Source organism: Anabaena cylindrica UHCC 0172, assembly GCF_034931625.1.
Classification (GTDB): domain Bacteria; phylum Cyanobacteriota; class Cyanobacteriia; order Cyanobacteriales; family Nostocaceae; genus Anabaena; species Anabaena cylindrica_A.
Genome location: NZ_JAYGGY010000101.1, coordinates 1 through 54,025 on the forward strand (window position 1 = coordinate 1; position 54,025 = coordinate 54,025).

Genomic DNA, 54,025 nt, shown 5'->3' on the forward strand with positions numbered 1-54,025 from the left:
TATATCAATACTCTTAGTGATTTTAAAAGTAAAGTTGCCACCCGTTTTTAGTATACAATAGAAAAAAGACTAAAACGAGTTAGGTTAGGCAATTTAAGAAACTACCGCGCAGTTAGGGAAGGAGTCTGTGAACTTAAAATTAACTATGGACCTGCCTACTGGATCTATTTTGGACAAATCTAGTCAAAAATAATACTTTGACTCTGTGACGGAGATAAAAGTACCCAAGAACAAGATATATTGACAGCTAAAGAATACTGGAGAGATTATGACAGAAGTGAAAACAGCAACCAGTAAAAGTAGAAGTTACCAAGATTATCTAATTTCATCTCTTCAAAATGAAGAACACTCTACCGCTTATCTAGAAACTTTTTTAGAATTAGAAGAAGAAGGACGTGAACCAGAATTACTCCGTGCTGGTTTAAAACCTGTACCTCAAAATAGTAGTAAAAAATGGAACCGATGAAATTGCTAGCACATATCGGCACAGATGGTATATTAAAAATCCAACCCCATACAGATTTCAAAGATAAATCTGTAGAAGTATTGATAGTTTTTCCAACCATTAGATAATCCAGAAACTACCATAATAAAACATAATGCTTGGAGAAAAATTACTACTAAACAATCAATTCAAGACGCAATTGGTAGAATGCAACAACTAAGATAAGAAGTAGGTTTAGATAAAAACTTAATTCGTGAAATGATTGAAGAAAGACGAAGATTTTAATGCAGTTTGTTTTAGGAGGTTATGAAATTATGATTGCTTCTTCCGATTTTTACATCACACCAGAAGAATATTTAGCAATGGAAGAAAAAAGCACGGTTAAACATGAATATATTGATGGATATATTTATGCAATGGCTGGCACACTTGATCCTCATGTTACTATAGCTGGTAATATATTCTCTTTACTCCGTAATCACGTTCGGGGTTCTGGTTGTCGGGTATATATCGCTGATATGAAAGCGAGAATAGAATCTTTAAATAGATTTTACTATCCTGATGTGATGGTAACTTGTGATTCACGAGATCAAGAAACTCCAGGTTATAAAAGATTTCCTTGTTTAATAATTGAAGTTTTATCTAATTCTACCGAAGGATTTGATAGAGGTGATAAATTTGCTGATTATCAAATGTTGGAAATTTTGCAAGAATATGTTTTAATTAATACAAAAAAAAACGAGAGTTGAATCTTTCAGACGCAATGATGAGGGACTTTGGATTTTACAGTCTTATGTGGAAAAACAAGCATCATTTCAATTGAAAAGTATTAATTTTGCAGGGACAATGACAGAACTTTATGAAGATGTGAATTTTCATCCTCTTGAATCAGAAAAACCTTAGAACAACATGGCAGAAATAACAATCTAGCCAAAAAATGTGACAAGATTAAAAAAAAGTCAGTAGTCTTAATCTCTTTATATCTCTAGATCCCCGACTTCTGAACATCAATTCAGAATTTATTGACAAGATAAAAATAAGAAGTGAGGAATCTCAGATAGAATATTCCTCTGTCCTCTTGGTGCATAACTTCCATGACCACCATCTCCGAAAATCCCTTTTCTCCCCAAGAAATTGCCTCAGAAGGCATAAAACCAGAAGAATATACCGAAATTGTCCGCCGCTTAGGTCGTCATCCCAATAAAGCCGAACTAGGTATGTTTGGGGTGATGTGGTCAGAACATTGCTGTTATAAAAATTCCCGCCCTTTACTCAAACAGTTTCCCACGACAGGTTCCCGCATTCTCGTTGGACCAGGTGAAAATGCCGGAGTTGTGGATATCGGCGACGGACTACAATTAGCGTTTAAAATAGAATCCCATAACCACCCTTCCGCCGTTGAACCATTCCAAGGTGCTGCAACTGGAGTTGGTGGGATATTAAGAGATATTTTTACCATGGGGGCGCGTCCCATAGCCTTATTAAATTCTCTCCGTTTTGGAGATTTGAATGATCCGAAAACCCAAAGATTGTTTACAGGTGTAGTATCTGGTATTTCACATTATGGTAATTGCGTTGGAGTACCGACTGTAGGGGGTGAAGTGTATTTTGACCCCGCCTACTCTGGAAATCCCCTTGTCAACGTCATGGCTTTGGGTTTGATGGAAACGTCAGAAATTGTTAAATCTGGGGCTTCAGGCTTCGGAAATCCTGTTTTGTATGTGGGTTCAACCACCGGACGGGATGGCATGGGTGGGGCAAGTTTTGCCAGTGCGGAATTAACGGATGAATCAATGGATAACCGTCCCGCTGTGCAAGTAGGAGATCCATTTGTCGAAAAGTCTTTAATTGAAGCTTGTTTAGAGGCATTTAAAACTGGGGCTGTAGTTGCGGCACAGGATATGGGGGCTGCGGGTATCACCTGTTCAACTTCGGAAATGGCGGCTAAAGGTGGTGTGGGGATTGATTTCGATTTAGATAAAATTCCGGTGCGGGAATCGGGAATGATTCCTTATGAATACCTGCTTTCGGAATCTCAAGAACGAATGTTGTTTGTTGCCGAAAAGGGACGAGAACAGGAATTAATTGATATTTTCCACCGTTGGGGACTGCAAGCGGTGGTTGCAGGTACGGTAATTGAAGAACCTATTGTCAGGATTTGGTTTGAGGGGAAAATAGCTGCCGAAATTCCGGCTGATGCTTTAGCGGAAAATACACCTTTGTATGAAAGAGAATTATTAATAGAAGCCCCCGAATATGCCCAAAAAGCTTGGGCTTGGACAAGTGATAGTTTACCTGCTTGCAATGCTGCGGGTATTGAAATTGCAGGAAGTCTGCAAACTTGGAATCAGATTTTATTGACTTTGCTAGATACTCCCAGCATTGCTTCTAAAAGCTGGGTTTATCGCCAATATGACCATCAAGTTCAGAATAATACAGTCTTGTTACCTGGTGGTGCTGATGCTGCTGTGGTGCGGTTACGTCCTTTAGAAGAAACCCCCAATCTCACATCCCCAATTGCCAATCTCAAATCCGGTGTTGCGGCTACAGTAGATTGTAATTCTCGTTATGTCTATCTTGACCCTTATGAAGGGGCTAAGGCAGTGGTGGCGGAAGCTGCCCGGAATCTTAGCTGTGTGGGTGCTGAACCCATTGCTGTGACGGATAACCTCAATTTTGGTAGTCCAGAAAAACCCATTGGTTATTGGCAATTAGCGTCTGCTTGTCGGGGTTTAAGTGAGGGTTGTCGGGAGTTGGGAACGCCGGTAACTGGGGGAAATGTCTCTCTTTACAATGAAACTTTTGATGCGGAAGGTAATCGTCAACCAATTTACCCGACTCCGGTTGTGGGTATGGTGGGTTTGATTGAAGATTTGAGTAAAATTTGCGGACAAGGTTGGCAAAATCCAGGGGACATAATTTATCTTTTGGGTATTCCAGTTTCATCCAAAATCCAAAGTCCAAAATCTAAAATTGAATTGGGAGGTTCTGAATATTTGGCAACGATTCATCATACGATCGCAGGTAAGCCCCCTAGAATTGATTTTGATTTAGAACGTCTTGTCCAAAAAGCTTGTCGTCATGGTATTCGCGCTGGTTGGGTAAATTCTGCCCATGATTCGGCTGAGGGTGGTGTGACTGTTGCCATAGCAGAATCTTGTCTTTCTGGAAATTTGGGGGCAGAAATTCATTTCCCACTTAGTGCAAATCACGATTCCCGCTTTGATGAAATTCTATTTGGTGAAGGTGGGGCGAGAATTTTAGTTTCTGTCAGTGAAGAAAACCAAGAAAAATGGGAATCCTATTTACAGGAGCATATTCCAGAGAATTGGCAAAAGCTGGGAACAGTGGCTAATTCTGGTAATTTGGAGATTTTAACCGCAGATAACCATAAGTTACTCCAGGTTAGTCTCGAAGATATGAGCGATCGCTATTCTTTAGCAATCTCTAAACGTCTCGCTATCTACACCAATACTTAAGCAACATCAAAAAATCAAGGATTACGCATGAAAATTTACAATTCATACGTAATTCTTAACCAATTTACGATACTGTTTTAATGGATGGTTAAAGATTTATTAAGAAGCAGGAGTCAGGATTCAGGAGTCAGGAGTCAGAAGAAAAATTAATTATTCCCAATTCCCAATCCCCAATTCCCAATCTCCATCCCCCCCAGTTCCCACTGACTCGACACCCCACCAGGAGTAAAATCAGCATGATTCCTATCCATTCCGTCACTTCGGATGAATACCCCCAACTTGCCAACAACCAAACCGAAAGTCATGAAAATCGCCCAGACAAGCCAGAAGAAGCTTGTGGTGTTTTTGGCATTTACGCCCCAGAACAAGACGTTGCTAAAATGACCTATTTTGGATTGTATGCCCTCCAGCACAGGGGTCAAGAGTCTGCTGGTATTGCTACCTTTGAAGGTACGCACGTACACCTGCACAAAGATATGGGCTTGGTGTCTCAAGTTTTTAATGAAACTATTTTAGAAGAATTACCCGGTGAATTAGCTGTTGGTCATACTCGCTATTCAACAACTGGTTCTAGCCGGAAAGTTAACGCCCAACCCGCTGTTGTGGAAACTCGTTTAGGTTCATTGGCACTAGCACACAATGGTAATTTAGTCAATACTGTGCAATTAAGAGAAGAATTACTCAAAAGTAATTTTAACTTAGTGACATCCACAGATTCAGAAATGATTGCTTATGCGATCGCTCAAGAAGTCAACGCCGGTTTAGATTGGTTAGAAGGTTCTATTCGTGCCTTTAACCGTTGTGAAGGCGCATTTAGTCTAGTCATTGGCACACCGGATGGTATCATGGGTGTACGTGACCCCAACGGCATCCGTCCCTTGGTAATTGGTACTTTAGATAGTGATCCTATCCGTTACGTACTCGCTTCCGAAACTTGCGGTTTAGATATTATCGGTGCAGAATACCTGCGTGATGTCGAACCAGGGGAATTAGTTTGGATCACCGAAGCCGGTTTAGCCTCCTTCCATTGGAGTCAAAAGCCTGAACGCAAATTGTGTATCTTTGAAATGATCTACTTTGCCCGTCCTGATAGCCTCATGCACAACGAAACTTTATACAGTTATCGAATGCGCTTAGGACGCAGAATAGCCAAAGAATCCCCCGTAAATGCCGATATAGTTTTTGGGGTTCCTGATTCTGGCATACCTGCGGCAATTGGATTTTCCCAAGCTTCTGGCATACCCTACGGTGAAGGATTAATTAAAAATCGCTACGTCGGACGCACCTTCATTCAACCCACCCAAACCATGAGAGAATTAGGTTTGCGAATGAAACTCAATCCCCTCAAAGATGTGCTTGCAGGTAAAAGAGTCATCATTGTTGATGATTCCATTGTCAGAGGAACTACTAGCCGTAAACTCGTTAAAACCTTGCGTGAATCTGGTGCAGAGGAAGTACATATGCGGATTTCTTCCCCACCTGTGACTCATCCTTGCTTCTATGGTATTGATACTGATACACAGGATCAATTAATTGCAGCTACTAAATCAGTAGCAGAAATAGCCAAGCAATTAGAAGTTGATAGTCTCGCTTATTTGAGTTGGGAAGGAATGTTAGAAGAAACAAGAGAAGATACTAATAGTTTCTGTTCAGCTTGTTTTACTGGTAATTATCCTGTGGCCATTCCTGAACAAGTTAAGCGTTCTAAATTGATATTGGAAAAGGTTGTAGTTTAGATAATTCTATCATCTTGTTGGATGGGCAAGATGCCCATCCAAATCTTTAATTGTCAGAATCAGGATAACCAGGATTATAGGATTTTCAGAATTTATCATCCATATTATTATTTCATCTTCAAAATCATGTATATCCTTTTGAAGATTTCGTACTCATTATAATATAAACTTAAGATGCTGATGCAAACAATAGGACTTATATAAAAATTTATGTAAGTGATTCAAATTTTTGTAAAAATAAATTACAGAATTTTCAATCTGCTGAAAAAAACAGCACCAGGAGTTTTTGTATAACGAGGTAAGGATTCAGGATATTTGATATAGAAGGGAACAGAAGAGAAAAATATTCTTCTTCCTCCTGACTCCTGACTCCTGAATTCTTACGTAACAAGTAATTACCAGTCACCGTATAATAACATACTATATATTAAAATATAATTACTGTATTCTAGACAAATATTACAGTTTATTCTCAGCAATTTTAAATTGCTCCTAAAATTTACCCAAACATGATAAGTATGAATTATAACTGTATATATAACATCAAAAATGCATCTACTATGTACAGACTAGTTAATCCCAGTGTTGTACAAAAATTATTTTCAATAAAACTAAATATTCACAACTCTCTTTTGCTCCTTTATTCATAATAGGGATATTCCAATGATTGAAATTCTCGCCACGCTCTCTGCTGCTGCCGCTGCTGGATTGAGAATAGGTACGCCCTTGCTCATCATTGGGCTGTTACAAGGCAGCAACCTCTGGTCTCAAGTTCCGCTGTTATCACGTATTTCTCCTTATGTATTAATCTGTTTACTCACTAGTTGGTCACTATTTGAGCTATTTGCTTCCAAAAGGCTAAGTGGGCAAAGAATAGTACAACAAATTCAGTTATTTTTATCTCCCATCGTAGGCGCAATTATGGGATTAGCCGTTGCTTCAGCAACAGCAATGCCAAGCTGGATAATTGCTTGTATTGGTGGTTCCTTGGCTTTGGTACTCCAACTAGTTCAATTAGGTTGGTTTTATCGCTTGCGTGGCTTGCCGTTGTGGGCAGTTTTTCTTCAAGATATGTTGTGTGTTCTACTGGTGCTGTTTGCCGTTGATGCTCCCTGGCAAGGAGGATTAATTGCCTTAATTCTCCTCTGGTTTGCAATTCATAGCGCTAAACAGTGGTATCAGTGGTACTGGCAAAATCGTCGTCTGTAGACAATTTTAGCTCAAACAAAAAGAAACCTCTCATACCGTTTCATTTTGAAAGTTGATACAAATAGGCAGCAAGGGTGCAGTGGAGAGAATTAAACACCAATAATTTGTATCAGGCTTTTCGTAAAATGGGATCACTTACTTTTTGGCATAGCGTGCTGAAGGCATAAGAGAGAGAGTGTCGCTGAAAATACTTAACCCCTAAATTTTTGGGTTTTTAGGGGTTAAATCCGGTATTTTTAGTCTATTTTGTGAATAATTAAAATTTCTACCCTGCTATTTTTACAAAAGTCCGATCGCATGAAGTAAGCCTTTACCAGTTATTAATTCGATAATTAAAGCAATGAAACCTAGCATGGCAATTCGACCATTCCAGACTTCAGCGCTAGTTGTCAAACCCCATTCCCAACGTTCTTGAGGGTACATTCTCACCCTTTTCTTCATTTGGGTGACTTGCGAAAGTTTGAGGCTGGGTTTTTCTAGTGATTCAATTACCAAGTCTGCCAGTGCTTTAATAAATACCGGATGGGTATTCGGCGCAGCGGCACGACGGAAGTTGTGAATTCCGGCTTCTTCGGCTATTTCTCGATATTCAATGTCGATTTCTTGCAATGTCTCGATGTGTTCTGAGACAAAACTGATCGGTACAACCACTAAATCTTTAACACCTTTTGCACCTAGTTCTTTGAGAGCATCCTCTGTATAAGGTTGCAGCCATTCCACAGGACCAACACGGCTTTGATAAGCTAGGGTGTGGGCATTGGGGCGATTTAGGGTTTGCATGATCAGCTGAGTACATTCCTCAATTTCCTGCTGATAAGGATCACCCGCTTCGACAACATAGCTTTTAGGAACGCCGTGGGCACTAAAAAAGATATGCACTTGATCAGGATCAGGGTATTGATTGAGTTGCTGAATGATCAGTTCTGCCATTGCTTGTAGGTAGCCTGGTTGTTTGTACCAGGAAGGAATAACGGTGTATTCCAGTGGTTGTAATTTGGGGTTTTCGCGCCACAGTTGATCTAAGAGTCGGAAGCTGGAACCACTAGTACTGATAGAAAATTGAGGGTAAAGTGGTAAGATTACCAGACTTTCAATATTATCCTGAGATAGTTGTGCGATCGCTTCTTCTGTATATGGATGCCAATAACGCATTCCTACATAAATATTTGCTTCTTTCCCCAAAGCATCTAATTGTGCCTTCAGTGCTGCCCCTTGTTCTTCTGTAATCCGCCGTAATGGAGAACCACCACCGATATACTTATAATTTTCTTGAGATGTTTTAGTTCGTCTTGTAGCAATAAACCAAGCCAAAGGTTTTTGCATCCAGCGAAAGGGTAGACGAATAATTTCGGGATCAGAAAACAGATTGTATAAAAACGGCCCGACATCTTCTAATTTATCGGGGCCTCCGAGATTGAGTAATAATACGCCTACACGACCCATAGCAGTTACTTTCCCCCAACCTTTCAGATTTTTTACTAATGTTCACAATATATCTTTAATTAAATATAAAGCTTTATCGGTAGGAAAGATGCAATGGCAACTATTTTCAGAGACTGGAGTTATCGCTATCAATGGTTATATGATGGCATATCGCGTTTAGCCGCCTTAACTGTGGGTGGTGAAGGTCGTTTCCGCCAACTCGCTTTACAAGGTTTAACAATAAACTCAGATACTCAAATTCTAGATTTATGTTGTGGTAGTGGTCAAACCACAGAATTTTTAGTGAAATTATCACAAAATGTTACAGGGCTGGATGCTTCCCCATTATCTTTGCAACGGGCGCGGCGAAATGTGCCGAATGCTACTTATATAGAAGCTTTTGCGGAAAATATGCCCTTTGCAGATAATTTATTTGATCTCATCCATACAAGTGCCGCTTTACACGAAATGCAGCCTGAGCAATTACGAAAAATCATTCAAGAGGTTTATCGGGTTTTAAAGCCAGGGGGTGTGTTTACGTTGGTAGATTTTCACACACCAACAAATCCTATATTTTGGCCTGGTTTGTCGGTGTTTTTCTGGTTATTTGAAACGGAGACTGCTTGGCAGTTATTAAAGACTGATTTACCCGCTTTGTTAAGAGAGTATGGGTTTGAGGTAGGTGAACCAAGTTTATATGCTGGTGGTAGTTTGCAGGTTATACAAGCGCGGAAATTAAGTTAGTAACAAAGAACATAAAACACAAGTATCTAAAAAGTGTTGAGGAATAAATTTATCACCTACTTGGTATTATTCCTCGTCTTTATCTATTTTATTTGTCCTTTGTGTTGAGATAGCGATATCCTATTTAAGTTGTAAACTAATTCATGAAGCTAGACAATAGGAGACTTTTTAGAGTTATTTTTTTGATATCGGCTATAAAGTCAATGAAGATTTGTTTACAAGTTCAATCAAGGTGCAGAAGTCGCCAAACCGGGTTTTCGGTGCAGATGACATAGTTTTTGTGGCTACAGTAGTGGGAGGGATAGCAGCAACAGCCAATTTGATTGACTATGGTATCAAAGTTGGTAAAGCGATCGCTAGTTGAAGGTATAGAACCAAAGATCCAAAGATTTACCACCGAAAATTTGCTGACTTACTACCAATGATGGGTAAACTAATGCAGAACTCAGTTCCTTGACCAGGCTCAGAGCATACATTTAAGCTACCATCATGTTTTTCCACCACAATTTGGCGGGCGATCACCAATCCCAATCCAGTACCCTTACCTACGTCTTTAGTGGTAAACAAATGGTCAAAGATTTTAGCTTGCACATCGGAACTCATGCCTTTGCCATTATCACGAATACGGATATGAATTTGGTTTAATTCGACGTGAGTACGGATGGTAATTTGTTGGGGATTGGCTTCTATTTCTTTGAAAGATTGGGTTTGTGACATTTCATCAAACACATCGATGGCATTTGCCAGGATATTCATAAATACCTGGTTTAACTGTCCAGGGAAGCATTCAATTGTGGATAAATCCCCGTAGTCTTTAGTAATTTGAATTGCTGGACGATGCTCGTTAGCTTTGAGGCGATATTTCAAAATCAATAGGGTACTATCAAGACCTTCATGGAGGTTGGCACTGACTTTGTAGTCAGTATCAGCACGGGAGAAAGTACGTAAACTGGTGCTAATATTTTTGATGCGGTCTGTTGCCCCTTTCATGGCATCAAGCAACTTGGGTAAATCTTCCAGGAGGAATTCTAAGTCAATGTCTTGGGCTAATTCTTCCACTTCATCTGTGGGTGGTTGCTGTTGATGATAAGCTTCTAGATACTCCAATAAGTCTTGTACATTGTCTTTGGCGTTGCTGATACTGCCATTGAGGAAACCGATGGGGTTGTTGATTTCGTGGGCGACTCCAGCAACGAGATTCCCCAGGGAAGCCATTTTCTCGCTTTGCACCATTTGCAGATGAGCGTTCTGTAACTCCTGCATGGTCTGTTCAAGTGCCTGGGATTTCTGAATAACTGCGGCTTCGGCACATTTGCGATCGCTCACATCCAGCACAATGCCGTCCCAGACAACCGAGCCATCTGTCTTTTTTTCGGGACGAGCGGCAGCCTGGAGCCATTTCACTTTCCCGGATGGGGTGATGATTCGCCATTCTTCGATAAACGGAGTTAGGTTTTGAGTCGATTCAATCATGGCTTGGACGATAGCCGCCTCATCTTCAGGATGGTGCATAGCATATACGCTACGTTTTCCCGTCATTACATCGTTGGGATCTAGTTCATAGAGATCAAGGCAACCGAAACTAACATAGGGAGTTGCGGTTGAGCCATCAGGAGCTAGACAGAACTGATAAACCATGCCGGGAATATTAGCCGCCAGATTTTGAAAGCGGGTTTCATTGTCCCGAAGTTGCATAAGAGCCTGCTGGGACTGTTGATACAGCCGAGCATTTTCCAAAGAAATCGCTGCTTGGGTTGTGAGGAAGTTTAATATTTCCACGCGATCGCTAGTAAACGCACCAACGGTAAAGTGATTTTTGAGATATAAAATGCCAATGAGTTGACCTTGATTTAATAGTGGTAAACACAGCACACTCTTGGGTTGGCGTTCCATGAGGTAGTCATCAATCACGGGTAAATCAGTTTTCAGTTCGTCAATAACCACAGTTTTTTGGGTGTTTTTGACATACTGAATCAATTTGAGTGGGAGATTGGGATTATTTGTGAGCGGTTCAGTACAAAGTTGTGTCTTATCTAGGGAGGCAATAGCTCGCACTTGCCATTCCCCGACTTCATTGGGGAGTATCAACGCACAGCGATCGCCTCCCGAATTTTGCAAGATAATTTGAGTCAGTTGATGCAGAAGGTCATCGAGTTCAATAGTGCTGGAGAGAGCTTGAGAAGCTTTGAGAATGGCAGCAAAATCGAGGGCTTGATTAATGCTAGTACTGCTGGAGCTTTTTTGAGTACTGGAACCGTAAATGGTTGGCGAGGCAATCGTCATTAAGGTGTTCCAAGTACCAGCTGATACTTCTGTTTCCTGTAGAATGGGGCGCAGTAGATGGGGATAGCGTTGTTGTAGATCATCGGTTTTAGCTTTGGCTCCCCAACGGGAATAGCAGTAGTAGGCTTCCTGCATATAACCTGCGGCGACTTTTTCTTTGCCCCAGTTGAGATAAAACTTGGCTGCAAGTTCGTTGGCGAGGGCTTCGTCCTGAATGAAGCCGTTTTCTTTTGCTCCAGCAATAGCGCGATCGTACATTTCTATTACTTGAGAAGTATTTCCTACGACTCGACATTTTTCTGCGGCAACCAACGCACAGCGATGAGATTGGTTGCTCGGTGCATGAACAGCTAGCTGATCTAGATGCTTTTGATGGGCAGTGACTTGCTCTAAAATACTAGTCTGCTCAGTTTGGCTAACAGTTGGATAGATTGCTAGCTGAACCAATGCGTCGTAAAAAGAAAATAGCGGAATATGTATCAGTCCAGCGGCTGCGTGCAAATATTGTTCTGTGATGCGGGCATTTTCCAGTGCCTGTTCGTATCGCTCGAATAGATAAGAAAGGATTAGTTTGTTGAAATAAAGTTGGAACAATGCCAGAAATTGATGGGCTTCACGATGAAGCAGAATCATATCGTTCTCATCATAGAGATCACTACACAAGCGATCTGGTTCGGGTTTAGTCTCCAGTAGGTTCAGGACAGAGTGATAGTAGCTACCTTGAATGTTAAAGTAGATATCCTGACCAAATTGCTGCATTACCTGGCGATGATCTTCCATCGCTTGTTTGAGGGAGGAGAGTTCCTGCCCGCAAAAATAAGCCGTGTAGTCATAACACAGCAGGCTGAGGCTGGCATACTCCAGATCGCCTGTTTCTAAGCCGCAGGAGTACGCTTGCAAAAATCCGTTGAGGGTATCTTGTGCTGGTTCTTTGAAATATCTAAGGTAAACATTAAATCCCAAAATAGTTTTTGCAGTGAGTTTAGAGTTATGGAAGTGCTGCAAAAGATTCATCCCGAATTGCCCGAAGCGATAGCCTGCATCAATGTCTTGCAACATGACAATTTGCATTAGTCCGTACATGATGTAGCTATAGGTTGATTCTGGGGCATTGCCATATTGCATGGATAGGTTGATTTGGGCAAAGATAACCAAAGGCAACAGATCTGGTGCGGCGTGGTAAGCGGCGGTTATGATACTGGATAAGATAACCATTGACGCTTTTGGTTCTGCTGCGGTCATTGTCGGTAGCGTTTGCAAGGAGTTGATCGACTTACCGTCGAGTAATTCTTGGGTATACTGAAGTGCTTGTCCGATATCTGCGTGGGTGGGTTGTTCTGGTAGATGCACGCCCAAACGTTCCAGCACCTCCTTCGCTAACTGCAAAGCTTCTATCTGTTGATTTTGAGCCATGCAAGCTTGAATCTTGACCTCATAGATGGTGATTTTGTCCAGCAATGAGCGAGCATGGGTTAAAACAGTTTCAGCCCATTGTTCCATCTGCTCAGAATCGGTGTTGAGATAGCTCGCTTCCGTAATCTCTTGATGGAGCGCCAAGGTGAGGGGGTAATGACTCTCCCAAGCTTTATCTGGTAATAAATCAATGCCTGTAGCGAGATAGGAAATCGCCGTTTTGTAAGCAGTTGAGAGTTTCGCCTTGCGTCCCGCTGCTAGGTTCAACTCTGCTAAATCTTCCTGTGCTTGGCGTTCGGTGATGAGAGCTAAACCAAGGTTTAAATGGTTCACAGTTTCAAATAGCCGCTCTTCTTGTTCCTGCCCAGAGGCGTTGTGCCGCAGTAATTGTCCTATTTTGAGATGGGTTGCCTGTTTTTGCTCATCAGGAATCAGGGAATATGCCGCTTGTTGAACGCGATCATGCAAAAACTTGTAATGCAGTGTTTCCTGCGGTTGGTCTTCCTCTGCTTGGGCTTCGCCTAAATAAAATTTGTACATATCGCTTTGCGGCAGAATCAAGCCTTCCTGCAAAGCCTTCCAGAGGGAGGTTGCGACTTCTGTTTGGGGCTGTTCGGAGGAGATCGCCAACGTCTCCAAATCAAAGTACGCGCCAACACAAGCCGCCAGTTTCAAGATATGTTGCGTCGATTCCGGCAGCTTTTGTAACTGCAACGCCATAAACTCGACGACATCATTCGTTAAAGCAGCATCTTGAACTTGCACAATGTCACATTGCCAATGCCCTGCATTGCGATCAAAAGTAATCAGCTCATCCTGATGCAGCACCTTGAGAAACTGAGTTACAAAGAAAGGATTACCTTTTGTTTTTTGCATCACCAGTTCTGTCAGGGGTTGCACTACTGTTGCCGGAGCATGGAGAGTATCCGCCACCAAGTGATTGAGACTGTTAAAACTCAGGGGTTGCAGGGTGATGGTCTGGATGGTTGCTCCCGCTTTCTCGATATCATTGAGGGTCAAGAGCAAGGGGTGGGCAGCAAAAACTTCATTATCTCGATAGGCTCCTAAGAGCAACAAATGACCCGTTTGCTTTTCAGCCATCAACACCTGAATCAAATTCAGGGAAGCCGAATCTGCCCATTGCAAATCATCGAGGAACATTACTAGAGGATGTTCCAGGGTGGTAAATACCTGAATGAACCTTTGGAACAGCAAATTAAACCGATTTTGGGCAGCAGTTCCCGATAATTCCGGTGCGGTCGGTTGTACTCCAATAATTCGCTCCAGTTCGGGAATTAATTCCACAATCACTTGGGCATTTTCTCCCAGTGCTGCTAAAATCTGAGTTTTCCATTCCTGTATCTGCGTATCACTTTCACTGAGCAATTGCCCCATTAAATCCCGGAAGGCTTGCACAAAAGCTGAGAAGGGAATATTGCGATTAAACTGGTCGAATTTACCTTTGATGAAGTAACCCCGTTGCTTGAGAATGGGCTTATGCACTTCGTTGACGACGGCTGTTTTACCAATACCAGAGAATCCAGCCACCAGCATCATTTCTGAAGCACCTTGGGCAACCCTTTCAAAAGCATCTAGCAGGATTTGTACTTCCTCCTCCCGTCCGTAGAGTTTTTCGGGAATTAGGAAGCGATCGCACAAATCCCTCTGTCCCAATTCAAACTCGGCTATTGAACCAGTTTTTTTCCACTGGCTTAAACACTCATCCAAATCATGCTTAAGTCCCAAAGCACTTTGATAGCGGTCTTCGGCATTTTTCGCCATCAGTTTGGCGACTATTGCCCCCAGCATTTTAGACACATCTGTATTTACCTGATGCACAGGTGTGGCAATCTTGGCAATGTGACAATGAACTAATTCCAAGGGGTCTTCGGTAATGAAGGGTAAACGACCTGTGAATAATTGATATAGGGTGACACCGAAGGCATAAAAATCACTACGGTAATCAATACCGCGATTCATCCGTCCCGTTTGTTCTGGTGCTAAATAAGCCAGGGTTCCTTCCAAAGTGTTGGGATTTTGGATTTCCTGGGTTTCTTTGGGTAGCACTGAAGCAATGCTAAAGTCAATCAACTTAACTTGCTTAGACTCTGGATGAATGAGGATGTTGGCGGGTTTGATATCTTTGTGGATTACCCGAAAAGAATGTAATTCGTGGAGAATGTCCGTTATTTGCAGAGCGATCGCTAATTTATCAGTTAAGTCTAATTGATGTTGCTGAATGTATTTTTCTAGGGATACTCCACCCCAATCTGCCATCACCAGGGCATAGCTATTGCCAAATTTTTCCAGGCTAAGTGGTTGAATAATACCACCAATGGGTAGGTTTTTGGCTATGGCATACTGATTGCGAAACTGTACCAATTCCCCAAATGTGGGGTATTTTCGTTGCAACACCTTAATTACTACGGGCAATTGCCGATTATTTTGTACTGCTCTATACACTGCTGTCCGAGAACCTAGATAGAGTTGTTCAGTAATGGTGTAACCAGAAATTTCCCGGAATTGAGGTGTTGTGGATGTCATTGGCTTGAGAATTAGTAATTGAGTGGGGAGTTCATTAAGTTCATTACTGTAATTAAGATACCCACAAATTTATGCAATCTAACAATCCTGATTCCGCTGAAAATGGCGATATTAGAAGTATCCAATACAACAATAGTCAGTAAGTAAAAACTCTGTGCAGAAAAAATAAAGAAAAAGCTTGCGAATAAGACAGGGAAAGGGTTTCACAGAAAGTTACTACACAATCGAACCTATGAACCAGATTAACCGATTGAGAGACACAATATTGCGTGTTTAAGCTTTTTAGCGTGATTAACATTTCTCAGATGAAATACAGTCAAGGACTGCGAAACCCTAACCATAAATTGAGCCATAAATAAAAAAATGTAGAGAAGTTTTTGCATCATCTCTACATTTTCGTATTTAGATTAAAAAGAGATTTAGGGCGCGAGGGCGTTACCGCGAATTAAGCTACCAATGGTTTTGGCAGTAATTTTTAGTTGGGTGATGGGGTTCGCTGGAACTACGGTTTTATACAAATAACTATCGAATGTTAGTTTCTGTACATCCAAATCATCACACATTTCTACAAATGCTTCGCGGGTAGCATCGGAGCGATAGAAGACACTTTGCAGAATGTCTAACACCTTGTAGGTGAGTCCGTATTTCTTATCCCAACGCTTTAGGTATACCTTGAGATCGCCTTCTGTGGGAATCCGCGCACCACCGTTGGCTGCTTCGACAATGGCTTCGGCACACATCCGACCAGATTTAGCTGCAAAGTAAATGCCTTCACCAGAGGATTTGGTCACATAACCTGCTGCATCTCCTACCAATGCAATGCGTCCGACAACGCGACGGGGACGGGGATGTTCAGGGATGGGGTGGGCTTCTACTTTGATGATTTCACCACCGGCTAATTTTTCGGAAGCACGGGCGCGAATACCAGCTTGGAATTGTTTGATTCTGGCTTTGTTAATGTGCATTGTGCCAGTACCTACCGCTACGTGGTCATATTTGGGGAATACCCAAGCGTAGAAGTCGGTGGAAACGTCATCGCCAACATACATTTCGGCGAGGTCGTTGTAGTAGTCCATTTTGTCTTGGGGTAGACGAATGCGTTCTTGGAATGCGATCGCATAATTGTAATCCCCAGCATCCATTTCCTTCGCAATGCGGGAATTCGCCCCATCAGCCCCAATCACTAAATCCACCTTCAGGGTTTTGGCAACTCCTTGGGTTCCAGTTTCAGTATGGTCTACATAATGAATGGTATAAGGATCAGTGTTATTTGTGGGGATATCAAGTTTGTGAACTGTGGCATTAATTAAAATTGCGCCTAACTTAGCCGCGCGATCGCGCATGAAACCATCCATGACTTCACGACGGCACATTCCTATATATTCATCTTCATTTATCAGATTGATATCAACCTCACGATTTGAGGGCGAAATCATTTTCATCTTCCGCACTTGGCGATCGATAATCTCTGGTGGTAGGTCAAATTCACTCACCATACACAGAGGAATAGCTCCCCCACATGGTTTAGCGTTATCAAGCTTGCGCTCAATGAGATAAGTTTCAATTCCAGCTTTTGCCAGTGTCTCAGCGGCAGATGAACCAGCTGGGCCTGAACCAACAACCGCAACCCGTAGTGTCAAAGGTTTTCTCCCAATCTTCACATTTACCCAGAAAATCGTATCACGGACTTTTGGTTGTTTTGGCGCTTTCCCTTAAGGTTTTGAGATAAATGCAATATTCTTTAACATTTCGACATGAAAACTGAGGTTAAAAACGGTCATGAGGATTTATGACTAGATATTAGTGGATGGTAACTAGAAGAATTAACTATTTCATACACACCTAACAAAATATGCAAGTTTCAGTTTGGGATTCTTTTACTAGAAAAGTTGGTGTTTCCGCAATTACTGGGTATCAACAACATAAATCAAAAACTCTTTCAGCAATATTCCAGCCCTCAACACCATTCTTAAGTTGAGTGTGCTACTGAGATAGTTTCTTAGATTGTACCCGTTGATACATTTAAGTCTTTGTGATTTTTTTTATTCAAAAATTACTGTATATGATATAAATAATATCACAGTAATCCTACCCGTAAACCGTAGATTAATAGCAGAGGTATAAAACCAGTGGGCATAGTAGTTGAGAATGTCTCTAAGCAATTTGGTAGTTTCCAAGCCGTTGATCAAGTGAGTTTAGAAATTAATAGTGGTTCACTGGTTGCTTTATTAGGTCCATCCGGGTCTGGTAAATCTACCCTGCTGCGCTTAATTTCTGGTTTAGAAATGCCAGATAGCGGCAAAATCTTTCTAACAGGGAAGGATGCTACATATCAAAGTGTGCAAGAAAGAAATATTGGCTTTGTGTTCCAGCACTATGCTTTATTTAAGCATCTGAACGTGCGACAAAATATCGCCTTTGGTTTAGAAATTCGCAAAACACCCCAAAAGAAGATTAAGGGCAGGGTAGACCAGTTGTTAGAATTAGTGCAATTGGCTGGATTAGGCGATCGCTATCCTTCTCAACTTTCTGGAGGACAAAGGCAACGTGTAGCCCTAGCCAGAGCCTTAGCTGTAGAACCTAACGTATTATTACTAGATGAACCATTTGGCGCATTAGACGCTAAAGTCCGTAAAGACTTACGGGCTTGGTTACGTCGTCTCCATGATGAAGTTCACGTTACCACCGTTTTCGTCACCCACGACCAAGAAGAAGCAATGGAAGTATCAGACGAAATCGTGGTGATGAATAAAGGCAAGGTAGAACAGGTAGGAACACCAGCAGAAATTTATGACCATCCCGCTTCAGCATTTGTCATGAGCTTTATTGGCCCAGTGAATGTTTTATCCAGCAACTCGAAAATTTTTCAGGCCAGTGGCTTTAATTCAGCCCACCCAGAAACGTTTTTACGTCCCCAAGATGTAATTTTGGAAAGGGTGGCTAACGGTACAACCGCACCTGCTACAGTGAGTCGTGTAATTCATTTAGGTTGGGAAATTCAAGTAGAGCTAAAACTAGATGACGGACAAATTATGACAGCACATCTCACACGCGATCGCTTCGATGAGCTAAAATTAGAATCGCAAGAACGTGTGTATGTCAAGTCCAAAGACGCTAAATCTTTCCCATTATATTATTCAATATAAAAGCAAATTAGCATCAACCCCTCACCTCAGAACCACGGTGCATACACATCCTTCCCCAGAATGAGTTTCCAACCCTAAAAACACTATGTAACCAAAAATCTAGTCCCCCTCCCCACTGTTTCGTGGAGGGTTTTTATGTCCGCCAACGGGCAATTTTAATACTATGTACAAAGTAGCACCCCCAGAAGAAGGGGGTTAAACTTTCTTGGTTCATAGGTTCACAGGCAATTCCAAAAAATTGATACTAACAAAATTAAGTCTTTACGTACACAATCAGAAATTTAACGGCTAAAATTGGCTAAGTGTTAAATTTACTTATCCTCATAACCTATATGACATTTGATATTGTTGGTGCTGCTGTAGATTTTGTTACTGATACTACTAACCGAGTTATTTCCGCATTTATTAACCAAACACTAGTTAAAGAAAATAAAATTAACTTACCTGTAAGAATTCAAAAAGTTAGACAAGATCAGCGGGTAATACAAGCAGAGGTAGATTATTACAACCGTCGAGAAGCTAGAAAAAAAGAATTTTTGGAAATTCAACAAGTACCTCTTTCTACAGATATAGAAATCACATTTACAGCAGATGAAAGAGAAAAGAGGTTAATGCAATTAAAACGGGAAGAGATGGAGGATAGAGGTAAGTTAAGTTCATTGTATCTAAACTTGAGTCGAGAGACGACATCTAAAGCAATTGAACTTAAACAAAAAGAAATTCAGGGAATTTTCGACCAACAAAAATGGCCTGGTGTCTTAAGTCGTGATGAAGCACAGCGGATTTTTGTAGATGAACAAAAAAAACCACGGTTACTAATTTTAATTCCACCACCAGATATTAGTGACGATTTTCCTATATCTTTCCGTGATAGTCTCAAAAAAGAAATTCGCAATCAATTAAAACTATTTTTAGAAAAATATTACCCTCTTCACAGTGATTTTTGTCCCGTAGAGTTTTACGGTAAATATTTTGAACGTTCAATTTTTGATGCAGAAGTAAAACAATTAGAAACCATTTTGTCCGCTGTCCCAACGGCAATTATTTACACTGATATCACAGATCATGAAGTTTATTTCAATGTCAAATTTTGGGGACTGCACGAACCAGTTTCTTTATCTTTTGAACCTTGGAATTGGGAAGAAGTTAAAGGACAACTTGAAGAATCTGGTAGTGATGAAACTAAGAGTTTGCGTGCAATCAGGCACACTATAGTTATTTTACACAAACTCTTAGCAGCATTTTTAGCAGATTGGTATTACTTGAATATTAACCCAAATTATGAACCTCAATTATTTAAATTAAGTGCGGACTTTCCTTCAGTCTGGACAAGTGAAATGCTGCAAAAACTAAGGTTGATCCTGCAAAAGTATAGAGAAGTATATAATTATGAATTAAAACAACTAGCATTTGTGCAAATAGAAAAACCAACATTATGGAGTTGTGTAAATACTTTATATGGACATTCAAATCATGTTTTTTCGATTGCTGTCAATCCTGATGGCAAAACATTTGCAAGTGGTAGTGCTGATAAGACAATTAAAATCTGGGATGTTCAAAATAGTGAACTGCTTAATAGTTTAAATGGTCATTCAAACTATATTTCATCAGTTGCTTTTTCTCCTAATGGAGAAATAATAGCTAGTGGTAGTTATGACAAAACATTTAAATTATGGTATTCCTTTAAAAGTAAAACTTTCATTGAGCATTCAGGTTGCGTAACTTCAGTTAATTTTAGCTCTGATGGTAAAACATTTGCATCTGCAAGTTTAGATAAAACTATTAAAATATGGGATTTAAGCACTGAAAAGTTAATTTATACTCTCACTAATCATGAAAATTATGTTAACTCTGTTGTCTTTACCCCAGATGGAAAAAAATTAATTAGCTGTGATTGTGACAAAACTATCAAAATATGGAATATTAAAACAGGAGTAGAAATGATTAGCATGACTGATCATGCCGATGCAATTAATACTATAGCTATTAGTCCTGATAGTAAATTTTTTGCTACTGGTAGTCATGATAAAACAATTAAACTTTGGCACTTGGCAACAGGAGAACTCATTCACACATTTTTGGGACATACAGATTCTATAACTAGCGTTGCTTTCAGTCCTGATGGTAAAAGTTTAGCAAGTGGTAGTATTGATAAAACAATTAAGATTTGGTATCTGGAGACAAAAGAATTAATAAATACTCTTGCAGAACATTCATTAACTATTCATTGTTTAGCTTTCAGTGTTGACGGAAATACTATATTTAGTGGTAGTGCTGATAATACAATCAAGATGTGGCAACGTAATTAAGTAAGTCGGCGTTAAAAATTGTCGTTATGACAAGGCAGGAGGGAAGAGGCTTTTGGGCAACTTTACTTTTTGTTACATACTTTTGTTTTTTCGCTATCAGCAAACCCTAATTAGGGAGTCAGGAGTCAGAATTAGAAGGAGGTAAGAATAGTCTTGAATCTGGTCAAGTGATGGGTTTTTGATTTTGATGATGTCAACGCTTATTTCTTGTACCTTATTTACATTTTCAACCTTCAAACTATTGATATATACTGCAAACGGGTCAAACTTGGACTTATGTCATACTGACCGTAACGTAGTGCAGGGAAGTATCTCGGAGATTCTAGAGCCTACGGCACGCTACGCGAACACTTCGTTCAGAATGACACTTTTAACCCGTTTTTAGTATATATAGGTGTTTGGTTTATATGCCTAACGGCACGCTCCGCAGCAAACCCTAATTAATAACCTTATCAAAAAAGCGCGTTGACAAAACAGGTGGTAATTGATTTATCACCTGTTGATAGGAGGGAAAGAGTTTTAGCTCTTGCGTCTCAATTCATTTTCTAGTCAGCAATATAGATATACACAGCACCATGCTGATAAACCTAGTACAATAATTGAACACCATGTATCATTGCTCAAATTTTAAAAGCGGGCGATGGGACTTGAACCCACGACATTCTGCATGGGAAGCAGACATTCTACCACTGAATTACACCCGCAATGAGTAATAATCACAAATTTATGTCATTAGACATAATATCATAAATTTAGTAAAACCTAAAAAGCAAATTTTAAATGATCTGATCTGCCAGGAGCATTAATTTTCTACAGGGAATAAAAATAATTTCCTTTGCTCATAGCCTATACTGGGTTCTGAACAATGAACTTAACTCATGTGCTAGGAAAAATTGAGAAGGATAATGTAAACTTAATTCAAAGGCGGTTTAAAGCATCAAAGTCTCTGACTATACTAACTTCCTCATTATTCCATGCGCTTCGTCCACCTGAAAAGCTTTCTTCATTTTGAGAAAGCTATCCTTTGTGAGTGCGAGCCACAAGCCGAAATTGAAGCGGACTCGATTATACAAAATATATACCTGAGTATCCAGTATGTTCAATACAACTGAAATTATCATTAGTGCTTTTGTAAATCAAATTAGATCAGGCTACCAACGTACTTACGGTGGCTTAAAAACTGATTATCAAGATATTATAGCTTGGGCAGGTAATATGGCTTTAGAAAATATTGCCAATAGCGATGCCTTATATCACAATGTTGAACACTCAGTCCTCGTTACTCTAGTTGGACAAGAAATTTTGCGTGGTAAACACATCCGCGAAGGTGGTGTTTCTAGTGAAGACTGGTTACACGTAATCATTTCCTTATTGTGTCATGATATCGGCTATGTGAAAGGAGTTTGTCGTGAAGACAAAGAATCAGAAAGCCTATATGCTACCGGGCAGAATGGCAACATGGTTTCTCTCCCTTCAGGTGCTTCTGATGCTAGTCTTACACCCTATCATGTAGATCGGGCAAAACTATTTATTGATGAGCGATTTGGTGGACATTATTTAATAGATTCGGAAGCGATTAAACGCAATATTGAATTAACTCGTTTCCCAGTACCTCATGCAGATGATCATCAAGATAGCAATCACTTTGCTGGATTAGTACGTGCTGCTGATTTAATTGGGCAATTAAGTGATCCGCGTTACTTAAAAAAAATCACAAGTTTGTTTTATGAATTTGAAGAAACGGGGATAAATAAAGCTTTAGGCTATCAAAATCCTGGAGATTTACGCAAAAACTACGCCAAATTTTATTGGCATGGTGTCTATCCTTATATTAAAGAAGGACTCCATTATCTATCTCTAACACAACAAGGAAAACAAGTTTTAGCCAATCTTTATTCCAATGTTTTTGTTGTCGAACATGAAAAACAAAATGAGGAATTACGGTATTTAGCTGAACAGTTAAATGCTTAGATAGTCATTAATGATATGGGGTCAATCGAAAATCTAAAATTGTTTGATTTGTGATAAAAAATTATGAATTGGTGGCAGAGACTACAAAAAAATCCTTTGGCGCGATTTGGGGCAACTTTACTGTTAGTTTTCTATTTGGCAGTAGTTGGGGCTGACTTGATTGCACCTTATAACCCATATGAATCACAGCCAAATGGTTCATTGCTGCCACCGACTCGTATTTACTGGGTTTCTCCGGCAGGTAAATTTATTGGCCCGCACATATATCCGACAACTCAAGGGGATACAAATTTAGAAACAGGGGAACGAAAACTAATTGTAGATTTTAAAAAGTCTTCACCATTGGGTTTATTTGTCTCTGGTCCAGAATATAGATTATTTCAACTCAGTTTGCCATTACCTCCTAAGTGGGATGAAGTAACTGTTATCCCTGGTATTCCTCTGAATTTGCATTTGTTTGGCTCAACTGGTGAAGCAAAATTTAACCTGTTGGGTACTGATGACCAAGGGCGAGATCAATTTAGTAGACTACTCTATGGTGGTCGTATTAGTTTATTTATTGGGATTTTTGGGATTATTATCACCTATCCTCTCGGTTTATTGATAGGTGGGATTTCTGGTTATTTTGGCGGTGTGATTGATAGTGTAATCATGCGTTTAGCAGAAGTGCTGATGACTTTTCCGAGTATTTATTTGTTGGCAGCATTGTCAGGAGTTTTAAGTCCACAATTAACTAGTACGCAGCGGTTTTTATTAATTGTAGTCATTACTTCTGTGATTAGTTGGGCTGGTTTAGCAAGGGTCATTCGTGGGCAGGTACTATCAATTAAAGAGCGAGAATTTGTACAAGCAGCACAGGCAATGGGTGGTAAGCCAATATATATTATTATGCGGCACGTTTTGCCCCAAACTGCCAGCTATATAGTTATTTCAGCGACTCTGACAATTCCTAGTTTTATTGGTGCTGAAGCTGTATTGAGTCTAATTGGTTTAGGGATTCAACAACCAGATCCTTCTTGGGGAAATATGCTTTCTTTGGCAAGTAATGCGTCTATTTTAGTTTTACAACCTTGGCTGATTTTGCCGCCAGCAATTTTGATTATCCTGACTGTGTTAGCATTTAATTTACTAGGGGATGGGTTGCGCGATGCCCTTGATCCTCGCAGTTTGCAGAGATAATTTTGTCAAGAAAGATGAGATTTTAGAGTGGGTTAAGATGTTGTTAACCCACCTTTATTCTAAGTTGATGGTCTGTATTATTTTCTCACTGGTGTACCGCAGGGATAAGTAGCCGCTTGCTGTGAATTACTTTCACTTGCTGGCTTGTCTTTAGCTGCTAAGTAGTCTTTTTGTAATGTGCCTAACAATTCATCTCGTCTATCATACAAACGTTTTAGGGTACGAGGTTGACATTGATTAAGAACATAAGCTGTGACTAATGGCAGAGCGATCGTACTATCTGTATAACAAACAATGGTGCTAGGTAACTCATCTGGGTCAATCTTACCCCAACTTACAGCTTCCGCTGGAGTTGCCCCTGACAAACCACCTGTATCTGGTCTGGCATCGGTAAACTGGACAAAGAAATCATGTCCTCGTTCTTCTAATCCCAGTACTTCGTGAATTTGCGGTTGTGTTTGCAATAAAAAGTTTTTAGGACTGCCACCACCGATAATTACAGCCGCACTTTTACCGTCTGTTTCCCTCGCACCATAAGCAATAGCTGCTGTTTCATTTACGTCAATGGCTGGATCTAATATCAATTTTGAGCCTTCCAATGCTAATGCTGCTACATTCATGCCAATGGAACTGTCACCTGGAGAAGAAGTATAAATCGGTACGCCGCATTCATAAGCTGTGGCTAATAAACAAGAATGTTCGACACCTAATTGCTTTTCTACTTCTCGTACATACTTACCCAGCAAATAATGGAATTCAGCTGTTCCCATGCGTTTTTGGAAAGGTTCCGCTTGGAGAATTTTGCGAATAAAAGCGTCAGTTTCTAGTAGCACATCATAGCCAAAAATAATGTCATAGATTCTGATGGTACCTTCTTCGCGCAATTTGACATCATCTAAAAATGGACTACCGGCAAAGAGTTCAAAACCCAAACCGTAATGCATATCGTGGTAAAGATTTGCACCTGTACTAATCATCCAGTCAATAAAACCATTGCGAATTAAGGGTGCAAGGGCAGAAACACCAAATCCGGCTGGTGTCATTGCTCCGGAAAGGCTAACTCCCACTGTAACCCTGTCTGTAAATACATCATGACTGAGTAGTTGACAGGCTTCTCGCAAGCGTGCTGAGTTGTAAGCGGTGAAGTAATTATTAATCAAATCAACCACTCCAATATCGGCTGACATTGGGATGGGTGAGATTTTTTTACCTTGCTGTTTTGACATTGTGATTAACTCCGCTAGTAAATACGCTGAATATAATGTTATCTAGCTTTTAAGGAATTATTTCAATACTTTATGGGATGAAAATACAGTTCAGACAAGCCGATAGAATAAATGATCCTGTTTTGTCATGCTTCGCTACACTCAGCATCTCGGAGGATTCTTTCCTTCAGAACGCTACGCGAACACTACACTTCGTTCCGTATGGCTATAGCTTGCGTGACGATGTAGGAGTCATACGCTCCCGTCAGGGATACAAAATGACATTGGGCATTTCTTTTTGTGGAGTTCTCTACATTCAATTACAAGTTAGATTTTATATTAAGGTTTTACGAAATAACCGATATGTTGATTTTTTATAATCTACATTATATGTATAAAAAAGTTCCTTGAATCCAGTAATCTTTATTCAAGAAATTATACATTTACCACAAATAATGATTCGGAACTTTTTCCGAATTCAAAACGATGTCCTTTTATCTTCCTGGTATATGTACTAAATTTAGACTATAATCGAAAATTTATTACGTAAATTTATGCAGCTAGAGCAATGCTAAACCTCAACTGCACCTATAGTTTTTAAGGTGAATAGTCTCCCTAATATGATTTTTTGGAAGTAATTGATACCAATTTTGAATTTTATATGGGTAATACTTGTACTGAGGCTATTTCATCTATTGGCAATAATAAAACTTATTGCTCTTTCCTGTAATTGCCAAATCTACTAAAATCAAGATACCTCAGTTAATGGTATCTGAAAATATGCCTAAACCTGAAATTTACATAACTTTTAGATTGACCCAGCCAGAGAAAGATTTACTGAAAGAGTATTGTGAACAAACAGGTAGAAATCAGACAGATGTGTTGCGTGAATTGATACGTGGATTGAAACGTCGAATCAAAAGAACAAAAGAGGAGGTTTAAAAGCCGCTTATATTCCCATATCCTATATAATGATTGGTAAAGCTTCCTGCTTTTATATCTGAGCTTGGGTACACCTATGCAAGTACTTTTTAGCTCTAACGTGAATTCTCCGTTGTTCAGCCTTTCTCCTCCACAGGATTACCCTGGCGAAACAAAGAGTATATACTGTCAGGCAATGATAGATAGTTAGAAGCAAAAACTAAGATAAATTAATAGTACAGTTGAACAGTCGTAAATTCTAAATCATACTATATCAAATAAGTTATGTCAGTGCAAAACCCGAATGCTGAAGAGTCTACAGATTTGATGATTGATATTAATAATCAAGAAGTCTATGAGTTACAAAAAAACTCCTCACCTGTAGTTAGTCTAGCTACAAGAAAAGGATCTATTTCTCAGTTTCTTGCTCCCTTGACTCAAGATACTTTTAAACAAGTAGTTCAGGAAGTAGAGCATAAATTAAGGATTGTTAACGAAACCTTATCCATGCTGGATTATCAGGGTTTTGAAACTATCCTACAGGAAATGCTACATTCGATTACCTTGAAAACAGGGGAATTACTCGGAGCAGATCGGACAACAATATTTTTATTAGATGAAGAAAACCAAGAACTCTGGTCTATTTTAGCTGAAGGAAAAGGTAAGCGACCATTAGAGATTCGGATTCCATCGGATAAAGGTATTGCTGGCGAAGTTGCAACTTTCAAGCGAGTAGTCAATATACCGTTTGATTTTTATACAGATGAGCGGTCAGGATTTGCTCAAGAACAAGACAAAAGAAATGGCTACCGCACCTACACGATGTTAGCTTTACCGCTGTTAAATGAAGATGAAAAATTGGTGGCGGTTGTACAATTATTAAACAAATTAAAATACGTACATAATCCAGAAGATCCGCTGTATGAGCGTATTGATAATAATGGATTTACTAGTGCTGATGAGAAATTATTTGAAGATTTTGCACCTTCAATTCGCCTCATTTTAGAGTCATCTCGCTCTTTTTATATTGCGACACAAAAACAAAGGGCTGCTGCGGCTTTAATGAAGGCGATCAAGTCTCTGAGTCAAAGTAGTCTTGATTTAGAAGATACCCTGAAACGGGTAATGGCTGAGGCTAAGGAATTGATGAATGCCGATCGCAGTACTTTGTGGTTAATAGACCGCGATCGCAATGAATTGTGGACAAAAATTACTCAGGACAATGGCCTAGATAAAGAATTACGAGTACCTATGGGTAAAGGCTTTGCTGGTATAGTTGCTGCATCTGGCAAGAAGTTAAATATTCCCTTTGACTTATATGAGCATCCAGACTCAGACACGGCTAAAGCTATGGATATACAAACTAACTTCCGCACCTGTAGCCTACTTTGTATGCCGGTGTTTAACAGCGATCAAGAGTTGATTGGTGTTACCCAGTTAGTTAATAAAAAGAAACTAGGAGATTTTCCTCCCTATGATCCTGCTAATTGGCCTGATGCTCCTGAATGCTTCCAAGCTAGTTTTGATCATAATGATGAAGAGTTCATGGAAGCTTTTAATATTCAAGCAGGTGTGGCGCTACAAAATGCTCAGTTGTTTGCCAAAGTTCAACAACAAGAACAAATGCAGAGAGATATTCTGCGGAGTCTTTCTAATGGTGTAATTTCTTCAGATAAAACAGGACATATCATCACTGCTAATGAAAGTGCTAAACGGTTATTAGGATTTGATGACGAAGAACGTTTGGAAGGCAGATTAGTTAGTGATGTTGTGAATATTAAGGAAGGTGATTTTAGTAAGTGGTTTGTAGATGCTTTACACGCAACAGATTTAAAAACTAGTCAGCAATATTACCCTGATCGCACGCTTTTGACTACAAATAACGAACAGCATAGTATTAATTTATCACTGAATACTATTGCTGATGTCAGCGACCAAAATCAAGTTTGTGGCGCACTGGTGGTCATGGATGATATTAGTGATGAAAAGCGGCTCAAGAGTACTATGTACCGTTACATGACTCAGGAGTTGGCAGAAGAACTGCTGAAATTAGATGATGCTAAACTAGGGGGCGATCGCAAAGAAGTTACTATTTTATTCTCTGATATTCGTGGCTACACCACTCTCACGGAAAACATGGAAGCTGAGGAAGTGGTGGGTATGCTGAATGAATATTTTGAATCAATGGTTGAGGCTGTCTTTAGACATAAAGGTACTTTAGACAAATATATTGGCGATGCCATCATGGCTGTATTTGGTTCTCCTCTACCTTTAAAAGAACACGCTCGCATGGCAGTGCAAACTTCTCTAGAAATGCGCTCTCGTTTAGAAGAATTGAACGAAAGTCGCCAAGCTGTGAACAAAACCAGGATCAAGATTGGCATTGGGATTAATTCTGATACTGTCATTAGTGGCAATATTGGCTCTAGTAAACGGATGGAATTTACCGCTATTGGTGATGGTGTTAATCTTGGTTCCCGACTAGAAAGTGTCAGTAAGCAGTATGGTTGCGATATTATTGTCAGCGATAATACATATCGAATCTGCGAAAAAGATATTTGGGCGAGGGAATTAGATTATATCCGCGTTAAAGGACGAAATGAGCCAGTAGCTATCTATGAGTTGCTAGGTTTGCGTTCTGATTTGATTAGTGATACCAAACTAGAACTAATTGAGCATTATCATCAAGGACGCGAATATTATCTTCAACGTCAGTTCGTAAAAGCCCAATCGGAGTTTGTCAAAGCTTTATTAGCTGACAACAATGATAAAGCCTCTATGTTATATCTAGGTCGTTGTCAGCATTGGATACAGTCACCCCCATCTGATCAAACTTGGGATGATGGTGTTTGGACGTTTAATGAAAAATAAGCTTTACAGCACTTCTCGGTGTTATGAGGTACAAGAACCCTACCCCCTCCCCGCAAGCGAGGAGGGGAACCGGATTTACAGTTAAATTCGGTTTTTAGGGCTGAAAACTCTCTCTGGGTCAGGATGTGTATATACCGTAGGCAAGCGATGAGGGGGCTATGATGTACCTTAGATAATTGGAAACCGCTGTAATTGCTTGCTGGAAAAAATCTGCCATTTTTAGGGTGTGTTATGTCTCTTGGCCTAATGCACCATTTATGAATATAAATAAAGCTGCAAAGCTGGCGTAAATTTGAAAAAGCCCGATTGATTACCGTATTAATTTCCAAAATTTAGCTGTATTTAGATACTTACTAACTTCAATTATTATAGGTTTTTGTTTTTTAATGGTTTTTATTATTTTGTAATTAAACTTAAAAAAAGAAGATACAAAACCTCAAAATTCACTGTAGAAAGGTTGTATAGCCTCTAGTTTGTAACAGTTAATTGATATTTGTTGTCAAATCAATTCTCTAGATAGAAACTAGGAGTAGAACACAAGCAATTATTTTTATGAACGCTATTTCTAATTTTGAATTTAAACGCTCAACTTGGCAAACAGCCATTATGTTGACTTTGGGTTTTTGGCTTAGTGCCAGCTTGGTTTTAGATTGGGTAATTATGCCTAGTCTTTATATCTCTGGCATGATGAACCAAGCTAGTTTTTCTACAGCAGGCTATGCAATTTTTTGGAATTTTAATCGCCTTGAATTACTATCTGCGGCTGTAGTTTTGACTGGAGTTCTGGCTATTGGCCAAGCTAAATCTAATTGGCGTTTGGGAAGTATAGTTTTATCGGCACTTTTGCTAACAGCCGCTTTGCTGGATACGTATTTTTTAACCCCACAAATGTGCGCTTTAGGAAGTAATTTAAGTTTATTTGCATCCAGTACAGTGCCAGCAACAATGAATGTACTACACGGTGGTTATTTTCTCCTGGAAGTATTCAAGCTTGTTGCAGGTGGGATGATTTTAAACTGGTGCTGGCAGGAAGTTTGAGATTAAGGTGGGCATTTCCCACCCTACTGCAAATACTGAATTATTCTGATTTAGCTTCAGCTTGACTGTTTGGTAAAAGTAGACGGATGGCGAGAATGGCAAAACCCACCGCTGCGATCGCTTTTAAGATGCGTGTAGGAAATAATTCCGCAACTGCTCCCCCGGCTAATGCTCCCAACAAGCTGGTTAATACTAACGCTCCAGCAGTGCCGAAAAACACACCCTTTCGAGATTGACCACGACCAGAAAGAGCGATCGCAGCTAACTGACTTTTATCACCTAATTCTGATAGAAAAACTGTAATAAAGCTCAAACCTAAAAGATGCCAGTTCATAATTGATTCTCTGTATAATTAATAACGATTAACCGATAAAAACATCCCAAAAAAGCATTATAGAAATTAGGAGTAACATTACCCCTGCTGACTTTTCTACAGTTTTTGGACTGAGTTTACTGGCTATCCAACCACCCAAAAGCACACCTAACAAGCTAGTAGTAATCAATGCAGCCCCAGAACCAATAAACACTACCCAAGGTTGATGAGATTCTGCACTCATTAACAGAGTGGATAGTTGAGTCTTATCGCCAATTTCTGCCAAAAATATGGTGATGAAGGTAGTTCCAAATACCACCAAGGCTGAATCCTGCTTTTTGGGACTATCCTGAATTACAGGCTCAACTAGATAAATATTGGTGTCTTTTAGTTCTGACTGGCTTACAGATACGGAGTCAAGTTTCACAGGCGTTATCTTGTCCTTAAGTTGTTTTCATATTCTTCTCATTTTCTCAGATTTTTGTAATAAATTGCAACTGTAGTCAAGAAAATAGCAGATTAAAAACCAACAGCTTGATCAAACCGGATTTGTTCCAAACTGCGATCGCTCTGCTTATACTCGTAATGAGGCAATATCAAGCAAATAGCAGTATTTCTTGTTTACATAAAGATTGTTGATGAGAATATGCGCTTAATTAATGATATTAAAAAGTAATCTAAAACAAAATCTCTTATCATAACTTTGAGTGCTAAAATACCGGATATAGAGTGAATTGAAGATATTTTAGATTCTCTATATAATTACTTGTTAAGAAAAATAAGAAATATGAAAATACAGAGTTTTAAATTCAGTAACAATAAAGAAAATTGGCACATTGAGGAAGTTAAATTTGAGGATCTAAATTTACTTGTCGGTGGTTCTGGAGTTGGAAAGACAAGAATTTTAAAGGCACTTAATTTAATTTGTGATGTTGCAAAAGGTAGAAATCGTAACTTAGATGATTTAGAATGGAGTATCAATTTCTCTCATTTAGGACAAAATTATAGGTGGGAATTACAAAGTTCCTCACTCAAGGACGAAGAAATTCTTCTAAATGTAAATGAGTCAGAACAGACCGAAATTGTTTCTGAAAAATTAGTTCGATATGATGATGATTCTGAACTAGAGATACTTCTCCGCAATGATTCAGATTCAAAATTCAATAACGAAAAATTGCCTAAGTTGAAAAGAACTGAAAGTGCAATTACTCTTCTTTCAGAAGAAGATTTGATTATTCCAGTTGGTAAAGCCTTTGAGAGATTAATATTCAATTTTGAAACTCGTCAGGAACTCATGATTAAGGCAGAATCTAATATTTTGAATAAAATAGAACAAATTTCAGATATAAAATTTGCTGGTGATCCACCAGTATTAGAAGATTTTGCTGGCGTTCCACCAATCTTAAAGGCTTTATTTTTGCAGGAATTTTTTCCTGATATTTTTAGTGAAATCAAAGATTGTTACTTTGATATATTCCCAGATGTGAAAGATGTGAGAGTTAGTAGCGAGAGAGACTTAGATGGTGATTTTCTGTTATCCTTTGAAATTCAAGAAAATGGTTTAGAAGACTGGATTCCTCAACAGCGAATTTCATCCGGTATGTTTCGTACTTTAATTTTTTTGGTTGAAGTAACTGCTGCTCCTGAAGAATCCGTGATTTTAATTGATGAATTTGAGAACAGTTTAGGAATTAACTGTATGGCTGAACTAACAGATTTTATCCTTGATAAATCCCCAGATGTACAGTTTATACTTACTAGCCATCATCCATATATTATCAATAATATTCCTTGGGAAACTTGGCAAATAGTTAGTAAATACGGAAACAAAGTCAGAGTTAGAAAAGCTTCTGATATTCCAGAACTTAATACAGCTTCTAGTTTAGATAAGTTTACTCAATTAGTTAATTTACTTGATAGTGAGGAAGTTTCTGAGTGAATCTTTTATTTTTAGTAGAGGGGGGAAAGACTGAACCAAAAGTATATAAAGCATGGTTACAACATTTATTTCCTAGCTTAACTTTTGTTGTGCGCCCTGAAGATATGACAATGAATACTTGTCGAATTATTGCAGGTGATGGATATCCAAATATGGTGAGTAAGCCTAAGCAATATCCTGGAGTTTCTCGACTTGAAGCCTGTTTAATGGATATAGAAACATTCGGCAATGTAAATCATTTTTTTATATGTATTGACTCCGAAGAAAATTCTTATATTGATCGTTTTAATGAAGTGAAATCTAAACTTGATGATCTAAAGTCAGGCTACAATATAGATAGCTCAAAAACAGAGATTCATATAATAATTCAGCATTGCTGTATTGAAACATGGGCATTGGGTAATGCAGAAATTCCTAACGAATATAGTTCAATTGGAAGTTCTACAGTTTTATCAGATTTTCAGGCATATTACGATATTTTGGTAAATGATCCTGAAGAAATGTATTTATGTCCACCTGGGCATATTTTTAGCACAAAAGCGAAATTTCATGAACATTATCTCAAAGAATATCTCAGACAATTTGGTTTGTCTTATAGTAAGAAAAATCCAAAGGTTGTAGAAGATAAAAAGTATCTAGATGCGTTAAAAAAGCGATGTGAATCAATGAATCATTTATCTAGCTTGAAATTATTGTTAGATATATGGGATCGCATAGAAACTTTGTAAGCATTAGCAACATTTAGGTCTATTAAAATGAATCTCTCATTGATTACTGCGTTCAAAAACACAATGAGAGAATGCCTGTATGAATTAAATCAAAAACCAACTGCTTGATCAAACCGGATAATTTCCAAACTGCGATCGCCATAAACAGCCTCAATTTGCTCACGACAGCAGTCAATAGCAAAATCGCTAAGTTCGTCTGGTTCAATCCCATACATATCCTGAAATATCTCAGTTTCCACCCGACAGAAACGCGGACGCTGGTCATAAATGCCGCATTCTCGCGTGGTATGGTCAAAATTAACGCACCATCCCTTGTCCCCTACCATACTCAGATAAAGCCCCAGTTCTTCTGGTGAGAGATACTCTTCCAAATCTGGACGATCTGCTGGATCAAGATGACAGCAGGCTCCACATTGTTTTACACATTGCCAGGTAGTCATAATTTAATTTACCTTGTGATTTGTTGCTATTTTACTTTTTTATATCGTTTTCTATAATTTTGTTAAGTAAATTAAATCTGGTGTCCGCTTCCCGGATATGATCTATTGCGGGTTTTGCAGTTGAATTATTAAACTTTTTAAGACAATTAGAGAGGAAAAGAAAACAATGGAAGCTTTAGCCAACATTAATTGGGAAGTCATTTTTCAATTGACCTGCGTAGGTCTAATCATCATTTCTGGGCCAGTAGTAATTTTTCTCTTGGCTTTTCGCAACGGCAACCTGTAGATTGGGTAATGGGTAATGGGTAATGGGTAATGGGTATAGTTTAGCCAATTACCAATTACCACTTATTCAAAGATTTGTGTTGATTAGTTTTGCTCACAACTAACCAAAGCCTGAACCGCAGCTTCAATAATGCCATCATACTGAGGTAGAGATAGATTAACCTTTTTGGCATCATGACGATTGCTTCCTAATAGTCCAGTATTATCCCCAGGCTGCATGGCTAAAACTTTACCTTCAGGATTTTTAATTCTTAATTCTGCATCAACACCGTTTTGATAAACGCCACAGGTATATTGACGTTGTTGGTATTCAAAGTTGGCGCGTAATTTTTGAGATTGTGGGTGAGAAAATATTGAAAACTGGCTGGGGAGTCGAAGACCGACTAACTCCATTTCAATGGTGATTTTGTCATTGAAGTTATTTTCCCGGAGTTTGTAAGCTATATCTACTCGCGCAGGTAGGGGGAAGTAATCACGCCAACGCCAAGCGATCGCTTTAATTTGATATCTGATATTATCTATAGTCTGCGCTAGGGTCAGTTTAATGTGACCTTTACCGACAATTTGCTGCTCAATTACTTGTGCATTAGCTGTCCAGAATATAGGATCTGGGTTTTCAATACCACAGGGATGGAGAATATTTAGCTGTTGATATAAATCCTGATTGATTTGATTGAGGTTGGCTTGGGCATCAATTTTTAGTAGTGGTTTGAGGTGTTGGGGTTCTAAACACTGATTTGCAAACTCAGATAAACGCGATCGCACTGAGAGTAAATTATCTGCTGGCAGAGAAAATCCTCCTGCGGCTTTATGTCCACCAAATTTCCCCAGCAAGTCCCGACAATATTCTAAAGCTGCAAAAACGTTAAATTCAGGAATTCCCCGCGCTGAACCGCGAATTACGCTGTCATCCTCATAAGTACCAATGAACACAGGCACACCGTAACGTTCCAGCAAGCGAGAAGCGACAATGCCAATGACACCATGATGCCAATTATCTTTAACAACGACTAATACCCGGTCTTTTTGTAAAGAGTTTACATATAAATCTTCAACAAGTGCGATCGCTTCTTGTTCAATTTGCTCACACATCTGCTGACGTTGGATGTTTATTTGTTCACACTGCATTGCTCTTTCCAGTGCTAATCCCATATCATCAGTAGTCAGCAATTCTATCACTGTTTGTGGGTTGCCAATTCGACCAATGGCATTAATGCGTGGCCCCAATCGAAATCCAATATCTTCCGGCTTTAACGATTTTTGATTTTGAGTTTTTGATTTTGGATTACTTTCAGTTTCCCCTTCAGTTGCTTGCACTCCAGCCACTTGAATTAAAGCTTGCACTCCTGGTAAAGTAGATTTAGGTAATAACTTTAAACCACGTTTTACCCAACGGCGATTAACACCAGTTAAAGGAGCTAAATCGGCAATAGTTCCCAAGGTAAACAACGCTAACATCGGTTGCACTAAACCCTTAATTTGTCCTAATTGCTGGGCTAAACATACGGCTAAAATATAAGCCACACCCACACCAGCCACACCCCGATAAGGTGAAGACTCAGCTATTAATTTCGGATTAAGAATGGCGTTAGCTGGGGGTAAAATGGGGGGAATGTCGTGATGGTCGGTGATAATTACCTTTAAACCCAGTTCTCTGGCTCTAGCAATGGGTTCAAAAGCAGATATACCATTGTCTACAGTTAAAACTAATCCGACTCCTTCGCTGTGGAATTCTTCAATAATGCGTTTGTTAATTCCATAACCTTCGTGCATCCGACTAGGGATAGCGTAATCTACATTAGCACCCAAAGCGCGGAGGCTGCGGAGTAGTAATGCAGTACTAGTCATGCCATCTGCATCGTAGTCTCCACAGATAGCTATTTTTTCCTGATGTGCGATCGCATTTTCCAATAATTCTACACTCACCGCTAAATCGGGAAAATCCTCCAATGGAGAAGGTAAATTTAACGATTCGGGATTTAAAAATTCTGCTGCTGCTGCTGGTGTTTCCATACCCCGATTAATCAACAACTGGCTGATAATTGGCGATATATTTGTTAAATCAGCCAACTTTTGAGCTAATTCAGGATTTGCTGGTGCAATTTGCCAACGTTGGTGAGGTAAGCGTTTGACGGATTTTAAAATTTCAGTTACAGGTCGATCTAGCACTGAGAATTAAGTAATTGGTCATAGGTAATATCCTAATGGATCTTCAGACAAGATTCAGACATAAAATTACATCGTATCAGAGTATCAGATACAGCAGTTTCCAATTATATAAGCTACATCATAGCCCTCTCATCGCTTGCGGAGTAGGGTTTCTTGTACCTCATAACACCGGGAAGTGCTGTAAAATAAAAACAAATCCACAAAAGGCAGTCTTTATGGTAGCCCAAATCAGTGAAATCAAATCCCCCACTGAACTGGTAATCTCTTGGGAAGCCTTACCCGATGATTTTCAGTTAGAGGATGAACCGGTGGAAAATACAGGACAGCCAATTTTAGCTGGTGCTTTGCGAGAAAGTTTAGAAATTGCGGATTTCATACAACCTCAAATGTTGATAGCTTCAAATTTTGGTTTGTGTGCCACACTAAATGGTCAATTTATAGCTAAAGCACCTGATTGGTTATATGTTCCAGCGGTTAAAGAGATTTTAGCTGAACGTAAAAGCTACACACCAAATTTAGAAGGTGATATTCCAGCTATAGTGATGGAATTTTTATCGGATAATGAAGGTGGAGAGTATTCTTTTAAACGCACCTATCCACCAGGAAAATGGTTTTTTTACGAGCAAATTTTACAAGTTCCCATTTATGTAATTTTTGACCCTAATGGCGGTTTATTAGAATATTATCAACTAGAAAACGGTCGCTATGAATTAAAACAACCAGATGAAAATGGTCTGCATTGGATTGATGCAATGGGCTTATTTTTGGGAACTTGGAGAGGAGAAAAAGAAGCCAGAACAGGTTATTGGTTAAGATGGTGGGATGAAGCAGGTAATTTGTTACCTTGGTCTGTAGAACAGATTTCACAAGAACGCCAACGGGCTGAACAGGAACGTCAGGAAAAACAACGGCTAATAGATTATTTAAAATCTCAGGGTATTGACCCCAATAATTTACCCACAGGAACGCCTTAGAGACTTCCAACTAAAAAAAGATCCCGTCGTTGTGACGGTAGGGAGCAGGGAGCAGGGAGCAGGGAGCAGGGAGCAGGGAGCAGGGGGAAGAAAAGTCGCTTTGATTTGGTGAACTTGGATAGCGTATCCTACGGGAAGCAAGCTACGCGGAGCGTCCCGTAGGGAAGTAGTAGTCTGTCAAGAACTAATTGACGGGTAAATAAATTTTCTTTCTTCCTTCTCCCTTTCCTTCTCTTGTCGGAGACGCTGCGCGAACGGAACGTCTTCGACGAACGCGTTCTTTGCGTCTATCCCTAATGGGACGCTACGCGAACGCGATTCGTTTCTTCTTTATCCGTCAAAATATATTTACTTTACCATCGTTGAGAATATAAAGAGAGCGATAACCGGGAAACTTATTACTAGGACGCAGTTCTAAATGCAGAGTACCAAAATTAGGTTTAGAAGCAGTGGCTTCTAAAGACCTTCCTGTATCATCCCAAAATAGGAGAGAAAAATTTGGTTCTGTAGCACTTTCCTGATTTATACGATATTCTTGTCCTGGTTGTAGAGTGATGCGGTGCATTTCTGGTAATTTTTCTAGTTTTAATACTCTAGGTGTGCGGTTTACAACTTGTAGGCGGATATATTGACCAGGTGTAAACTGAAGTGATTTTGCACCACAATGAGAAGCACAAGTTCCAGCTAATGTGACAGGAGAATTATTAGTTGATGTTAACAATAAAGTTGTAGCCATCAATGTTGTGAAAATTAACTTAGACATAGCGCACTCCTCAAATTTACAGATAATATCTGACAGTAGTTACAACTCGGCTTTTCTTCGCTCGTAAAGCATTCTTTAAAAACAAAGTTGTTTGGTTGTGCAGAATACCATCCCACCAATTGCGGGTGACAAAGACGGGAATAATAATAGTAGTAAAAACATCTGGATGATGTTCTTCAAATTGACTGACGAAATTAACAATTGGTTCAATTACGGAACGGTAAGGAGAGTCAATAATTTCCAAAGGAATATCTGACTCTAAATTCTGCCATTTTTCTTGTAGTTTTTCTCGGTCTGTAGCACCAATATCAACATGAATGGCTACAATGTCATCAGCAATTGTGCGAGCATAGTCTAGAGCTTCTACTGTTCCTCTATTCAGATGTCCTACTATAACCACAGCAGGATGAGTGATAACTTCTGGTTTAGTTCTAGGGATATAACTTCGGGGTGGTAGTCCCTGAATACTGAGACGTTGAGCTACATATTGATAGTGACGATGAATGCTGGCAAATAGAGCCACTACTAAAGGAATTGCTACTACTACTAACCAAGCTCCTAATAGGAACTTAGTCGAAATAATAACTAACAGTACTATAAAAGTAGCGATCGCACCCAACCCATTCATGACTGCACTTGCACGCCAATTCTCAGTGTGTTCGTGAAACCAATGACGTACCATTCCGGCTTGGGAAAGGGTAAAGGAAGTAAAGACACCGACTGCATAAAGAGGGATAATTGCGTTAACTTGTCCTTTGAAGATAATTACCAAAATCCCTGCACAGATACTAAGGAGGACAATACCATTAGAATAAACCAAGCGATCGCCCAACAAAGACAACTGGCGGGGTAAAAATCCATCTCGTGCCAAAAAATAACAGAGTCTAGGGAAATCTGCATAGCTAGTATTAGCCGCTAACAGCAGAACCAACAAAGTCACAATTTGCACAAAATAATAAAGCGGACCAGTTCCTAAAATTTGTCTCCCCAACAGAGAAACCACCGTTTGTCCCTCTTCAGGAACAATATGATAAATGTTTGCTAAGTAACTAATACCCACAAACATTAACCCCAAAATTACCCCCAAATACAACAAAGTCAGACGAGCATTTTTCCATTCTGGAGCTTTAAAAGCTAACACCCCATCAGATATGGCTTCTACTCCCGTCAGTGCTGTACATCCAGCTGAAAAAGCCCGCAAAATGAAAAACAAACTCAGTCCTTCAGTTACAGGAAGTGAGGGATATTCTGTCACAACTTGCCCAGTACCATATTTAAACAAACCAATCCCAATCAGCAGGAAAATACTCACAATAAAGGCAAAAGTAGGAACCATAAATATTTGGCCTGATTCCTTCACACCTCTGAGATTTGCCAGCATTAATAAAAAGATGAAGATCAAACACAGCAGCACCGTGTGGGATTGCAGAGCCGGAACGGCTGATGTTAGAGCGGCTGTACCAGCAGATATACTGACAGTTACAGTCAAGATATAATCAATCATCAACGAACCACCAGCTACTAAACCTGGATACAGTCCCAGATTTTCCCTAGCAACAATATAAGAACCGCCACCTTGAGGATAAGCGCGAATGGTTTGGCGATAGGAAAGCACAACTATTCCCAGGAGGGTGATAATTGCTATAGCTATAGGTAGAGACAAGCCTAACGCTCCACTTCCCGCTGCTACTAAAACCAACAAAATCTCCTCTGTTGCGTATGCGACAGAAGAGAGAGCATCAGAAGAAAGAACCGCCAAAGCCGCAGCATTACTCAATCGCTCTTCACTATGGGCGCTAGTTGGTAAGGATTTACCGAGAAAAAATTGCTTAAACTGAGGGTAGAAGGACATAGAAAGTCCACCTGATAAATATTTTTATTCCTACTCAGTTGAAGATTAACCCAAAACTGAGTCTCTGGAATATAGCAATTTTTGCAGATTATTAACACATCAGACTACTAGGTTGAGTGACAATTTTCACGAAGTGTGCCTAAGGCATAACCTAACAAAATCCTTGATGTAGGTATTGATAAAACTTAGACAAAAATCAACTTGTGACACTGTTACCTTCTATATCTAGACATTTTCTCCAACTGACTCTAACCACATTTCTCCATCATCTCCTAATAAATTCTGTGCTGCTTCCAACATAGACTCAGCCAGGTCTTTTAAATCTTCCCGATTATTCAAATAGGTTTTCAACGCTTCCATTGGGTCAATACTGCTACTGGCGGTTAATTCAGGAATGCGGGGTTTAGCTAACTGACTAACTAATTCTGGTTGAATGGTGTATGTATGTGCTGTGTCTAAAACATCATGGATAGAAGAATTATCAATTAAATCTAATTGTTCAGAACGCAGTTTATAAATTAACCGGACTACAGTATCTTGAATATTATATTTAGCGATCGCTTTAAACAAAACTTTTTGTGGATCATCAGCCTTAGATAAATCTACCTCAATCGTGCGGAAAGTGCGAACAGGTAACGAGCAAAATGACCACTCAACCCTCCCTCGTTCCAATTCCAGCATCACATAACCCTTATCTTCCTTCTCTTCACTAAAATCCACTCGTTCAATACTTCCCGGATAAATCACCGGTGGATCATTAGATTTATTTAAATTCTGGTGACGGTGAACGTGTCCCAAAGCCACATAATCAAAACAAGGACGAGTCAGCAAAGACAAAGGTAACGTAAAACCCTTACCCACAGCCAACAAACGTTCCGCCCCCAAGGTCGCATTATCAGCCATCAAATGTGCCAAAAGCACCGTTGGTACATCCGGGTCAAGTCTGCGAATTTCTCCTTCTAAAACCACTTGTAAGCGATCTGTTAACAGTTGATTAACATCCCCCATAGACAAACCCGCAGTTTCTTGACGAGTCATCAAAGTAGAACGGGTTAACCAAGGGAGAGTAATTACCTGCACCTTGCCGTTACGAGTTTGGATGTGGTGAGTAGTCAAAGTATCACCCACCACAAACCCAGGTACACCCAAAGTCCGGTAAATATTTAAACTTGCGCCTCCCACTCCCTGGGAATGTTGATCATGATTACCTACTAACAGCACTGTGGGAATATCAGCATCAACAAGGCGACGAAATTGACTAGCAAAAGCTTCTTGTACGTAAGGCGGTGGCGTAGCATCAGGAAAAGCATCACCACCAAATATCACCATATCTACAGGATCAGCTAGAGCTTGGTCAATACATAAAGATAAAGTTTTGACAAAATCCTCCAATCGTGTATTTAAACCCGTAATTGGATTAATGCGTCCGTGGGAAAAACCACTTCCCATGTGAATATCGGAAAGATGGAGAATTTTAATCATAATTAGTATTTAGTCATTAGTTTAGAACTAACCGCGATTTTCAATCACCCGATTCTGTTAAAATTACGGTCATATTCAAGCATACATCTTTCTATGTTACAACCAGGAAATTCTTATTCTCAGGAAACTTTCATTCATCAAAGTTCTACACCTCAACCAATTAACCAAGTGGTATGAGGAGGCGGTGAAAGGTTTGAGGCTTTTCTCTCGCATCGAGACTTGTAAACTTTAATATTTAAAGTTTACAGAAAATTATTAAGTCTGAATCAGGATAATCAGAACACCCTTCGGGAAGTCAAAAGTCTGAATCAGGATATCCAGGATTAAAGGATGAACAAGATGGTAATTTATAGATAGTTGATAATCATTGAAAAACTATCATTCAACAATATCCTGAAAATCCTCAAATCTTGGATATCCTGATTCAGACAAATTAAAATATTAGTACATCACAGATAAAATCAATATCCTGTAAATCCTGATTCAGACAGATAATAAAATAACCTGACGGGATGACGAAATAGTCTAAAAAGCTGATCAGATGGAGATTTGCAGATTGTACAGATTTACTGCTGCAATCACTTAAAAAAGTAAATTTAGACGCTTTGGCTACTGCCCTCAGGGATAGAGCTTTTTTGATTTAAATTTGTCGGCATTAAATTTTAGTGATTTTATTTTTCTCCATAAAAGAGACGCAAGAATCCAATTAATCACTAATGACTAATACTTTCATTCAGTCGGCGAATTATCCGAGATAGTTCACGAATAATATTTACTGCAATTTCTGGAGTTTCTTCAATAGCATCATAAAGTTGTTCTTGGGTGAGTTCCAAGCATTCACAAGATTCTAGAGTCGTAGCGGTAGCTGAACGGGGTTGAGTATCAAATACTGCCATTTCTCCAAAGTATTTTCCTTGATCGACTTCCGCTAATTTTGTTTCCCCAATATGGACTTTGACCTTACCTGATACCACAATATAGAGCGATCGCCCTTCTTCTCCTTGTTTAAAGATACTGTAATTAGCAGGATATGATAACTCATTCATCACAGAAGCCAGTCTGACCACAAAATCATCTCGTAATTCATTAAAAATGGGAACGCGCCGGACAAATAACAAACGATCAACGCTAGTGAGCATAATTACAAATTATAAATAGAACATCAGTACAAGTATCAAACCGTAATCAGCTTACCCTGCGGGAACGCTCTGCGTACATCTAGATTTAACCAGATTTTTAATCAGTCGTTACAAAACCTGTGAGGGAGACGTGCAAGCTTAACAATAATCTTATTTATTTTATACCAGTAAATGAGCTACTAGTTGATCATCATCAAAACTGTCAACTTTTTAAGTCTTAACCATAAACTTAAAACAGTTACCAAACCCCTAAGTCATAAGTAAATTTATTCTGAGAAAAGTTAAAAAATTACTATGACTATTGATATAATAACCACCACCATCAGGTATAAATAATTGTTTCATCTTGGCAGCATAAATAGAGTGGTAAATTTTCATCCACACTATATGATACAGCTAATTGACATTTCTTAATTTACATCATCTTCTCTCAAGGGTATAATTATGTACTTTATAGACAATTATTCTTACATAGAAATTTACAATTATCTGCATAGCGAAATTATCTATGATCATCAATTAACCACCAGTCAGTTTTCAAATCCAGACCCTCTCAATGAGTTTTTCTCCACAGGACTGAGCCAAGGATATATAAATCAAATCACACCAACAGCAATAACAGAGTCTGCTGATGCCTTCAGTCAATTACCGGCAACAGATACAGATAAAAGTGTTGATCTAATTCGTGAAAATAGCTTACAGACAGAGCCTATATACCCAGAACAAAAACCATTTAAACCACAAAAACTGCCCTTGGTTTTAGAAAAGAAAAAAGTGCGCCCGCTTTCATCTCCGGGTATTACTATGCTCACACCATCAGCTTATGGTAAATCCTGGAGGAGAGCTTCTTTTGGGGTAGGATTACAATCTCGCGCTCGCTTTACTGACGCAATAGATGGAGTTCTAGGGGTTGGTATTGGTTTTGGTGATGGGAAAAAATCAGTTGGTTTAGATGTCAATATAGGTGTTGTTGACATAAGTTCTTTTGAAGATGGAAACATTAGTTTCAAATTACATCGTCAACTTCCATACGATTTAGCCGTGGCTGTTGGTGTTAAGAATTTAGTGACTTTTGGTAACACTGATGGGGGTTCATCTGGTTACGGTGTGATTACGAAAATGTTCCGTCTCCAAGATAGCGATAGCAAGCCATTTAGTCGGCTTTATGTCTCTGCTGGTGTTGGTGGGGGACAGTTTCGTTCAGAATCAAATATTAGAAATAATATTGATTCTATCGGTGTTTTTGGTAGTGTGGCTTTGAAAGTTGCTCAACCTGTGACTACAATTGTCGAATGGAGTGGACAAGATTTAGGTTTGGGTATATCTGTAGCCCCATTTAAGAAAATTCCTTTAGTTATAACTCCAGGTATTAGCGATATTACTGGCAATGCTGGTGATGGTATACGATTTATATTAGGAATTGGTTATAGCATTTCTTTTTAAATGAATTTATCGCCAAAGTTTAGGATGACAATGATGAAATTTACTCGTTCATTTTTCTCTATTTTTTTATCAGTTATTTTAGTTCTATTTTTCTTTAAATCTGTTCAAGCTCAAGTAGGAAATCAGTCAGATATTACTAATCCTGATCCTCAAGAAATTGTTAATTCTAATGATCTGCCTGATAACCTAATCATTGATCGTCAAGTCTTTGATAATAATTTTGATAATACAACACCCGATGCAGCAGTTGAACAGCTTGAAGAACTGAATGCAGTAGAATATGGGACATATCTGGGGACTGATTTTTTTGGCGAAATTAGTTCACCTGAAGAAATTGCTGATGATTTGAGTAAGTTGGCTAAATTGACAGGACGAAATGCAGCAGTTCTTTATGTAACTTCGCTAGAAGATAAACTTAGTTTAATTCTCATTCCCCCAAAACCAGAGGAGAAAGATTTATTAAACGATACTAAAAGCTGGAAAAAAAGTTTTTTGCTGCTATCACAAGAAACTTCAGTAAAAGTTGGTGAGATTGTTCGTAAATATGTTGTGGAAGCTAACAGTAGCAATATTCAAAAAATTGCTCAAGAGTTTCGCTCTAAAGTTACTAATGTTAGAGATAAAGATTATTTCATGAGTGCTGAAAAACTATATACATGGATAATCGCCCCTATAGAAACAGCCTTAGAAGTGAATAAAATAAATACGGTAATATTTTCAATGGATAGTGGTTTACGCTCTCTTCCTGTAGCTGCTTTATATGATGGAAAACAGTTTTTAATTGAAAAATATAGTGTGGGTATCATCCCCAGTTTTAGCCTCACAGATACCCGTTATATACCAATAGTTGATTCAGATATTTTAGCACTAGGAATATCGAAAAGTACAGAAGGGCAAGATCCTTTACCATCTGTACCATTAGAAATCAACACAGTGAGTAAAAATATTTGGCGCAGTCAAAGTCAGATATTATTAGATCAAGACTCAACACTAGAGAATTTTGAATCTCTCAGTTTTAATAAGCATTTTGGAATTCTGCACTTAGCAACTCATGGTGATTTTAAATCGGGAAAAATTAGCAATTCTTACCTGCAATTTTGGAATCAAAAAATTCACATAGATCAGTTGAAAAATATATCTCAGAAATTAGGATGGAGAAAAGATCCAAAAGTAGAAATGCTAGTTTTAAGTGCTTGTAGAACTGCTTTGGGTAGTCAGGAGGCAGAATTTGGATTTTCTGGTTTAGCTGTGCAAGCAGGGGTAAAATCAGTTTTGGGTAGTCTGTGGTATGTGAGTGATCAAGGCTCTCTGGCGCTAATGACTAAATTTTATGAGCAGTTAAGCACTACTTCTTTGCGATCTGAATCTCTTAGACAAGCTCAATTAGCTATGCTAAAGGGGGAAGTACACATAACAGATAAAGAATTATATCTATCGCCAGAAAAGCCTATTGCTCTACCGCCAGAACTGGTTAATTTAGGTAAGATCAACTTGTCTCATCCATATTATTGGTCTGCTTTTACAATGATTGGTAACTGGAATTAAAAGTAGTCAGTTAACTAAATTCAGCGTAAGGATTCAGGATACAGAATGTTTGATATAGCAGGGAACAGAGAACAGAAGAGAAAAATATTCTCTTTCCTTCTTTCTCCTGACTCCTCAATTCTTACAATTCAGCTTGGTTTTGATCACAATTCAGCAGTGTAAAAGGAATGTTCAGGAAATGGTACTTTAGAGTTATTATCCTCTGCCTGGGGTTGTGGGTAATATTGGATCTAGGTTCCCATCTAGGGGCTGAGATTTTTTGGTTTCAAGAAATTGGCTATTTGCAACCATTTTTGCTGCGGTTAATAACTCAGGGTGCTTTATGGGTGAGTGTTGTTAGTGTCAGTGTTATCTATTTGCTGGGGAATCTGGCTGTAGCACAAAGTTGGAGATATCCCCAGTCTCTGCAAAGTGAACCAGTCAGAAGTGGAGAAAAAAGACTGGGTAGGGAACTGATAAACTTTCCGAGTTCCCAGCATGGCAGAGTTTATAAAACTCTCCAAATTGAGACAGGAAATAGAGAAATGAGATTGCGCTGGCTGTTACCCCTGACATTAGGCTTGAGTTTGTTGATGGGGTTAATGATGACGCATTACGGGAAAGTGGCTTTGAGTTACTGGTATGGAAAAGTTGATCAGGTTAACTCGCCTTTTACTATTCTATTTAGACCAGATATATTTTTGCAGTTGAGTAGCAGGATTATTTCTCAAACTTGGCATTTTGGTTTGGCTGTGGCCATAGTGATACCTTTAGTCGGCTTTGCGATCGCTCTTTTAGTATATTCTCAGTTTTTGCTCAGAGCGATCGCACTTGTCTTTAGTCTCGGTTTTGGCTGGATACTATCTCAAAATTGGTCTAAAATTCTCCTTTACCTTCACTCCACTCCCTTCAACAGCACAGAACCTTTATTTGACAAGGATATCAGCTTTTATATATTTTCTCTCCCAGTCTGGGAACTGTTGGCTTTTTGGCTAATGGGATTATGTTTATATGGCTTTATCTCCGTCACCCTCACCTATCTTTTATCCGGAGACAGTCTCAGTCAAGGCGTTTTTCCTGGCTTCTCCCCACCACAAAAACGCCATTTATTCGGCTTGGGTGGCTGTTTAATGTTGGTGCTAGCTTTCAGTTATTGGCTAAGTCGTTATGAACTCGTCTATTCTCTCCGTGGGGTGAGTTTCGGCGCTAGTTACACTGATGCTAAGGTACAACTGCCAGCTGACACCATGTTATGTGTTCTAGCTGTAGCGATCGCATTTTACCTATTATGGCAAACTATATTCTGGAAACCCAAATCTCAACATCATCAATGGATAATTTATGCTTTAGGTATTTATCTGGGATTAGTAATTGCAGGTGACGCTCTCTTACCTGCTATTGTCCAATCTTTAATAGTTCAACCCAATGAATTGCAGCGAGAGCAACCTTATATTCAACGTACTATTGCTCTCACTCGTCAAGCATTCGATTTAGAAGCAATTGATTCTCAAACCTTTAACCCCCAAGGAAAATTAACTGAAGCTGATCTTCAAGCTAATGACCTCACAATTCGCAACATTCGGCTATGGGATCAAGAGCCATTATTAAAAACTAACAGACAACTACAACAAATTCGTCCTTATTATCAATTTCCTGATGCCGATATTGATCGTTATATAATCAAAACCGAACCCAATCAAGAAGCATCAACAGAAAAACGTCAAGTACTAATTGCTGCCAGAGAATTAGACTATACTTCCGTCCCACAGCAAGCTCAGACATGGGTAAACCGCAATTTAATTTACACCCACGGTTATGGCTTTACCATGAGTCCTGTAAATACAGTTGCACCTGGTGGTTTACCAGAATATTTTGTCAAAGATATTAGCGGTAATGATAGTGCGCTAACTACTTCAAGTGAAGATATTCGTGAAAGTATTCCGATTGGTGAACCACGAATTTATTACGGTGAAATTTCTAATACTCATGTCATGACTGGCACGAGAGTTAGAGAATTAGATTATCCCAGCGGCAGTGATAATGTTTACAATACTTATGATGGTGCAGGTGGAATTAGAATTGGTTCACCGTGGCGCAGATGGCTATTTGCTACCTATTTAAAAGACTGGCAAATGATATTTACACGGGATTTTCTACCTGAGACTAAAGTATTATTCCGGAGAAATATTAACCAACGCATTCGTGCGATCGCACCTTTTTTAAAATTTGACAGTGAACCTTATTTAGTAGCTGCTAATGCCAACCCTGAAAATAAAAACGCGCAATTTCCAGGAAAAAAGAATTATCTTTACTGGATTGTAGATGCTTATACAACGAGTCATCACTATCCTTATTCTGACCAAAATGGCGATGGCATCAACTATATTCGTAACTCTGTTAAAATTGTAATTGATGCTTACAACGGCACAGTCAGATTTTACATTGCTGAACCAAAAGATCCTCTAATTATTGCTTGGTCAAAAACCTTCCCAGAAATGTTTCAACCGCTGACAAATATGCCTGTTAATCTCCGCAGTCATATTCGCTATCCGGTGGATTTTTTCAAAATTCAATCTGAAAGGTTAATGATTTATCACATCATTAACCCTCAAGTATTTTATAACAGGGAAGATCAATGGCAAATCCCCAATGAAATCTACGGTACTGAAACTCGTCAAGTTGAACCTTATTATTTAATTACTAGTCTTCCTAATGTTTCCTTTGAAGAATTTGTTTTACTGCTTCCCTACACACCAAAACAGCGGACAAATTTAATCGCTTGGTTAGCAGCACGTTCAGATGGTGAGAATTACGGTAAATTGCTGCTTTATAACTTTCCTAAAGAACGTTTAATTTATGGACCAGAACAAATCGAAGCCAGAATTAACCAAGATCCCGTAATTTCTCAACAAATTTCTCTATGGAATCGTCAAGGTTCAAGAGCAATTCAAGGTAATCTTTTGATTATTCCCATTGAACAATCTTTATTGTACGTTGAGCCAATTTATTTAGAAGCAACGCAAAATAGTTTACCAACTTTAGTCAGGGTGGTTGTTGCTTATGAAAATCGGATTGTCATGGCTCAAACTTTAGAGCAAGCCTTGCAGGGAATTTTTCAAACAGAAGAAACACCAGCACTGCCAATTGTTCGTCCTCTAGAGGAGGAAATAATACCACCGGAATAATTCAATTCGTCATTGGGAAATAAACCTGACCATACAACTATAATTAAAACCAGCAATCGAGGCTCTTTTAAGTAGGGCTTGCTGGCTAAGAACACCTAAATTTGTGCCGGAGGCATATCTCAAAGAGTAGGCGCAAAGTTTTTATTAGCATCTTTACGCCTTAGATAAGAATGCGAAATTTAAACTTTAAGAAACCAGCGTTTTCGATACATCAAGACAGCCACACCATACCACAAAAAGACAGTAACAAGTCCAAAGAAAAATGAACCATTGAAATTTCCCGCCCAAGATGCAAAAAGATTTTGGTAAATCCAATTGTAGATGCTGATAGCTGTTTCACCTATACCAATTTGGGTTTTAGCTGTGATTTTGATTAACAAGACAGATGCAACAAAAAGAGCGATCGCATTTAAGCCCATAATCTCAAACGGTTTACTCCAGCGTTTTATTAACCGCACTTCTATCAATTCATAGCAAGCGGCTAATAACATTAACGCCCAACCAGTGGTAAATACAACATAAGAACTTGTCCATAGTTTCTTATTAATCGGAAATGCTACATCCCAAATAATCCCAATTACCAAACAACACAAACCAAATAAAACTAAATCCATACTGGTTTGTGAATTAGCTTGTTTTTTCTCTTTTATCCATTCCCCAGCGAAATAACCAGCCAAAACACTAACTATTGCTGGAATAGTGCTGAAAAGTCCTTCTGGATCTCCCATGAAGTTAAATCCATCACCTTTATATAACTGCGCTTTGGGAATAATTAGTCTGTCAATAAATGCGCCAAAATTACCTTCTCGCGTCAGCACTCCCGCACCATATTCGGGAACAGGAACATACATCATTGTTAACCAATAACCGATGAGTAATACCCCAGCTAATATCCATTGACTTTTGCGGGGTAATTTTAAAACTATTAAAGATGCGAAAAGGTATGAAAGGCTAATCCTTTGTAACACCCCCATTAATCGGATACTACTTAAATCAAAAGTCCAAACACCTTTATTCCAAAAGCCGTTAAGTAGTAATCCTAAAATAAAGAGAATTGCTGCACGGCGCAGAATGCGTAAGTAAACCGCTTTGCTAGGTTTGTTGTCTACGGTGTATTTTGATAGGGAAAAAGTCATTGCTACACCAACAATGAACAGAAAAAAAGGAAATACTAAATCAGTTGGTGTACAACCATTCCATTCAGCATGATCTAAAAGGGAATATTTATCATCTGCGACTCCCACCATGTTGACGAGAATCATACCCGCAATGGTGATACCGCGAAAAACATCGAGTGAAGTCAGGCGCATGGGTAGAATTTTGTCTTTGATGACTATCTACCCTACCCTGCCAGATGCACCTGATCAAGGAAAATTTATAGACTAGGTTACAAGGTTAAATTTTGTTAATCAACCATCATAAAAGACACCTGCTTAATAGACAAAAAACCTGAAACTACTTAATTTGTCTAGAAAATATGGTTGATGTGCGTATATTGACGATTATAAAGTACAAATTTAATTTAAAATAAGAATTGAATCACTTTGCCTCAAAAATGGAACGACAGAAGCTAGTTCAATCTGGAGAACTCCATACGAGCCTAACAGTTGACATTGATGGCTCGTTGCTTCCGTTTGACAAATTCCGCAAGGCGCAAGAAGAATTGGCTAGTATTTTACATGAAGTAGATCAGAATCTTGGTGAAAAAAAACGCCCATCTGTAAATTGGGTTGTTTCATCGGTTACAAGTGGTAGCGTTCACCTAACAATTGAAGGTGTAGCTACTGAGCGTGTAGCAATTGCTGCAATAGCTGAAGTTATTACTACAGTAGAAACAGGAATTGCTACTCTTGAGGAACGTCCTGAACGACCACCTTTTTTTTCAGACCGAGCTTTAGAAAGTGTTAAATGTTTGGCTGCCTTAATTGGCAAAGATATATTAACTATTCAGGTAGGAGCTAACTCTAAAAGAGTTAATCTTACACAACATTTAGTTGCCAATGTTGATGAGCTTATAGGCGCTCATTACAAAAGTTTTGGCTCTGTAGAAGGAGTTCTTAACGCAATAGATTTAAACCGAAGGCCTCTATTCAGAATTTATGATCTACTTACTGGCAAAGGTGTAAAATGCCATTTTACGCCAGAATTTATTGACAAGATAAAGGATGCTCTTGGCAAAAGAGTATCTGTGTATGGTCTTATCAGTTCTAGAGAAGACGGACAAAAGGTTAGTGTAGAAGTTGAAAACATGGAAGTTTTTCTAAGTGAGATAGAACTTCCCAGCATTGAAGATATTATAGGTATTTTAGGAGGCGAAGATTGAAACCTTCATCTAAGCCTCGTCATTACTGGGATTCATGTACTTTTTTAGCTGTGCTTAAAAATGAAGATGATAAAATTAAGGAATGCCTTTCAGTAATGAAGGCTGCTAAAGCTGGCGAAGTTATTATAGTAACATCTGCATTAACTTTTATAGAAGTTATTAGACTTGAAAGAGGTAAACCTAAACTATCTAAAGATGTTGAGGAAAAAATACGTTCTTTTTTCAGGCACGAATGGATTTATGTATATGAACTTGACCGCATAATTGGAGAGTTAGCTAGAGATTTAATGTGGCAGCATGAAAGTCTAAAACCTAAAGATGCTGCACACGTAGCAACTGCAATAAAGGCTAAGGTAGATGTTCTAGAAACCTTCGATGAAGGATTAATCAAGCTGTCTGGGACAATAGGCGAGCCTCTTTTACGCATTACAAGACCTTATTTACCAAACCAATTAGAACTTTTTGATCAATAATGGATAATTCCTAGAAGAATTAAATATTAAAACTTGCCTATTTGACATTAATGTGTTGGTAGCAATACTTATTTGTTATAAGTGGCAAATAATTAGTTAATGTAGATTTGTTAAGAAATTATTTCCAAACGTTATGGCTATCAAAGTTGGAGATCAAGCCCCAGATTTTTCTTTACCAGCCCAAAATGGTTCTACAGTCAGCTTGAGAGATTTTCGCGGTAAACAAGCCGTTGTTCTTTATTTTTATCCCAAGGATGATACACCAGGATGCACTATAGAATCTTGCGCTTTTCGGGATCAATATGAAGTATTTAAAGTTGTTGGTGCTGAGGTGATTGGTGTAAGTGGTGATTCTAGCGAGTCCCACCAAAAATTTGCAGCCAAGCACAATTTACCATTTACGCTTTTGAGTGATAAAGGTGATCAAGTGCGGAAGCTATACGGTGCGACTACCGCTTTTGGTTTGATCCCCGGCCGGGTGACTTATGTGATTGACCAACAGGGAATTGTGCAGTATGTGTTTGATTCGATGTTGAATTTTAAAGGTCATGTTGAGGAAACTTTGAAAACTTTGCAACAGTTGGCTGCAAAGTCAGAGAATTTTTAACGCAGAGGGGGTGCAGAGGTTCACAGAGTATATTCTCTGCGTTCCTCTGCGTTTTAATTAGGCTTTAGATTTTTCTGGTACAGCGACGTTGGCTGTTTTGCCGTTTTTGCCGTTGGTATGACCGTTACCGTTGCGGGGTTGAATGACACCAAAACCGCCGTGATTACGTTCGTAAATGACGTTAATGTCTCCGGTTTCGGCGTTACGGAACATATAAAAGTCGTGTCCTACGAGTTGCAGTTGTTCTTGGGCTTCTGCAAGGGTCATCGGAGGCATGGAAAAATATTTGGTGCGGACGACTTCTCCTGGTAGTTCGGGAGTGCGATCGCCTATTAAATCATTTACTGGTTCAGGTGCTACTACCTCATTGGTTGGTATGGGTTGGGTTTTGTGGTCTTGTCGTCTTTCTTTATATTTACGCAGTTGCCGGGCTATTTTATCTGCAACCAAGTCAATACTGGCATATAAGTTTTCGCTGCTTTCCTCCGCTCGGATGACGCTACCATTAGCATAAATAGTGACTTCCGCAGCTTGTTTGGTACTAATTCGGGGATTGCGAGCTACGCTTAAATGGACATCCACTTCATTTGTGATGTTCTGGAAGTGATTAACTGCTTTTTCAATTTTTTGATGCACATATTCCCGAATGGCATCGGTGATTTCAATATTTTTACCGTGGATGACAAGCTTCATGTAAACTCTCCCGCTCAATATTTATTTGATGTGAATGTATTTTGTATGAACAGAGATTGCGGTCAGTCTATCATTACCGCTAATACAAATTTTGAACTGCTTTTGATGTATGGCTGTCGCATCTTTAATTTATGACCACCTTTAGCCTTGATTTACCTTGTCAAACTCTGCTCGGTTCTCCAACTGGTTGCTAGACAATTGAATCTACCCATAACGTCCGTAAATAAAGCAGTTTTGACTTTTTTATCCTTGCTATGTTAGTTAGAACAACCTTGACAAACCTAGAAGTAGTTGCTCCTTTTTTATTTGGTAGGCTTGCTGATCTTTATATTTAACAATATACAAGCCTTTCTTGAAGTTTTATCCTGATCAATGTCATCAACTTCTGAAGATCTATCAGCCAGTGCATTCTTTCCTGTTGTCTTGGCTTGATGATGATTGTAGAGAATTCCTCCTAACACCATTGAGGTTATATATTCAAATTAACACTTTGTTGTTTATATAGCTAATTCCCTTGATGTTCCTTTAAAATCCTTTGCATAGCTTGACATTTATTGACTTTATTATGGCAAGTTGAAATATATTTAGTCATTTACCCAATTGATTTTTGGCATGATTCATAGTAGCGCAACCGAAAAATATCGGTGTTTTTTATATAATCAAGGATTAATGCCATATTTAGATGCTCATCAATGGCAGCGATCGCTACTCAAAGAACGTATCAATAACCCCAACCTAGATGATGTACTCATTTTGCTAGAACATCCCCCTGTTTACACTCTGGGTAAAGGAGCTAATTTAGAATTTATCAAATTTGATATTGACAAAAGTGAGTATGATGTGCATCGAGTTGAAAGAGGTGGTGAAGTGACTTACCATTGTCCTGGTCAACTGGTGGGATATCCGATTTTAAATCTGCAACGTTATCGTCAAGACCTGCATTGGTACTTGCGTCAACTTGAGGAAGTGTTAATTCGCGTTTTGGCAAATTATGGACTGAAAGGCGATCGCATTCCCGGTTTTACTGGTGTGTGGTTAGAAGGTTACAAAGTCGCAGCCATAGGCATTAAAGTCAGTCGTTGGGTGACTATGCACGGTTTTGCTTTAAATGTTTGTCCTGATCTCAAAGGCTTTGAACGTATTGTCCCTTGTGGTATTGCTGATAAGGCTGTCGGCAGTTTAGCAGACTGGATTCCCGGTATTAAATGTCAAGAAGTACGTTTTTGTGTAGCCCACTGCTTTTCTGAAGTATTTGGCGTAGAATTAATCGAATCTCAGCTAAAAGGATCTGCATATTCTTAACTCAATGAGAAAACTTTATGAGAGCTTTATGATCTACGTCACATTTTAATCAAAGTATTCAACGTACAATGTGTACATTTGCCAGCAAATATACTCACTTTTTATATACATCAACTGAAAATGTGCTTGTGAATTACTCCAATAATCTACAGGTAAGCCCGTCCTCATACACCACCCTCAGAGAACGGGACTGGGAAGCTTTGATATTATTGTTCGACAGAGACGATAGTGATGAAATTGAAGCCGAAATCAAAAGTAAATTAGTTTGGTTAGTCCCAGAACCATGTTGGGAAGATAATCCATTTGAGTTTTTGCGTGAGTTCCTATGAACTAACCACGCTTTTATTGCAAGTACAACTAGGCTTGCAATAATTAAAAATTGCTGCATTGAGAGCGATCGCTTTGTTTCGCATAGCTGTAACTATACTAAAAACGGGTTAAAAGTGTCATTCTGAACGAAGTGAAGAATCTCCGAG

Annotated in this window: 39 protein-coding genes, 1 tRNA gene and 1 pseudogene; 26 read left to right on the forward strand and 15 right to left on the reverse strand. The window is 39.1% G+C overall.

Annotation, left to right across the window (positions count from 1 at the left end):
• Window positions 1-268 precede the first annotated feature (268 nt).
• The 5 genes and pseudogenes from VB713_RS22585 to VB713_RS22605 all read left to right on the forward strand — a co-directional run bounded on the left by VB713_RS22585 (window position 269) and on the right by VB713_RS22605 (window position 6,869).
• The gene (locus VB713_RS22585) at window positions 269-466 is read left to right on the forward strand and encodes a hypothetical protein (RefSeq protein ID WP_323313751.1); all 198 of its coding nucleotides are present in this window, start codon (window positions 269-271) and stop codon (window positions 464-466) included.
• 293 nt (window positions 467-759) lie between these two features.
• Window positions 760-1,348 (forward strand): annotated as a pseudogene (locus VB713_RS22590) (Uma2 family endonuclease).
• Between the two features lie 191 nt (window positions 1,349-1,539).
• Window positions 1,540-3,924 (forward strand): phosphoribosylformylglycinamidine synthase subunit PurL, encoded by a 2,385-nt coding sequence (gene purL, locus VB713_RS22595; RefSeq protein ID WP_323313752.1) that lies wholly within the window; start codon window positions 1,540-1,542, stop codon window positions 3,922-3,924.
• Window positions 3,925-4,160: 236 nt separating this feature from the next.
• Window positions 4,161-5,660, forward strand: a complete 1,500-nt coding sequence (purF, locus tag VB713_RS22600) for an amidophosphoribosyltransferase (RefSeq protein ID WP_323313753.1) — start codon at window positions 4,161-4,163, stop codon at window positions 5,658-5,660.
• Between the two features lie 663 nt (window positions 5,661-6,323).
• Window positions 6,324-6,869, forward strand: a complete 546-nt coding sequence (locus VB713_RS22605) for a DUF4126 domain-containing protein (protein ID WP_015216663.1) — start codon at window positions 6,324-6,326, stop codon at window positions 6,867-6,869.
• A 279-nt stretch (window positions 6,870-7,148) separates the two neighbouring features.
• Here the strand turns inward: VB713_RS22605 and hemH are convergent, their stop codons facing one another.
• A complete protein-coding gene (gene hemH / locus VB713_RS22610) occupies window positions 7,149-8,312 on the reverse strand; it encodes a ferrochelatase (protein WP_323313754.1) in 1,164 nt (387 codons plus the stop codon).
• Between the two features lie 93 nt (window positions 8,313-8,405).
• On the opposite strand from hemH, the gene VB713_RS22615 reads away from it, so the two are divergent.
• Entirely contained in the window at window positions 8,406-9,035 is a 630-nt protein-coding gene (locus VB713_RS22615) for a class I SAM-dependent methyltransferase (protein WP_323313755.1), read from the forward strand.
• A 232-nt stretch (window positions 9,036-9,267) separates the two neighbouring features.
• The gene (locus VB713_RS22620; RefSeq protein ID WP_323313756.1) at window positions 9,268-9,399 is read left to right on the forward strand and encodes a hypothetical protein; all 132 of its coding nucleotides are present in this window, start codon (window positions 9,268-9,270) and stop codon (window positions 9,397-9,399) included.
• Window positions 9,400-9,425: 26 nt separating this feature from the next.
• Here the strand turns inward: VB713_RS22620 and VB713_RS22625 are convergent, their stop codons facing one another.
• The gene (locus VB713_RS22625; RefSeq protein ID WP_323313757.1) at window positions 9,426-15,275 is read right to left on the reverse strand and encodes an AAA family ATPase; all 5,850 of its coding nucleotides are present in this window, start codon (window positions 15,273-15,275) and stop codon (window positions 9,426-9,428) included.
• Window positions 15,276-15,694: 419 nt separating this feature from the next.
• Window positions 15,695-16,915 (reverse strand): geranylgeranyl reductase, encoded by a 1,221-nt coding sequence (chlP, locus tag VB713_RS22630; RefSeq protein WP_323313758.1) that lies wholly within the window; start codon window positions 16,913-16,915, stop codon window positions 15,695-15,697.
• Window positions 16,916-17,404: 489 nt separating this feature from the next.
• Between chlP and VB713_RS22635 the strand changes: the two genes are divergently transcribed.
• A complete protein-coding gene (locus VB713_RS22635) occupies window positions 17,405-18,421 on the forward strand; it encodes a sulfate/molybdate ABC transporter ATP-binding protein (protein ID WP_323313759.1) in 1,017 nt (338 codons plus the stop codon).
• Window positions 18,422-18,753: 332 nt separating this feature from the next.
• Complete coding sequence (locus VB713_RS22640) at window positions 18,754-20,730, forward strand: WD40 repeat domain-containing protein (protein WP_323313760.1); 1,977 nt, start codon at window positions 18,754-18,756, stop codon at window positions 20,728-20,730.
• 632 nt (window positions 20,731-21,362) lie between these two features.
• On the opposite strand, the gene VB713_RS22645 is transcribed toward VB713_RS22640, so the two are convergent.
• Window positions 21,363-21,434: transfer RNA gene (locus VB713_RS22645), tRNA-Gly, on the reverse strand.
• A 391-nt stretch (window positions 21,435-21,825) separates the two neighbouring features.
• Between VB713_RS22645 and VB713_RS22650 the strand changes: the two genes are divergently transcribed.
• Both VB713_RS22650 and VB713_RS22655 read left to right on the forward strand, forming a co-directional pair.
• A complete protein-coding gene (locus VB713_RS22650; protein ID WP_323313761.1) occupies window positions 21,826-22,701 on the forward strand; it encodes an Npun_R2479 family HD domain-containing metalloprotein in 876 nt (291 codons plus the stop codon).
• A gap of 63 nt (window positions 22,702-22,764) precedes the next feature.
• Window positions 22,765-23,880, forward strand: coding sequence for an ABC transporter permease (locus VB713_RS22655; protein WP_323313762.1), 1,116 nt, complete (start codon window positions 22,765-22,767; stop codon window positions 23,878-23,880).
• Window positions 23,881-23,957: 77 nt separating this feature from the next.
• Here the strand turns inward: VB713_RS22655 and VB713_RS22660 are convergent, their stop codons facing one another.
• Window positions 23,958-25,106, reverse strand: coding sequence for a homospermidine biosynthesis protein (locus tag VB713_RS22660; RefSeq protein ID WP_323313763.1), 1,149 nt, complete (start codon window positions 25,104-25,106; stop codon window positions 23,958-23,960).
• Window positions 25,107-25,865: 759 nt separating this feature from the next.
• Between VB713_RS22660 and VB713_RS22665 the strand changes: the two genes are divergently transcribed.
• From VB713_RS22665 to VB713_RS22675, 3 genes are all read left to right on the forward strand, one after another.
• Complete coding sequence (locus tag VB713_RS22665; RefSeq protein ID WP_323313764.1) at window positions 25,866-26,027, forward strand: ribbon-helix-helix protein, CopG family; 162 nt, start codon at window positions 25,866-25,868, stop codon at window positions 26,025-26,027.
• Window positions 26,028-26,291: 264 nt separating this feature from the next.
• Complete coding sequence (locus VB713_RS22670) at window positions 26,292-28,877, forward strand: GAF domain-containing protein (protein WP_323313765.1); 2,586 nt, start codon at window positions 26,292-26,294, stop codon at window positions 28,875-28,877.
• A gap of 552 nt (window positions 28,878-29,429) precedes the next feature.
• Window positions 29,430-29,915, forward strand: a complete 486-nt coding sequence (locus VB713_RS22675; protein WP_323313766.1) for a hypothetical protein — start codon at window positions 29,430-29,432, stop codon at window positions 29,913-29,915.
• Window positions 29,916-29,955: 40 nt separating this feature from the next.
• Here VB713_RS22675 and VB713_RS22680 read toward each other — a convergent pair whose 3' ends face one another.
• Window positions 29,956-30,249, reverse strand: coding sequence for a TMEM165/GDT1 family protein (locus tag VB713_RS22680; protein ID WP_323313767.1), 294 nt, complete (start codon window positions 30,247-30,249; stop codon window positions 29,956-29,958).
• Between the two features lie 28 nt (window positions 30,250-30,277).
• Window positions 30,278-30,655 (reverse strand): TMEM165/GDT1 family protein, encoded by a 378-nt coding sequence (locus VB713_RS22685; protein WP_323313768.1) that lies wholly within the window; start codon window positions 30,653-30,655, stop codon window positions 30,278-30,280.
• 360 nt (window positions 30,656-31,015) lie between these two features.
• Between VB713_RS22685 and VB713_RS22690 the strand changes: the two genes are divergently transcribed.
• Together VB713_RS22690 and VB713_RS22695 are read left to right on the forward strand one after the other, a co-directional pair.
• Complete coding sequence (locus tag VB713_RS22690) at window positions 31,016-32,167, forward strand: ATP-binding protein (protein WP_323313769.1); 1,152 nt, start codon at window positions 31,016-31,018, stop codon at window positions 32,165-32,167.
• The gene (locus VB713_RS22695) at window positions 32,164-32,895 is read left to right on the forward strand and encodes a hypothetical protein (RefSeq protein ID WP_323313770.1); all 732 of its coding nucleotides are present in this window, start codon (window positions 32,164-32,166) and stop codon (window positions 32,893-32,895) included. The genes VB713_RS22690 and VB713_RS22695 overlap by 4 nt, the downstream gene beginning before the upstream one ends.
• 89 nt (window positions 32,896-32,984) lie before the next feature.
• Here the strand turns inward: VB713_RS22695 and VB713_RS22700 are convergent, their stop codons facing one another.
• Entirely contained in the window at window positions 32,985-33,335 is a 351-nt protein-coding gene (locus VB713_RS22700) for a YkgJ family cysteine cluster protein (RefSeq protein ID WP_323313771.1), read from the reverse strand.
• 166 nt (window positions 33,336-33,501) lie between these two features.
• Between VB713_RS22700 and psb30 the strand changes: the two genes are divergently transcribed.
• Window positions 33,502-33,621, forward strand: coding sequence for a photosystem II reaction center protein Ycf12/Psb30 (psb30, locus tag VB713_RS22705; RefSeq protein WP_323313772.1), 120 nt, complete (start codon window positions 33,502-33,504; stop codon window positions 33,619-33,621).
• Window positions 33,622-33,704: 83 nt separating this feature from the next.
• Here psb30 and recJ read toward each other — a convergent pair whose 3' ends face one another.
• Window positions 33,705-35,789, reverse strand: a complete 2,085-nt coding sequence (gene recJ, locus VB713_RS22710; RefSeq protein WP_323313773.1) for a single-stranded-DNA-specific exonuclease RecJ — start codon at window positions 35,787-35,789, stop codon at window positions 33,705-33,707.
• Window positions 35,790-36,004: 215 nt separating this feature from the next.
• Between recJ and VB713_RS22715 the strand changes: the two genes are divergently transcribed.
• Window positions 36,005-36,763 (forward strand): Uma2 family endonuclease, encoded by a 759-nt coding sequence (locus tag VB713_RS22715; protein WP_323313774.1) that lies wholly within the window; start codon window positions 36,005-36,007, stop codon window positions 36,761-36,763.
• Between the two features lie 337 nt (window positions 36,764-37,100).
• Here the strand turns inward: VB713_RS22715 and VB713_RS22720 are convergent, their stop codons facing one another.
• From VB713_RS22720 to VB713_RS22735, 4 genes are all read right to left on the reverse strand, one after another.
• Entirely contained in the window at window positions 37,101-37,526 is a 426-nt protein-coding gene (locus VB713_RS22720) for a hypothetical protein (protein WP_323313775.1), read from the reverse strand.
• 16 nt (window positions 37,527-37,542) lie between these two features.
• Window positions 37,543-39,378 (reverse strand): APC family permease, encoded by a 1,836-nt coding sequence (locus VB713_RS22725; protein ID WP_323313776.1) that lies wholly within the window; start codon window positions 39,376-39,378, stop codon window positions 37,543-37,545.
• A 225-nt stretch (window positions 39,379-39,603) separates the two neighbouring features.
• A complete protein-coding gene (locus tag VB713_RS22730) occupies window positions 39,604-40,860 on the reverse strand; it encodes an exonuclease SbcCD subunit D (RefSeq protein WP_323313777.1) in 1,257 nt (418 codons plus the stop codon).
• A 713-nt stretch (window positions 40,861-41,573) separates the two neighbouring features.
• Entirely contained in the window at window positions 41,574-41,999 is a 426-nt protein-coding gene (locus VB713_RS22735) for a cyclic nucleotide-binding domain-containing protein (protein ID WP_323313778.1), read from the reverse strand.
• Window positions 42,000-42,443: 444 nt separating this feature from the next.
• On the opposite strand from VB713_RS22735, the gene VB713_RS22740 reads away from it, so the two are divergent.
• The 3 genes from VB713_RS22740 (at window position 42,444) to VB713_RS22750 (ending at window position 48,151) form a co-directional block, all read left to right on the forward strand.
• The gene (locus tag VB713_RS22740; RefSeq protein WP_323313779.1) at window positions 42,444-43,442 is read left to right on the forward strand and encodes a hypothetical protein; all 999 of its coding nucleotides are present in this window, start codon (window positions 42,444-42,446) and stop codon (window positions 43,440-43,442) included.
• Between the two features lie 30 nt (window positions 43,443-43,472).
• Entirely contained in the window at window positions 43,473-44,987 is a 1,515-nt protein-coding gene (locus tag VB713_RS22745) for a CHAT domain-containing protein (RefSeq protein WP_323313780.1), read from the forward strand.
• Between the two features lie 167 nt (window positions 44,988-45,154).
• Complete coding sequence (locus VB713_RS22750; protein WP_323313781.1) at window positions 45,155-48,151, forward strand: UPF0182 family protein; 2,997 nt, start codon at window positions 45,155-45,157, stop codon at window positions 48,149-48,151.
• A 179-nt stretch (window positions 48,152-48,330) separates the two neighbouring features.
• On the opposite strand, the gene VB713_RS22755 is transcribed toward VB713_RS22750, so the two are convergent.
• Window positions 48,331-49,461 (reverse strand): acyltransferase family protein, encoded by a 1,131-nt coding sequence (locus tag VB713_RS22755; RefSeq protein ID WP_323313782.1) that lies wholly within the window; start codon window positions 49,459-49,461, stop codon window positions 48,331-48,333.
• A 224-nt stretch (window positions 49,462-49,685) separates the two neighbouring features.
• Here VB713_RS22755 and VB713_RS22760 point away from each other — a divergent pair, with 224 nt between their 5' ends.
• From VB713_RS22760 to VB713_RS22770, 3 genes are all read left to right on the forward strand, one after another.
• The gene (locus VB713_RS22760; RefSeq protein ID WP_323313783.1) at window positions 49,686-50,474 is read left to right on the forward strand and encodes a hypothetical protein; all 789 of its coding nucleotides are present in this window, start codon (window positions 49,686-49,688) and stop codon (window positions 50,472-50,474) included.
• Complete coding sequence (locus VB713_RS22765; RefSeq protein ID WP_323313784.1) at window positions 50,471-50,947, forward strand: type II toxin-antitoxin system VapC family toxin; 477 nt, start codon at window positions 50,471-50,473, stop codon at window positions 50,945-50,947. The genes VB713_RS22760 and VB713_RS22765 overlap by 4 nt, the downstream gene beginning before the upstream one ends.
• Window positions 50,948-51,080: 133 nt before the next feature.
• Entirely contained in the window at window positions 51,081-51,554 is a 474-nt protein-coding gene (locus VB713_RS22770) for a peroxiredoxin (protein WP_323313785.1), read from the forward strand.
• 57 nt (window positions 51,555-51,611) lie between these two features.
• On the opposite strand, the gene hpf is transcribed toward VB713_RS22770, so the two are convergent.
• A complete protein-coding gene (gene hpf, locus VB713_RS22775; protein WP_323313786.1) occupies window positions 51,612-52,247 on the reverse strand; it encodes a ribosome hibernation-promoting factor, HPF/YfiA family in 636 nt (211 codons plus the stop codon).
• A gap of 612 nt (window positions 52,248-52,859) precedes the next feature.
• Between hpf and lipB the strand changes: the two genes are divergently transcribed.
• Together lipB and VB713_RS22785 are read left to right on the forward strand one after the other, a co-directional pair.
• The gene (gene lipB, locus VB713_RS22780) at window positions 52,860-53,549 is read left to right on the forward strand and encodes a lipoyl(octanoyl) transferase LipB (RefSeq protein WP_323313787.1); all 690 of its coding nucleotides are present in this window, start codon (window positions 52,860-52,862) and stop codon (window positions 53,547-53,549) included.
• Window positions 53,550-53,677: 128 nt separating this feature from the next.
• The gene (locus VB713_RS22785) at window positions 53,678-53,878 is read left to right on the forward strand and encodes a hypothetical protein (RefSeq protein ID WP_323313788.1); all 201 of its coding nucleotides are present in this window, start codon (window positions 53,678-53,680) and stop codon (window positions 53,876-53,878) included.
• Window positions 53,879-54,025 lie beyond the last annotated feature (147 nt).

Coding starts and splice junctions, on each gene's coding strand:
- VB713_RS22585 (WP_323313751.1), top strand. CDS start 269: ATGACAGAAGTGAAAACAGCAACCAGTAAAAGTAGAAGTTACCAAGAT.
- purL (WP_323313752.1), top strand. CDS start 1,540: ATGACCACCATCTCCGAAAATCCCTTTTCTCCCCAAGAAATTGCCTCA.
- purF (WP_323313753.1), top strand. CDS start 4,161: ATGATTCCTATCCATTCCGTCACTTCGGATGAATACCCCCAACTTGCC.
- VB713_RS22605 (WP_015216663.1), top strand. CDS start 6,324: ATGATTGAAATTCTCGCCACGCTCTCTGCTGCTGCCGCTGCTGGATTG.
- hemH (WP_323313754.1), bottom strand. CDS start 8,312: ATGGGTCGTGTAGGCGTATTATTACTCAATCTCGGAGGCCCCGATAAA.
- VB713_RS22615 (WP_323313755.1), top strand. CDS start 8,406: ATGGCAACTATTTTCAGAGACTGGAGTTATCGCTATCAATGGTTATAT.
- VB713_RS22625 (WP_323313757.1), bottom strand. CDS start 15,275: ATGACATCCACAACACCTCAATTCCGGGAAATTTCTGGTTACACCATT.
- VB713_RS22640 (WP_323313760.1), top strand. CDS start 18,754: ATGACATTTGATATTGTTGGTGCTGCTGTAGATTTTGTTACTGATACT.
- VB713_RS22650 (WP_323313761.1), top strand. CDS start 21,826: ATGTTCAATACAACTGAAATTATCATTAGTGCTTTTGTAAATCAAATT.
- VB713_RS22655 (WP_323313762.1), top strand. CDS start 22,765: ATGAATTGGTGGCAGAGACTACAAAAAAATCCTTTGGCGCGATTTGGG.
- VB713_RS22660 (WP_323313763.1), bottom strand. CDS start 25,106: ATGTCAAAACAGCAAGGTAAAAAAATCTCACCCATCCCAATGTCAGCC.
- VB713_RS22665 (WP_323313764.1), top strand. CDS start 25,866: ATGCCTAAACCTGAAATTTACATAACTTTTAGATTGACCCAGCCAGAG.
- VB713_RS22670 (WP_323313765.1), top strand. CDS start 26,292: ATGTCAGTGCAAAACCCGAATGCTGAAGAGTCTACAGATTTGATGATT.
- VB713_RS22675 (WP_323313766.1), top strand. CDS start 29,430: ATGAACGCTATTTCTAATTTTGAATTTAAACGCTCAACTTGGCAAACA.
- VB713_RS22680 (WP_323313767.1), bottom strand. CDS start 30,249: ATGAACTGGCATCTTTTAGGTTTGAGCTTTATTACAGTTTTTCTATCA.
- VB713_RS22690 (WP_323313769.1), top strand. CDS start 31,016: ATGAAAATACAGAGTTTTAAATTCAGTAACAATAAAGAAAATTGGCAC.
- VB713_RS22700 (WP_323313771.1), bottom strand. CDS start 33,335: ATGACTACCTGGCAATGTGTAAAACAATGTGGAGCCTGCTGTCATCTT.
- psb30 (WP_323313772.1), top strand. CDS start 33,502: ATGGAAGCTTTAGCCAACATTAATTGGGAAGTCATTTTTCAATTGACC.
- VB713_RS22715 (WP_323313774.1), top strand. CDS start 36,005: ATGGTAGCCCAAATCAGTGAAATCAAATCCCCCACTGAACTGGTAATC.
- VB713_RS22720 (WP_323313775.1), bottom strand. CDS start 37,526: ATGTCTAAGTTAATTTTCACAACATTGATGGCTACAACTTTATTGTTA.
- VB713_RS22725 (WP_323313776.1), bottom strand. CDS start 39,378: ATGTCCTTCTACCCTCAGTTTAAGCAATTTTTTCTCGGTAAATCCTTA.
- VB713_RS22730 (WP_323313777.1), bottom strand. CDS start 40,860: ATGATTAAAATTCTCCATCTTTCCGATATTCACATGGGAAGTGGTTTT.
- VB713_RS22735 (WP_323313778.1), bottom strand. CDS start 41,999: ATGCTCACTAGCGTTGATCGTTTGTTATTTGTCCGGCGCGTTCCCATT.
- VB713_RS22740 (WP_323313779.1), top strand. CDS start 42,444: ATGTACTTTATAGACAATTATTCTTACATAGAAATTTACAATTATCTG.
- VB713_RS22745 (WP_323313780.1), top strand. CDS start 43,473: ATGATGAAATTTACTCGTTCATTTTTCTCTATTTTTTTATCAGTTATT.
- VB713_RS22750 (WP_323313781.1), top strand. CDS start 45,155: ATGTTCAGGAAATGGTACTTTAGAGTTATTATCCTCTGCCTGGGGTTG.
- VB713_RS22755 (WP_323313782.1), bottom strand. CDS start 49,461: ATGCGCCTGACTTCACTCGATGTTTTTCGCGGTATCACCATTGCGGGT.
- VB713_RS22770 (WP_323313785.1), top strand. CDS start 51,081: ATGGCTATCAAAGTTGGAGATCAAGCCCCAGATTTTTCTTTACCAGCC.
- hpf (WP_323313786.1), bottom strand. CDS start 52,247: ATGAAGCTTGTCATCCACGGTAAAAATATTGAAATCACCGATGCCATT.
- lipB (WP_323313787.1), top strand. CDS start 52,860: ATGATTCATAGTAGCGCAACCGAAAAATATCGGTGTTTTTTATATAAT.